The organism is Pseudomonas sp. MONT-RG-20F-20-E-7-02 (genome assembly GCF_022662395.1).
Classification (GTDB): Bacteria; Pseudomonadota; Gammaproteobacteria; order Pseudomonadales; family Pseudomonadaceae; genus Aquipseudomonas.
Map to the genome: position 1 here is coordinate 171,099 of NZ_JAKNQN010000001.1, position 57,671 is coordinate 228,769.

At 61.3% G+C, this 57,671-nt stretch carries 46 protein-coding genes and 1 other RNA gene (2 of these 47 cut by a window edge); 24 read left to right on the top strand and 23 right to left on the bottom strand.

What is annotated here, in order from left to right; translation table 11 throughout:
* The 5 genes from nirB to L8I05_RS00845 form a co-directional block, all read right to left on the bottom strand.
* Positions 1-2,142, bottom strand: partial view of a nitrite reductase large subunit NirB gene (nirB, locus tag L8I05_RS00825; protein ID WP_242166867.1) — the 5' portion only. Its footprint begins 312 nt before the window's first position; 2,142 of the gene's 2,454 nt are visible here — the first part of the coding sequence; its start codon is at positions 2,140-2,142; the stop codon falls past the left edge of the window.
* Between the two features lie 232 nt (positions 2,143-2,374).
* The gene (locus tag L8I05_RS00830; protein WP_242166869.1) at positions 2,375-4,045 is read right to left on the bottom strand and encodes a bifunctional protein-serine/threonine kinase/phosphatase; all 1,671 of its coding nucleotides are present in this window, start codon (positions 4,043-4,045) and stop codon (positions 2,375-2,377) included.
* A complete protein-coding gene (locus tag L8I05_RS00835) occupies positions 4,045-5,256 on the bottom strand; it encodes a nitrate/nitrite transporter (RefSeq protein ID WP_242166871.1) in 1,212 nt (403 codons plus the stop codon). The genes L8I05_RS00830 and L8I05_RS00835 overlap by 1 nt, the downstream gene beginning before the upstream one ends.
* Before the next feature lie 296 nt (positions 5,257-5,552).
* Positions 5,553-6,128, bottom strand: coding sequence for an ANTAR domain-containing protein (locus tag L8I05_RS00840; RefSeq protein ID WP_083357333.1), 576 nt, complete (start codon positions 6,126-6,128; stop codon positions 5,553-5,555).
* 13 nt (positions 6,129-6,141) lie between these two features.
* On the bottom strand, positions 6,142-7,368 hold the full coding sequence (locus L8I05_RS00845) for a CmpA/NrtA family ABC transporter substrate-binding protein (protein ID WP_242166873.1): 1,227 nt from the start codon (positions 7,366-7,368) through the stop codon (positions 6,142-6,144).
* A 274-nt stretch (positions 7,369-7,642) separates the two neighbouring features.
* Here L8I05_RS00845 and sctC point away from each other — a divergent pair, with 274 nt between their 5' ends.
* The 4 genes from sctC to L8I05_RS00865 all read left to right on the top strand — a co-directional run bounded on the left by sctC (position 7,643) and on the right by L8I05_RS00865 (position 11,269).
* Positions 7,643-9,097 (top strand): type III secretion system outer membrane ring subunit SctC, encoded by a 1,455-nt coding sequence (sctC, locus tag L8I05_RS00850; protein ID WP_242167461.1) that lies wholly within the window; start codon positions 7,643-7,645, stop codon positions 9,095-9,097.
* 210 nt (positions 9,098-9,307) lie between these two features.
* Positions 9,308-9,709, top strand: a complete 402-nt coding sequence (locus tag L8I05_RS00855) for a winged helix-turn-helix domain-containing protein (protein WP_242166875.1) — start codon at positions 9,308-9,310, stop codon at positions 9,707-9,709.
* Positions 9,702-10,157 (top strand): transglycosylase SLT domain-containing protein, encoded by a 456-nt coding sequence (locus L8I05_RS00860; protein ID WP_242166877.1) that lies wholly within the window; start codon positions 9,702-9,704, stop codon positions 10,155-10,157. The genes L8I05_RS00855 and L8I05_RS00860 overlap by 8 nt, the downstream gene beginning before the upstream one ends.
* A gap of 86 nt (positions 10,158-10,243) precedes the next feature.
* Positions 10,244-11,269, top strand: a complete 1,026-nt coding sequence (locus tag L8I05_RS00865; protein ID WP_159958920.1) for a quinone-dependent dihydroorotate dehydrogenase — start codon at positions 10,244-10,246, stop codon at positions 11,267-11,269.
* Between the two features lie 119 nt (positions 11,270-11,388).
* Here the strand turns inward: L8I05_RS00865 and L8I05_RS00870 are convergent, their stop codons facing one another.
* Positions 11,389-11,604 (bottom strand): ribosome modulation factor, encoded by a 216-nt coding sequence (locus L8I05_RS00870; RefSeq protein ID WP_002553055.1) that lies wholly within the window; start codon positions 11,602-11,604, stop codon positions 11,389-11,391.
* Positions 11,605-12,136: 532 nt separating this feature from the next.
* On the opposite strand from L8I05_RS00870, the gene rlmKL reads away from it, so the two are divergent.
* A complete protein-coding gene (rlmKL, locus tag L8I05_RS00875; protein WP_017134773.1) occupies positions 12,137-14,401 on the top strand; it encodes a bifunctional 23S rRNA (guanine(2069)-N(7))-methyltransferase RlmK/23S rRNA (guanine(2445)-N(2))-methyltransferase RlmL in 2,265 nt (754 codons plus the stop codon).
* 149 nt (positions 14,402-14,550) lie between these two features.
* Complete coding sequence (locus L8I05_RS00880) at positions 14,551-16,968, top strand: diguanylate cyclase (protein WP_242166879.1); 2,418 nt, start codon at positions 14,551-14,553, stop codon at positions 16,966-16,968.
* 58 nt (positions 16,969-17,026) lie between these two features.
* On the opposite strand, the gene dacB is transcribed toward L8I05_RS00880, so the two are convergent.
* Entirely contained in the window at positions 17,027-18,487 is a 1,461-nt protein-coding gene (gene dacB / locus L8I05_RS00885) for a D-alanyl-D-alanine carboxypeptidase/D-alanyl-D-alanine-endopeptidase (RefSeq protein WP_242166880.1), read from the bottom strand.
* 236 nt (positions 18,488-18,723) lie between these two features.
* On the opposite strand from dacB, the gene L8I05_RS00890 reads away from it, so the two are divergent.
* Entirely contained in the window at positions 18,724-19,068 is a 345-nt protein-coding gene (locus tag L8I05_RS00890; protein WP_010208515.1) for a YggL family protein, read from the top strand.
* Between the two features lie 37 nt (positions 19,069-19,105).
* Here the strand turns inward: L8I05_RS00890 and L8I05_RS00895 are convergent, their stop codons facing one another.
* Positions 19,106-20,296: a benzoate/H(+) symporter BenE family transporter gene (locus tag L8I05_RS00895; RefSeq protein WP_242166882.1), complete on the bottom strand. Its 1,191-nt coding sequence runs from the start codon at positions 20,294-20,296 to the stop codon at positions 19,106-19,108.
* Between the two features lie 225 nt (positions 20,297-20,521).
* Between L8I05_RS00895 and L8I05_RS00900 the strand changes: the two genes are divergently transcribed.
* On the top strand, positions 20,522-21,286 hold the full coding sequence (locus L8I05_RS00900; RefSeq protein ID WP_003175499.1) for a GntR family transcriptional regulator: 765 nt from the start codon (positions 20,522-20,524) through the stop codon (positions 21,284-21,286).
* 156 nt (positions 21,287-21,442) lie between these two features.
* Here the strand turns inward: L8I05_RS00900 and guaD are convergent, their stop codons facing one another.
* From guaD to xdhA, 4 genes are all read right to left on the bottom strand, one after another.
* Positions 21,443-22,747: a guanine deaminase gene (gene guaD / locus L8I05_RS00905; protein ID WP_242166883.1), complete on the bottom strand. Its 1,305-nt coding sequence runs from the start codon at positions 22,745-22,747 to the stop codon at positions 21,443-21,445.
* A gap of 12 nt (positions 22,748-22,759) precedes the next feature.
* Positions 22,760-23,599 (bottom strand): xanthine dehydrogenase accessory protein XdhC, encoded by an 840-nt coding sequence (gene xdhC / locus L8I05_RS00910; RefSeq protein ID WP_159958910.1) that lies wholly within the window; start codon positions 23,597-23,599, stop codon positions 22,760-22,762.
* Between the two features lie 120 nt (positions 23,600-23,719).
* Positions 23,720-26,107: a xanthine dehydrogenase molybdopterin binding subunit gene (gene xdhB / locus L8I05_RS00915; protein ID WP_242166884.1), complete on the bottom strand. Its 2,388-nt coding sequence runs from the start codon at positions 26,105-26,107 to the stop codon at positions 23,720-23,722.
* Positions 26,100-27,548, bottom strand: a complete 1,449-nt coding sequence (xdhA, locus tag L8I05_RS00920) for a xanthine dehydrogenase small subunit (RefSeq protein ID WP_242166885.1) — start codon at positions 27,546-27,548, stop codon at positions 26,100-26,102. The genes xdhB and xdhA overlap by 8 nt, the downstream gene beginning before the upstream one ends.
* 280 nt (positions 27,549-27,828) lie before the next feature.
* Here xdhA and L8I05_RS00925 point away from each other — a divergent pair, with 280 nt between their 5' ends.
* From L8I05_RS00925 to ffs, 6 genes are all read left to right on the top strand, one after another.
* Positions 27,829-28,488 carry a GntR family transcriptional regulator gene (locus tag L8I05_RS00925; protein ID WP_159958904.1) on the top strand — a complete coding sequence of 220 codons (660 nt, stop codon included), beginning with the start codon at positions 27,829-27,831 and terminating at the stop codon, positions 28,486-28,488.
* A gap of 2 nt (positions 28,489-28,490) precedes the next feature.
* A complete protein-coding gene (gene smc, locus L8I05_RS00930; RefSeq protein ID WP_242166886.1) occupies positions 28,491-31,979 on the top strand; it encodes a chromosome segregation protein SMC in 3,489 nt (1,162 codons plus the stop codon).
* 259 nt (positions 31,980-32,238) lie between these two features.
* Positions 32,239-33,102 carry a cell division protein ZipA gene (zipA, locus tag L8I05_RS00935; protein ID WP_034119293.1) on the top strand — a complete coding sequence of 288 codons (864 nt, stop codon included), beginning with the start codon at positions 32,239-32,241 and terminating at the stop codon, positions 33,100-33,102.
* An 87-nt stretch (positions 33,103-33,189) separates the two neighbouring features.
* The gene (ligA, locus tag L8I05_RS00940; protein WP_242166887.1) at positions 33,190-35,547 is read left to right on the top strand and encodes an NAD-dependent DNA ligase LigA; all 2,358 of its coding nucleotides are present in this window, start codon (positions 33,190-33,192) and stop codon (positions 35,545-35,547) included.
* A 162-nt stretch (positions 35,548-35,709) separates the two neighbouring features.
* Positions 35,710-36,876, top strand: a complete 1,167-nt coding sequence (locus L8I05_RS00945) for a putative zinc-binding metallopeptidase (RefSeq protein WP_242166888.1) — start codon at positions 35,710-35,712, stop codon at positions 36,874-36,876.
* 233 nt (positions 36,877-37,109) lie between these two features.
* An RNA gene (ffs, locus tag L8I05_RS00950) (signal recognition particle sRNA small type) lies at positions 37,110-37,206 on the top strand.
* A 106-nt stretch (positions 37,207-37,312) separates the two neighbouring features.
* On the opposite strand, the gene L8I05_RS00955 is transcribed toward ffs, so the two are convergent.
* The gene (locus L8I05_RS00955) at positions 37,313-38,071 is read right to left on the bottom strand and encodes a hypothetical protein (RefSeq protein WP_242166890.1); all 759 of its coding nucleotides are present in this window, start codon (positions 38,069-38,071) and stop codon (positions 37,313-37,315) included.
* A gap of 71 nt (positions 38,072-38,142) precedes the next feature.
* Here L8I05_RS00955 and L8I05_RS00960 point away from each other — a divergent pair, with 71 nt between their 5' ends.
* The 3 genes from L8I05_RS00960 (at position 38,143) to L8I05_RS00970 (ending at position 40,933) form a co-directional block, all read left to right on the top strand.
* Entirely contained in the window at positions 38,143-39,138 is a 996-nt protein-coding gene (locus tag L8I05_RS00960; RefSeq protein ID WP_242166892.1) for an N-acetylmuramidase family protein, read from the top strand.
* Positions 39,139-39,294: 156 nt separating this feature from the next.
* Complete coding sequence (locus L8I05_RS00965) at positions 39,295-40,341, top strand: N-acetylmuramidase family protein (RefSeq protein ID WP_242166893.1); 1,047 nt, start codon at positions 39,295-39,297, stop codon at positions 40,339-40,341.
* A gap of 1 nt (position 40,342) precedes the next feature.
* Positions 40,343-40,933: a hypothetical protein gene (locus L8I05_RS00970; RefSeq protein WP_242166894.1), complete on the top strand. Its 591-nt coding sequence runs from the start codon at positions 40,343-40,345 to the stop codon at positions 40,931-40,933.
* A 101-nt stretch (positions 40,934-41,034) separates the two neighbouring features.
* On the opposite strand, the gene L8I05_RS00975 is transcribed toward L8I05_RS00970, so the two are convergent.
* Both L8I05_RS00975 and L8I05_RS00980 read right to left on the bottom strand, forming a co-directional pair.
* Positions 41,035-41,937 carry a DUF2167 domain-containing protein gene (locus tag L8I05_RS00975; protein WP_242166895.1) on the bottom strand — a complete coding sequence of 301 codons (903 nt, stop codon included), beginning with the start codon at positions 41,935-41,937 and terminating at the stop codon, positions 41,035-41,037.
* 60 nt (positions 41,938-41,997) lie between these two features.
* On the bottom strand, positions 41,998-42,861 hold the full coding sequence (locus tag L8I05_RS00980; RefSeq protein ID WP_159958888.1) for a LysR substrate-binding domain-containing protein: 864 nt from the start codon (positions 42,859-42,861) through the stop codon (positions 41,998-42,000).
* A gap of 100 nt (positions 42,862-42,961) precedes the next feature.
* Between L8I05_RS00980 and L8I05_RS00985 the strand changes: the two genes are divergently transcribed.
* The gene (locus tag L8I05_RS00985) at positions 42,962-43,921 is read left to right on the top strand and encodes a DMT family transporter (protein WP_242166896.1); all 960 of its coding nucleotides are present in this window, start codon (positions 42,962-42,964) and stop codon (positions 43,919-43,921) included.
* On the opposite strand, the gene L8I05_RS00990 is transcribed toward L8I05_RS00985, so the two are convergent.
* Positions 43,835-44,206: a VOC family protein gene (locus L8I05_RS00990; protein ID WP_242166897.1), complete on the bottom strand. Its 372-nt coding sequence runs from the start codon at positions 44,204-44,206 to the stop codon at positions 43,835-43,837. The genes L8I05_RS00985 and L8I05_RS00990 overlap by 87 nt on opposite strands.
* Positions 44,207-44,260: 54 nt before the next feature.
* Complete coding sequence (locus L8I05_RS00995) at positions 44,261-45,028, bottom strand: transporter substrate-binding domain-containing protein (protein ID WP_242166898.1); 768 nt, start codon at positions 45,026-45,028, stop codon at positions 44,261-44,263.
* A 133-nt stretch (positions 45,029-45,161) separates the two neighbouring features.
* On the opposite strand from L8I05_RS00995, the gene dnaX reads away from it, so the two are divergent.
* The 5 genes from dnaX (at position 45,162) to L8I05_RS01020 (ending at position 50,822) form a co-directional block, all read left to right on the top strand.
* Entirely contained in the window at positions 45,162-47,210 is a 2,049-nt protein-coding gene (dnaX, locus tag L8I05_RS01000; protein WP_242166900.1) for a DNA polymerase III subunit gamma/tau, read from the top strand.
* A gap of 42 nt (positions 47,211-47,252) precedes the next feature.
* Positions 47,253-47,591 carry a YbaB/EbfC family nucleoid-associated protein gene (locus L8I05_RS01005; RefSeq protein WP_003175481.1) on the top strand — a complete coding sequence of 113 codons (339 nt, stop codon included), beginning with the start codon at positions 47,253-47,255 and terminating at the stop codon, positions 47,589-47,591.
* A gap of 189 nt (positions 47,592-47,780) precedes the next feature.
* Complete coding sequence (locus L8I05_RS01010) at positions 47,781-48,815, top strand: NADP-dependent oxidoreductase (protein WP_242166901.1); 1,035 nt, start codon at positions 47,781-47,783, stop codon at positions 48,813-48,815.
* A gap of 66 nt (positions 48,816-48,881) precedes the next feature.
* Entirely contained in the window at positions 48,882-49,484 is a 603-nt protein-coding gene (gene recR, locus L8I05_RS01015) for a recombination mediator RecR (RefSeq protein ID WP_083357364.1), read from the top strand.
* Positions 49,485-49,673: 189 nt separating this feature from the next.
* Positions 49,674-50,822 (top strand): acyl-CoA dehydrogenase family protein, encoded by a 1,149-nt coding sequence (locus L8I05_RS01020; RefSeq protein ID WP_242166902.1) that lies wholly within the window; start codon positions 49,674-49,676, stop codon positions 50,820-50,822.
* 97 nt (positions 50,823-50,919) lie between these two features.
* Here the strand turns inward: L8I05_RS01020 and L8I05_RS01025 are convergent, their stop codons facing one another.
* Together L8I05_RS01025 and fnr are read right to left on the bottom strand one after the other, a co-directional pair.
* On the bottom strand, positions 50,920-51,468 hold the full coding sequence (locus L8I05_RS01025; protein WP_124363896.1) for an adenine phosphoribosyltransferase: 549 nt from the start codon (positions 51,466-51,468) through the stop codon (positions 50,920-50,922).
* Positions 51,469-51,548: 80 nt separating this feature from the next.
* Positions 51,549-52,283, bottom strand: a complete 735-nt coding sequence (gene fnr / locus L8I05_RS01030; protein ID WP_106576340.1) for a fumarate/nitrate reduction transcriptional regulator Fnr — start codon at positions 52,281-52,283, stop codon at positions 51,549-51,551.
* A gap of 153 nt (positions 52,284-52,436) precedes the next feature.
* On the opposite strand from fnr, the gene L8I05_RS01035 reads away from it, so the two are divergent.
* Positions 52,437-52,907, top strand: coding sequence for a FlxA-like family protein (locus L8I05_RS01035; RefSeq protein WP_242166903.1), 471 nt, complete (start codon positions 52,437-52,439; stop codon positions 52,905-52,907).
* Positions 52,908-52,914: 7 nt separating this feature from the next.
* On the opposite strand, the gene hemN is transcribed toward L8I05_RS01035, so the two are convergent.
* The 4 genes from hemN to L8I05_RS01055 all read right to left on the bottom strand — a co-directional run.
* Positions 52,915-54,297, bottom strand: coding sequence for an oxygen-independent coproporphyrinogen III oxidase (gene hemN, locus L8I05_RS01040; RefSeq protein ID WP_242166904.1), 1,383 nt, complete (start codon positions 54,295-54,297; stop codon positions 52,915-52,917).
* 103 nt (positions 54,298-54,400) lie between these two features.
* Entirely contained in the window at positions 54,401-55,084 is a 684-nt protein-coding gene (locus L8I05_RS01045) for a sulfite exporter TauE/SafE family protein (protein ID WP_242166905.1), read from the bottom strand.
* Complete coding sequence (gene ccoS / locus L8I05_RS01050; protein ID WP_017735332.1) at positions 55,077-55,289, bottom strand: cbb3-type cytochrome oxidase assembly protein CcoS; 213 nt, start codon at positions 55,287-55,289, stop codon at positions 55,077-55,079. Before ccoS ends, L8I05_RS01045 begins: the two co-directional genes overlap by 8 nt.
* A 22-nt stretch (positions 55,290-55,311) precedes the next feature.
* Positions 55,312-57,671, bottom strand: partial view of a heavy metal translocating P-type ATPase gene (locus L8I05_RS01055; protein ID WP_242166906.1) — the 3' portion only. Its footprint extends 91 nt past the window's final position; 2,360 of the gene's 2,451 nt are visible here — the last part of the coding sequence; the start codon falls outside the window, past its right edge; it ends in the stop codon at positions 55,312-55,314.

Consider the following 57,671-nt stretch of genomic DNA (forward strand, 5'->3'; position numbering starts at 1 on the left):
CTTGATCCCGCCGTTGCCGCCGATGTACATCTCCCAGCCGGAGTCGACGCCGATTATTCCCACGTCCTTGATGCCGGCCTCCGAGCAGTTGCGTGGGCAGCCGGACACCGCCAGCTTGACCTTGTGCGGTGACCACATATTGAACAGGTCATGTTCCAGCTCGATACCCAACTGCGTCGAGTTTTGCGTGCCGAAGCGGCAGAACTCGCTGCCGACACAGGTCTTCACGGTGCGGATGGATTTGCCATAGGCATGACCCGACGGCATGTCGAGGTCTTTCCACACGCCGGGCAAGTCCTGCTTCTTGATGCCCAGCAAGTCAATGCGCTGGCCGCCGGTGACCTTGACCATCGGCACGTTGTACTTGTCAGCCACGTCGGCGATGCGCCGCAACTCTGAGGGATTGGTCACACCGCCCCACATCCGTGGGACGACGGAGTAGGTGCCGTCTTTCTGAATATTGGCGTGGGCGCGTTCGTTGATCAGGCGCGATTGCGGGTCGTCCTTGGCTTCACCCGGCCAGGTGGAGATCAGGTAATAGTTGAGGGCCGGGCGGCAGGTGGCGCAGCCATTGGGCGTGCGCCAGTTCAGGTAGCTCATGGTGCCGGCGATGGTCAGCAGATGCTGGTCGCGGATGGCTTGGCGGATTTGCCCATGGTTGAGGTCGCTGCAACCGCAAATGGCCTTTTCGCTTTTCGGTTTGACGTCGGCGGCACCGCCCACGGTGTTGATCAGGATCTGTTCCACCAGCCCGGCACAGGAACCGCAGGAGCTGGCGGCCTTGGTGTGCTTCTTGACCTCGTCGACGCTGAACAGCCCGTGTTCCTGGATCGCCTTGACGATGGTGCCTTTGCACACGCCGTTACAACCGCAGACTTCGGCGTTGTCGGCCATGCTCATGGCTTTGTCCTGGCCTTGATGGCCTACATCGCCTAAAGCGTTCTCGCCGAACATCAAGTGATCGCGGATCTCACCAATCGCGTGGTTCTCACGGATCTGGCGGAAATACCAACCGCCATCGGCGGTGTCGCCGTACAGGCAGGCGCCGACCAGGATGTCGTCCTTGATCACCAGTTTTTTATACACGCCGCCAATCGGGTCGGAGAGGGTGATGGTCTCGGTGCCTTCGCCGCCCATGAAGTCGCCGGCGGAGAACAGGTCGATACCGGTCACCTTCAATTTGGTCGAAGTCACCGAGCCTTTGTAAGTGGCAAAGCCCAACTGCGCCAAGTGGTTGGCGCAGACCTTGGCCTGTTCGAACAGCGGCGCGACCAAGCCATAAGCGATGCCACGGTGGCTGGCGCACTCGCCAATCGCATAGATGCGCGGGTCGTAGGTTTGCAGGGTGTCGTTGACCAGAATCCCACGGTTGCACGGGATGCCGGATTTTTCCGCGAGCTCGGTGTTAGGGCGGATGCCGGCCGCCATCACCACCAGGTCGGCGGGGATGATGTCGCCGTTCTTGAACTGCACCGAACCGACGCGGCCATTGCCGGCATCATGCAGCGCCTGGGTCTGTTCGCACAGGCGGAACACCAGGCCACGGCTTTCCAGTTCGGTTTGCAGCAACTGGCCGCTGGTCTTGTCCAGTTGCCGCTCCAGCAGCCACTCGCCGATATGCACCACGGTCACGTGCATACCGCGCAGCATCAGGCCGTTGGCGGCTTCCAGGCCGAGCAGGCCGCCGCCAATAACCACGGCGTGCTTGTGGGTCTTGGCGGTGTCGATCATGGCTTGGGTGTCGGCGATGTCGCGGTAGCCGATTACGCCCTGCAAGGTGTTGCCGGGGATCGGCAAGATAAAAGGAGTCGACCCGGTGGCAATCAGCAGGCGGTCGTATTCGGCTTCGGTGCCGTCTTCGGCAATCACCATGCGTTTGACCCGGTCGATCTGCACCACTTTGCGGTTGAGCAACAATTTGATGTGGTTATCCAGGTACCAACTCAGGTCGTTGAGCACGATCTCTTCGAAGGTCTGCTCACCGGCCAGCACCGGCGACAGCAGGATGCGGTTGTAGTTGGTGTGGGGCTCGGCGCCGAACACGGTGATGTCGTACAGGTCGCTGCTCAGCTTGAGCAATTCTTCAAGGGTGCGAACCCCGGCCATGCCGTTGCCGATCATCACCAATTTGAGTTTTTTCATGTCGTTCTCCGCAATGGCTCGACAAATCGCGTGCAAACAAAAAAAGGCGTCCCCGCCAGTTACCTGGCGAGGACACCTTTGTCCGGTCCCGTTCTCTCGGGAAGCTCGACCCTTCGACGTTGAAGGGGCGGCTATGTGTGTGTTGTTGATGAGAGTAATGCAGCCGTTGTGCCAAGTCGCCAGGCGCCCGGTTTAGTGGGATTGCCATCGAAATCGTGTAGGAAATCGCCCTTTAGTGGTGCAGCAGCCAATACACCAGCACCAGATTGATCAGCAGCGAAACCATCGCCAGGGTTTGCCATACCTTGAGTGGCTCGCGCTCCAGCAGTGGCCGTGGTCGCACGCTTAATTCCCGGCGGTCAGCCTGCTCCAGCGCCAGCAGCCACTCTTCGGCGGTTTCATAACGTTGCGCCGGTTGCGCCGCCACGGCGCGCTCCAGACTCAGCGGCACCCCTTCCGGCAAGTCGGGGCGGTAGCGACTGGCGCTGACTGGCTGGGCGAAACGCGGCCGTTGGAAGGCTTCGATTTCACCGTAGGGATAATGCCCGGTCAGCAGGTAATAGAGCGTGACGCCGACACTGTACAAATCCTGTTGCGGCGTAGGCGGCTCACCACTGAAAGCCTCCGGCGCAATAAAACTCGGTGTGCCGGGCAGCAGATGGGCGCGGTCTTCGGAAAGCCCCGGGCAGTAGGCCAAGCCGAAATCCAGCACGCGCAGTTCGCCATCGTCGCCCAGCAGCAGGTTTTCCGGCTTGATGTCACGGTGCAGGATCTGTCGTCGATGCAGCAGGCCCACCGCCCGCAGCAACCGCTCGGCGATGGACTGCCATTGCGCCAGGGGCAATGGCCCTTGCTGTTGAAACAGTTGCGCGAGGGTTTGCCCCGGATATTCACGCATCACGTAGTACAAATGCTGACGCCCACTGGCGGCGTGGACTTCCGGAAACGCGCGCCCGGCCACCCGGCGCAGGAACCACTCTTCAGATAACAAGGCTTGGCCGGCATCGCTGTCATCGTCGCGGCTGAGCGGCAAGGTTTTCAGCAGCCACGGCTGCTGCTGGGCATCGCGTACCCGATACAGCAAGGACTGCCGGCTCTGCGCTACAACGCTTTCAACCTGCCAGCCTTCAAAACGTTGCCCGGGCTTCAGCGGCGGTGGCAGCGGCCATTGCTGCAGCTGCACCAATGCATCGCCGAGGGTGGCGGCGCCCAACTGGTCGATGCGCACCAGCAGCGCGCTGGCATTGTCCTGGCTGGCGGCCAGGTGCGCGGCGTTGACCAGGGTGCTCACCGCCACATCGAGATCGGTTTGCTCGCGCAGGATCGCGCTGATGCTGTGATCACCCAAGGTCGCCCACACGCCATCGCTGAGCATCAGGAAACACTCGCCGGCACGCAGTTCGCCGTCGAGAAAATCCAGCACCAGGTGTTGGTCCAGGCCGAGGGCGCGCTTGAGCACATGCTGCATGCCCGGCTGCTCCCACACGTGGTCTTCAGTGATGCGCTGCAATTCGCCGTCGAGCCAGCGATACACCCGGCAATCACCGACATGTGCGAGGGTGAAACGTTGGCCGCGGAACACCAGGGCGCTGAGGGTGGTCAGCAACGGCTGGCCACCGCCGTTGGCTTGCAACCAGCGGTTCTGCGCCAGCAACAAACGTTCAAGCGCCTGCGCCACGCCCCAGGTTTGCGGCGTGGCGTAGTAGTCCAGCGCCAGCGCCTGCAAGGTCGAGCGCGCGGCCAGGCCGCCATCGGCGCATTGGCTGACGCCATCGGCGATGGCGCACAAGTAACCCTTGCTCGCCGCCAGTTCGGCCACGGGTGTGACCACGCGCAGCGCATCCTGGTTTTCCGCCCGAGGGCCGATGGCGCTGGCGTGGGCGACGCTCAGTTGCAGGCCCATCAGACGCGCGCGGCGGTCACGGCGGCCGAACCCCAGGTGGTTCTCCAGCGACGTTTGACGCCGTGCAGGCCAAACCAGGCCAGTACGCCCAGGCTGGCGAACAACCACAGCGCCATCTGATAACTGCCGGTACTTTGTTTGATCGCGCCCATGCCGGCTGCGAGGGCGAAGCCGCCGATACCGCCGGCCATGCCGATCAGGCCGGTCATCACGCCGATCTCACGGCGAAAACGCTGGGGCACCAGTTGGAACACGGCGCCATTGCCTGCGCCGAGGCCGAGCATGGTGCAGACGAAAAGTGCCAGGGCCGCGTAAGAGCTGGGCAGATTGAAACCCACTGCCGCGATGCAGATCGCCGCCACGCTGTACATGCCGAGCAGGGTGCGAATCCCGCCGAAACGGTCCGCCAGGGCGCCACCCAATGGGCGCATCAAACTGCCGCCAAACACACAGGCGGCGGTGTAGTAGCCGGCCGTCACCGGGCTCAGGCCGTACTGGTCGTTGAAGTAGCCGGGCAGGGCGCTGGCCAGGCCGATAAAGCCGCCGAACGTCACGCTGTAGAAGAACATGAACCACCAGCTGTCGCGGTCGCCCAGCGCCTTGAAGTAGTTGGCCACGGATTTGGCTTTCGGGCGTTCAGGGGCATTGCGCGCCAGCCATGCGAAGACGACCAGGGTGATCACCAAGGGAATCAGCGCGAAGCCGAACACATTGCTCCAGCCAAACGCGGCCGCCAGCACCGGTGCGAGCAAGGCCGCAAACACTGTCCCGGAGTTGCCGGCACCGGCGATGCCCATGGCCTTGCCTTGGTGTTCAGCCGGATACCACTGGGACGCCAGGGGCAGGGCGACCGCAAACGACGCGCCGGCCATGCCCAGGAACATGCCCAGGAGCAAGGCTTGCTCGTAGCTGTGGATGCCAAGTTTCCAAGCGCCGAACAGCGCGGCAATCACAATCACCTGGCCAATCAGCCCGGCGGTCTTGGGCGACAGTTTGTCGGCCAGCATGCCCATCAGAAAGCGCAACACGGCGCCGGCCAGGATCGGCGTGGCCACCACCAGGCCGCGCTGTTGAGTGGTCAGGTGCAGGTCGGCGGCGATCTGCACCGCCAGTGGTCCCAACAAGTACCAGACCATGAAACTCAGGTCGAAATACAGGAACGCGGCAAACAGGGTCGGGGTGTGCCCGGATTTCCAGAAGCTTGATTTCATCACGCACCTCAACGGTTGGGGTCTTGTAAGAAGGCCAAGTGATGGGGCCGCCGGTTGAAGGCCACCCCACCGGCCCCAGGCTCTGGGGCCAAAACGAAAAAACGCCGCCACCGGGTTCGCGAGGGCAAACCGGATGGGCGACGTCTTTGTCGTAGAAGGGGCAACCGCCGTTGGCTACCTGTGATGAATGCTTAGCAAGAGCTGCGCCAAAACGCGTTGATGGTGATCGTTCCCACGCTCCGCGTGGGAATGCACCCTGTGACGCTCCGCGTCGCCTATGCAAAACGTGCGTCGGATCAGCCGAGCAACTCGCTCATGGCGATGATCTGCTCCGCCACCTGGATCAGCTTCTGCTGGCGGCTCATGGCCTGGCGGCGCATCAGGGTGTAGGCCTCTTCTTCATTGCAGTGCTTCATTTTCATCAGCATGCCCTTGGCCAGTTCGATGCGTTTACGCTCGGCCAACTGCTGATCGCGCGCCTGGAGCTGGGCGCGCAGGGCCTGGTCGCTTTCAAAACGGGCCATGGCTACGTCCAGGATCGGCTGCAGGCGCTGGGCCTGGATGCCTTCGACGATGTAGGCGCTGACCCCGGACTTGATCGCCTGACGCATCACATTCGGGTCGTGCTCGTCGGTAAACATCACAATCGGCCGCGGCTGGTCGCGGCTGACCAGCACCACTTGCTCCATCACGTCGCGCCCGGGTGACTCGGTATCGATCAGGATCACGTCCGGGCGCACCGTTTCGACGCGCGCGGGCAAGTCGATGGTCAGGCCGGACTCATCGATGACCTCGAATCCGGCCTCGATCAATGCAGCTTTGAGGCGCCCGACTTTGCGCGGGGTGTCGTTGATCAACAGGATTCGCAACATAGTCGTCGTCCTGTCAGCGCAACGCCTGGCGGCTGGTAGCGTCCGCCATGGCGTGCAAGCGGAAGCTGCGGGCGTAGGCGGCGGGGTCGGAGCCGTCCCAGATTTTGCCGTCGATCAACTGGCTGCTGCGCATGTCCTGCATGGTTGCCGGCACGCCGACGGCAGCGGCGGCCTGGCGATACAGCTCCAGTTGCTGCACCTGGCGCGCGATGCCGAGGTAGTCCGGGTCTTCGCGCAGCAAGCCCCAGCGCCGAAACTGGGTCATGAACCACATGCCGTCGCAGAGATAAGGCAGGTTCACCTCGCCGTCGCCGAAAAACCGCAGGGCATGCGGGTCTTGCCACTGGTTGCCGAGGCCGTCGTCATAGGCGCCGAGCAGGCGTGGCTCGATGCAGTCCAGCGGTGCATCCAGGTAGTCACGGGCGCTGAGCAATTGCGCGGTGGAGCGGCGGTTCTCCTGGCTGGCTTCGATAAAGCGGCTGGCTTCGAGAATCGCCATGACCAGCACGCGGGCGGTGTTCGGGTATTGATCGACGAAGGCCTGGGTACAGCCCAGGACCTTTTCCGGATGGTTTGGCCAGATCGCCTGAGTGGTGGCCAATGTGAACCCCTGGTTCTGCTTGACCGCGCTGGCACACCAGGGCTCGCCGACACAAAACCCATCGATGCGCCCGGCTTGCAGGTGCGCGACCATCTGCGGCGGTGGCACCACCACACTGTCGACATCCTGCAACGGATGAATACCTTGGCTCGCCAGCCAGTAATACAGCCACATGGCGTGGGTGCCGGTGGGAAAGGTCTGGGCGAAGGTCAGTTTTGTTCGGCTTTGGTGCACGTGGCGATCCAATGCCTCAGGACTGGTCACGCCCAGCTGTTGCAGGCCATGGGACAGGTTGATGCTCTGGCCGTTCTGGTTGAGCCCCATCAACACGGCCATGTCGGTAGGTGCGACGCCGCCGATGCCCAGGTGCACGGCGTAGATCAACCCATACAGGCTATGGGCGGCGTCCAGCTCACCGCTGACCAGTTTGTCGCGCAGGCTGGCCCAGGACGTTTGGCGTTTGAGGTTCAGCGTGAGGCCGTAAGGCTGCGCGAAACCCTGGGTGGCGGCGACCACCAGCGAGGCGCAGTCGGTCAGTGCCATGAAACCCAGGTCGAGGCTGCTCTTTTCCGGGGCGTCACTGCCGTTAACCCAGGCCAGCGCCGTATTCACCGGGCTGTTGCCGACCGAATCGTTCATCAACACCTACCTTTTCTTTCAAAAAAAAAGCATCGCGCCCTCTTATGGCAATACAGGCCACTGCAGGGTCACGACGCCTTTGTCCGTAAGCGCGTTCCGACGTTGGCGCGCGCTCTGATGCAATGTCCATAGCAAGGCACATGCCACGGATGGGCATACGCAAGGCCCCGTCAACTTTCCATCAAGATTCAAACGCGCCGGTCTTTCAGTATGGCCACCTCTTTGCGCCAGACTGTCAGGAACACCTACGGTGACTATCGATTCGCCAGCCATGATGAGCCGCTTCGGGTTGCATCGCTGGCTGCTGTGCCTGGCACTGTTGCTGGCCATCGCACCTGTCATGGGCGAAACCTATCAAGCGCGGGATGAAAGCCTGCATACGTTTTTTACCGCCCTGTCGGTGCCTTTGGGCTTGCCGGTGGTGGTCAGCCGCGAGGTGGCGCGCCGAACCCTTTCCGGAGCCTTCGACCTGGAGGCTGCGCAGCACACTTTGGAGGCGGTCGCCGAGCAGCAGGGCCTGATCTGGTACAGCGACGGGCAGGTGATTTACCTCTATGACGCGGGGGAGGCAAAAAGCTCGGCGGTGGCGTTGCGGCATATTTCGGTCGACAGGTTGCGCGGCTTCATGCGCCGTTCTGGCCTTGATGAATCACGTTACCCGCTCAGGCAGAGCGCAGGGCGGACTTTCTATGTGTCCGGGCCGCCGAACTATGTAGACCAGGTGCTGCACCTGGCCCAACTGATGGACAGGCCACGCACCGAGGTGCGTGTGGGCGCCCAGACGTTCGGCGTGGTGCAGGTGTTCAACACCCATGTGGCAGACCGTCAGTACGTCATGGGCGGCGAAAAGGTGAATGTATCGGGCATGGCCTCGATGATCGAAGCCGTGCTGGCCAGCGAGCAAAAAAATGACACGCAGCGCCCCGCGAGTTTGCTGGCCGACAAGGGCCTGGTAGTGATTGCTTACCCCGACTCCAACAGCCTGCTGATCAAGGGTAAGCCTGAGCAAGTGAAGGCGATCGAGGAACTGGTGGTGCAGCTCGACAAACCCAAGCGGCCGATTGAAGTGTCGCTTTGGCAGGTCGATGTGGAACGCAGCGAATTCGAGAAGATGGGCGCGGCCTGGGCCGAGGAAACAGGCACCGGGGCCTCAGTGACACGCGTATTGGAGCCTTTGGAGGATAACCGCTTGATGGCGCAGCTCGGTGTGCTGGAGCGCCGGCGCAAAGCGCGGATGGTTACTTTTCCGGTGATCCTCACCCAAGAGAATGTTCCAGCGGTTTTCCAGGACAACCATACGTTCTACCTGTCCAGTCCCGGCAGCGACAGCCATGAATGGCAGCCCGTGCAGTATGGCACCGAGGCCAGTGTGCTTGCGCGTTTTGCCGAAGCGAACCAGATCGAAATGCAGCTGAACATCAAGGATGACCGTCAACTGGACAGCAAGCTCAAACCTGGCTCGGCGGGGGAGATGGGGCGAGTGGGAATCAGCACCGTGGTGCGTGTACCGCCGGGCAGGCGCCTTTGGCTGGGCGGTTTTCGACGCGACAGTGACATGACCGGCCGTGCTCGACGCACCGAGGTGCGGCTGTTTGTGGTCCAGGCGCGAGCCGTTGGAAGCGAACTCAAGCTGCTCGCCGGTGCCGTCGGACCGCCGCCATTGACGCAGCGCCAATATGAGCAAGTGCAACGTGCGTTTGTACGTGAACACCTTGAAGTGCCGGAATGACATAGCTCTTTAAGCACGCTTCTGAACGATTGCCCGAACGTGCGTTGCGCGCTGGAGAAAAGTCCTACGAGGTGCGTGCCTAAATCCTCGACTACAGGCGCTTTTTCTTAACGTTGTTTGCCGGTCAGGTTTTTATAGTCGTGGGGTTGCCGTGTTGGCCGTTTCTGGAAGCAAGTAATTAAATGTCATTAGTCGGATGCAGAGGTGCGTATGACCATCGCGAATGATGTGACTACCACCTCACGGGTGTTTGCTGGATGGACCTTGTATGGCGATGGCCAGTTGACGGGCGAAGGCGTGGATATCCAGTTGCCACCCAAGGAGTGGCATGTACTGCGGCTGCTGTTGGCCTCCGGTGGCGAGTTGATGACCAAGGACCGGTTGCTGGCGCTGGTCTGGCCCCGTGGCGAGGTGGCCGAGGAGTCACTCACGCGCTGCATCTATGCATTGCGCAAACACCTGAAAAAAGACAAAGACTTTATCAAGACGATCTATGGCAGAGGCTATCGCTTTACCTGTGCCGTGAAAGTTGAGCTGCACGCATCGCGTCAGGCTGGTCGGGGACGTGCGCAGTACATCTGTTCGGCGTGTGGCCAGGTGGCACATGATTAAGCGATTGGGCCAAGGCCTGCTGTTGAGCGTACTGATGAGTAGCCATCACGCCTGGGCCAGTTGCTGGGACGAGGTTGCCCGCCGCTACGATATCGAGCCGGAGCTGTTGCAGGCGATTGCTGCAGTTGAGTCGGGTTACCGGGTGCAGGCGCTGAACACTGACAACAGCGATGGCTCCCGGGATATCGGCCTGATGCAGATCAACAGCATGCACCTGCCTCGCCTGGCCAAGCAGGGGATTACCGAGGAAAGGTTGCTGACTGAGCCGTGTTTGTCGGTGGAAGTGGGCGCTTCGATCCTTGCCGAGTTTATCCAGCGTTTCGGCTATAACTGGACCGCCGTGGGCTCCTACAATGCCGGGGTGGCACCGGAGCGAGAGGCGTTGCGCCTGCGTTATGCCGAAAAAATCTGGGCGCAGTACGAGGCGTTGGTTGCACAACGCCACTGACGATTGAGCGGCGTACCTCGCACCTGGCGCGCCACCCCGGCTATAATCGGCGCCACCTTTCGCCGCCATCCGAGTCTAGCCCGCCCATGTATACCCTGGCCCGCCAGCTGTTGTTCAAACTCTCCCCGGAAACTTCCCACGATCTGTCCCTGGACCTGATCGGCGCCGGTGGCCGCCTGGGGCTCAATGGCCTGGTATGCAAAGCGCCGGCAAAAATGCCGGTATCGGTGATGGGGCTCGATTTCCCTAACCCGGTTGGGCTGGCGGCAGGCCTGGACAAGAACGGCGCGGCCATCGACGGTTTTGCACAACTGGGCTTCGGCTTTGTCGAAATTGGCACCGTGACGCCACGGCCGCAGCCGGGCAACCCCAAACCTCGGATCTTTCGCTTGCCGGAAGCCGAGGCGATCATCAACCGCATGGGCTTCAACAACCAGGGCGTTGATCACTTGTTGGCGCGGGTTCAAGCGGCGAAATACAAGGGCATCCTCGGCATCAATATCGGCAAGAACTTCGATACGCCGGTCGAGAATGCGGTGGATGATTACCTGATCTGCCTGGACAAGGTCTACGCCCACGCCAGCTACGTCACCGTCAACGTCAGTTCGCCCAATACGCCGGGCCTGCGCAGCCTGCAATTTGGCGATTCCCTCAAACAACTGCTCGAAGCCTTGCGCCAGCGCCAGGAAGACCTGGCCGTGCGCCATGGCAAACGCGTGCCGCTGGCCATCAAGATCGCCCCGGACATGAGTGATGAAGAAACCGTGCTGGTCGCCCAGGCCTTGGTGGAATCGGGCATGGACGCGGTGATCGCCACCAACACCACCCTCAGCCGTGTCGGCGTTGAAGGGCTGGCCCATGGTGATGAGGCAGGCGGGCTGTCGGGTGCACCGGTGCGGGACAAGAGCACTCACATCGTCAAGGTACTGGCGGCTGAGTTGGCGGGGCGCTTGCCAATCATCGCCGTGGGCGGCATCACCGAAGGCAGGCATGCGGCCGAGAAAATTGCCGCCGGCGCCAGCCTGGTGCAGTTGTACTCCGGCTTCATCTATAAAGGGCCGGCGTTGATTCGCGAGTCGGTGGATGCGATTGCAGCGTTGCCCAAGGCTTGAGGCAATAAAAAGGGCTCCCTAAAGGAGCCCCTGGGCCGAAGCCCGCCGCCCTGATGGGGCGTGCGTGGTTAAGTCGTTACATAATCTTCAAGGTGGTGTGTCGGATTAAGTGCCCTGTGTTAGCCGACGGCGTGAAGTTCGTTGAGTCTGTGGATTCCCGCAGTGCCAGTCATACCGTCCCAGTTGTCGCCGCGTCCTTCTCGCCAGCCGTTGATCCAGGCTTGGCGTACCGACGGTAGAGTAAATGGGCAAAGCTCACGGGATTTGCCATGAACGCCATATTGATATCCGCGTAAAAATGCTCTTTCCAACGGATCACGCTTAAGTCTTCTCATAGGGTGTTTCCCTCACTTGTTGACTGTCTTGATATCCTTCGGCCTCGTCCGAGGCCGGGCAGAGTTTTTCTGCCGTTGGTGGGCTCGCTGCCGGCGTGGCGAGCCAATGTGTCGACGCCGTTACGGCGTCAACCTGTGTTGAGTTCTAACCAATAGGTCACATGGATTCAATGATCGTTTTGTCATAAGCACGTAACGATAACGATGCTATAGCCATAAGCTGGGCTGGCTTTTCGCCCCATTTGTTGGGCAAACCCAGCTATGATGTGCCCTGCAAAGAGGATGGGTTTAATCCTTTAGTGAGAATGCCCGCCCGTTGCAGTCGGTTATTATTCGACGAAGGGTCGGAATATTTCTTTTTGTTGCGATCATTTATTTATCTGCCCCGGAAATTTTGGCCGAAAGGCCTGGCAGCCGGGGTGGAACGGCACATTCGTGCCACGCGAGCGCTCTTCAAGAAAAGTGCTTGATTGAAAACCGAGCCGGCGATGCGTCGCCCGTTCATTTATTGCTGAAAAGCCTGGAATGCCCCATGTCGGACCGTTTTGAACTCTTCCTCACTTGCCCCAAGGGCCTCGAAGGCCTGCTGATCGAGGAAGCCGTCGGGCTTGGCCTTGAGGAAGCCCGCGAGCACACCTCGGCCGTGCGCGGCATGGCCGACATGGAAACCGCCTACCGCCTGTGCCTCTGGTCGCGCCTGGCCAACCGCGTGTTGCTGGTGCTCAAGCGCTTCCCGATGAAGGACGCCGAAGACCTCTACCACGGCGTGCTGGACATCGAATGGGCTGACCACATGGTCCCGGATGGCACTTTGGCGGTGGAATTCAGCGGCCACGGCTCGGGCATCGATAACACCCACTTCGGCGCGCTGAAGGTCAAGGATGCGATTGTCGACAAGCTGCGCACCCCGACCGGCGAACGCCCGTCCATCGACAAAATCAACCCGGACCTGCGTATCCACCTGCGCCTGGACCGTGGCGAAGCGATTCTGTCCCTCGACCTGTCCGGCCACAGCCTGCACCAGCGCGGTTACCGCTTGCAGCAGGGCGCAGCACCGTTGAAGGAAAACCTGGCGGCGGCGATTTTGATTCGCGCCGGCTGGCCGCGCATTGCTGCCGAAGGCGGCGCGCTGACTGACCCGATGTGCGGTGTCGGCACCTTCCTGGTCGAAGGCGCAATGATTGCCGCCGACATGGCCCCCAACCTCAACCGCGAACTGTGGGGCTTCACCACCTGGCTCGGCCACGTCCCGGCGCTGTGGAAAAAGCTGCACACCGAAGCCACTGAGCGTGCGGCCATTGGCATGAACAAGCCGCCTTTGTGGGTGCGTGGCTACGAAGCCGATCCACGCCTGATTCAGCCCGCGCGCAACAACATCGAACGTGCAGGCCTGAGCCACTGGATCAAGGTGTACCAGGGCGAAGTGGGCACCTTCGAGCCGCGCCCGGACCAGAACCAGAAAGGTCTGGTGATCTGCAACCCACCGTACGGCGAGCGTCTGGGTGACGAAGCCAGCCTGTTGTACCTCTACCAGAACCTTGGCGAGCGCCTGCGTCAGGCGTGCATGGGTTGGGAAGCGGCGGTGTTCACCGGCGCGCCGGACCTGGGCAAGCGCATGGGCATTCGCAGCCACAAACAGTATTCGTTCTGGAACGGCGCGTTGCCGTGCAAACTGCTGCTGATCAAGGTCAACCCGGACCAGTTCGTGACGGGCGAGCGCCGCACCCCGGAACAGCGCCAGGCCGAACGTGAGCAAGCCGCTTACGATCAAGCCCCGACCGAGCCGGTTGAGCGCCAGTACAACAAGAACGGTAACCCGATCAAGCCGGCCCCGGCGCCGGTGGTTGAGCAGGCACGCCTGAGCGAAGGCGGGCAGATGTTCGCCAACCGCTTGCAGAAGAACCTCAAGCAACTGGGCAAGTGGGCCAAGCGCGAAGGCGTGGACTGCTACCGCGTGTACGACGCCGACATGCCGGAATACTCCATGGCCATCGACCTGTACCACGATTGGGTCCATGTGCAGGAATACGCTGCGCCGAAATCCATCGACCCGGAAAAAGCCTCCGCGCGCATGTTCGATGCCTTGGCCGCGATCCCCCAGGCGCTGAACGTCGACAAGAGCCGCGTGGTGGTCAAGCGTCGCGAGCGTCAGAGCGGCACCAAGCAATACGAGCGCCAGAGTGCCCAGGGCAAATTCACTGAGGTCAGCGAAGGCGGCGTGAAGCTGTTGGTCAACCTCACCGATTACCTGGACACCGGCCTGTTCCTCGACCACCGCCCGATGCGCATGCGCATTCAGAAAGAGGCAGCGGGAAAGCGTTTCCTTAACCTGTATTGCTACACCGCCACTGCCAGTGTGCACGCGGCCAAGGGCGGGGCGCGCAGTACCACCAGCGTCGACTTGTCCAAGACTTACCTGGACTGGGCGCGTCGCAACTTCTCGCTTAACGGTTTCTCCGACAAGAACCGCCTGGAGCAGGGTGATGTGATGGCGTGGCTGGAAGCCAGCCGCGATGAATTCGACCTGATCTTCATCGACCCGCCAACCTTCTCCAACTCCAAGCGCATGGAAGGCATCTTCGACGTGCAGCGTGACCACGTGCAATTGCTCGACCTGGCCATGGCGCGCCTGGCACCGGGCGGCGTGCTGTACTTCTCGAACAACTTCCGCAAGTTCGTGCTGGAAGACAACCTCAGCGAACGCTATGCGGTAGAAGAAATCAGCGACAAGACCCTCGACCCGGATTTCGCGCGCAATGCGAAGATTCACCGGGCCTGGAAAATCACCGCGCGCTGATCGCGGCACCGCGTTGCACCAAAAAGCCGCAAGCCCAGCATTTTCTGGGCTTGCGGCTTTTTTGCGCTGGTCAAACAGTGGCCTCATGGCTATAACTTAAGCCCTAGCCAAAGTGACAGCCCTGCACGCTGGCGTTGTGAGTGTTGCCTATGCCGATGCATGCCGTCCGCCCCAAGATCCTAGGCTTTATCAGTGAGCAGGCGTCGGCTTGGCTGGTGGCGTTGGTGGTGTTACTGGCAGGTTGCGCGCTGACGGTGATCGTTGCCTGGGCCGCCGCCGATCTTTATCAGCAACAGGTTCGCCAGCGCTTCCAGTTGCTGGTCAACGAGCGCTACACGCGCCTGCAGGAACGCTTTGAAGACCAGGAGCAACGCCTGGCCAGCCTTCAGCGTTTTTTCGTCAATTCCAGTGACGTGTCCCGTGCCGAGTTTGACGGCTTTGCCCAACCCTTGCTGCTGCGCGCCCGTGCGTATGCGTGGGCGCCGCGCATATTCCGCGATCAACGCAGCGCGTTTGAACACGAGATCTCGCTTCAACTCGGCGCAGCCTTTAGCATCCGCGAACTGAATTCCTCGGGTGAGCTGGCGCCGGCCCCCCAGCGCGATGAATACGTGCCGGTGCTGTACAGCCAGACCCAAAGCCTGCTGGGCTCACCCCTGGGTTTTGATCTGCTGGCCCAGCCGCTGCGGCGCTCGGCTCTTGAGCGTGCGCAACAAAGCGGTAAGCCGGCGGTGTCCCAGCCGATGCAACTGGTGGGTGTGGAGCCGGCCTATGCCGCCGGGGTTTTGTTGGTGGCGCCCGTGAGCAAGCTGCCCAACGCTGAACCCAGCGGTTTTGTGATGGCGGTGATCAGCATGCGTCAGTTAGTGGCCGATGGTCTGCCCAAGCCGAACCGCGACAACCTGGTGATGCAAATCGTCGACACCTCCGATGCCCAGCAGCGCGTGCTGTATGCCTCCAGCAATGCCGTCGGCGTCAGTGACCTAAGCGCCGCGCGGCGTCTGACCCTCGGCGACCATGTGTATGCCCTGACATTGCGCGCGAGCCAGGTCTTCGACCAGGCCAACCATTCCTCGATGAGTACGATTCTGACCATGGGCGGGCTGCTCAGCCTATTGCTCAGCGCTTTGCTGTACGTGCTGGTCAGCCAACGCCAGCGCGCACTCAAACTGGTGGAGCAGCGCACCGTGCAATTGCGCCTGCGTGAGCAGGAGTTGCGCGGGGCGCACGGGCAATTGCGCAGCGTGCTGAACGCGGCGACTCAAGTGGCGATCATCGCCACCGACCTGCGCGGTGTGATCAATACGTTTAATGCCGGTGCCGAGCAGATGCTGGGTTATAAGTCCGAGCACGTGCTGGGGCGCATGACCCTGGAAAGCCTGCACCTGGCCGCCGAACTCGAAGCGCGTTCGGCCGCCTTGAGTGTGGCCATGGGCAAGCGCATCCCGCCGAGCCAGGCGATGCTGGTGGAGAGCCCGGACAACCTGCACGAGGCCCGGGAGTGGACGCTGTTGCGTGAGAATGGCAGCCCGTTGACCGTGAACATGCTCGGTACCGTGCTGCTGGATGACCATGGTTTATGGGTCGGGCACTTGGCGATTTACCTGGATGTCACCGAACAGAAACGCGCCTACGAGGCGCTCGCGGCGCGGGACCGGTTGCTGAAAAAACTCAGTGCCCATGTACCCGGCGGGATCTTCCAATTCGTCCTGGAACACCAGGACAACGGACGTTTCATCTACGCCAGCGATGGCATGCGCGATATCTATGAAATCGAGCCCGGCGTGCTGCAGCAGGACGCGGGCCAGGTCTTCGAGCGTATTCATCCGCAGGATGTCGAGCGGGTACGCCTGTCGATTCGCTTGTCGGCGCTGCAATTGAGCCACTGGCGCGAAGAGTACCGCGTGCTGCTGCCGCAACGCGGCCTGCGCTGGATTCGCGGCGAAGCTACGCCAGAAGAATTACCGGGAGGCGGCACGCTGTGGCACGGTTACGTGTCGGATATCTCCGATCTCAAGCGCGTGGAGGAAGAACTGCGCGCGCTGTCGATTACCGACTCGCTGACGGGTATTCATAACCGCCGCTATTTCCACGATCGCCTCAAGGCCGAGATGCTCAGGCTTAACCGTACCTCGGGGGCGCTGTCGTTGATCATGCTCGACATCGACCACTTCAAGCGCATCAACGACCAGTACGGGCACGCGGTCGGCGATGGCGTGTTGCAGGAGGTGTGCACGCGCATCAGCCAGCGCCTGCGGCGTACCGATGTGTTCTGTCGCCTGGGCGGTGAAGAGTTCGTGGTGTTGTGCCCGCATACCGATCGCGATCAGGCGTACAGCCTGGCGATGGAATTGTGGCAGTCGCTGCGCAGTGCGCCGATGGACGCGGTGGGCATCGTGACCGCCAGTTTTGGTGTGGCGAGCTGGCGCATCGATGAAGGCATCGATGGTTTGCTGCTGCGCGCAGATTCGGCGGTGTATGTGGCCAAGCAGGCGGGCAGGGATCGGGTGGAAGCCGAAAATGTGGGAGCTGGCTTGCCTGCGATCGCATCACCGCAGTGTGACTGATACACCTCGGTGCCTGCATCGCAGGCAAGCCAGCTCCCACCTTGGATCTGTGTGGTTTTTAAAGTACCGGTGCCGCCGCCGTCAGCTTCGGCTGGCGATACAGGTCCAGCAGCACCTGATCCAGCACCGACGACGCGCCCCACGGTTTCGAGTCGTTGAGGATCGCCACCACCACCCAGGTATTGCCGTTGTTGTCGCGGCTGAAGCCGGCGATGGCGCGCACGGTGTTCAGGGTGCCGGTCTTGACGTGGGCTTCGCCGCGCATGGCCGTGGTTTTCAGGCGTTTACGCATGGTGCCGTCGGTGCCGGCAATCGGCAGCGAGCTGATGTATTCAGCTGCGTACGGGCCTTTCCAGGCGGCTTGCAGCATGGCTGCCATCTCGCGAGCGCTGACACGTTCGGCGCGCGACAGGCCGGAGCCGTTTTCCATCACCAGGTGCGGCGCGGTGATGCCTTTCTTTGCCAGCCACTGGCGCACTACGCGTTGTGCCGCCTTGGCATCGTCGCCGTCGGCATCGTTGCGAAACTGTGCGCCCAGGCTCAGGAACAACTGCTGGGCCATGGTGTTGTTACTGTATTTGTTGATGTCGCGGATGATTTCCGCCAGGTCCGGCGAAAAGGCGCGGGCGAGGACTTTGGCGTCCTTGGGCACAGGCGCCTGGATATCGCGGCCCTGGATGGTGCCGCCCAATTCCTGCCAGATCGCGCGCACGGCGCCGGCGGTGTAGGTGGCGTGGTCGAGCAGCGACAGGTAAGTCTGCGAGCTGCAGCCATCGCCCAACTGACCGCTGACGGTTACGGTAACGCTGCCATCGGCGGCTGTGACCGGGCTGTAGCGCACGTCGCCGGTGCACTGCTTGGCGTTGGAGACTTTGACCTGGTTGTCGATGCGAATGCTCGCAATCGGCGGCTCGACCGACACGATCACGCGGCCCGAGTCATTGCGGGTGACGAAGCGCAGCGCCTTGAGGTTGACCAGCAGGGCGTCGGGCTTGACCAGGAACGGCTTGTTCTCGTCGTTGCCGTCGTCATTGAACTCAGGCAATTGCGGCTGGTTGAAGAAGCTGCGGTCAAGCACCAGGTCGCCGGTGACTTGCTGCACGCCATTGGCGCGCAGGTCGCGCATCAGCAGCCAGAGTTTTTCCATGTTCAGCTTGGGGTCGCCGCCGCCCTTGAGGTACAGGTTGCCGTGCAACACGCCACCGCTGAGGGTGCCGTCGGTGTAGAACTCGGTTTTCCACTGGTGGTTGGGGCCGAGCATTTCCAGGGCCGCGTAGGTGGTGACCAGCTTCATGGTCGAGGCCGGGTTCACCGAAACGTCGGCGTTGAACACCGTCGGCGTGCCAAGGCCGGTGAGGGGCAGCATCACCAGAGACAGCGAGGTGTTGGGGATCTTGGCTTTCTGGAGGGCCTGCTGCACGTTAGGCGGCAAGGTGTTGTTGACGGGAGCGGCAGAGACGGAAAAGGCCAGTGGTAGAAAAAAACCGGCAATTAACACTGAACGGAAAGATTTGATCATAAAGAATAAAACCCTACTGCTGAGGAGGGTGAAAAAGGCGAGGGGTATGGAAGAAAATCCCTCATTGGTCACGAAAGTGTCGGCATTATGCCCCAAGGTGGATCCAGTTGTAGCTGAACGATAGCTGGTATTGCGCGTTTTTTTGCAGACAGATAGCCGCTTGTCCCAGAGAGTCGGGCAATTGCCGCCTTAAACTGCTAAAGTGCCGCCCGTTATTACTTATGAGGATTGTTCCAATGGCGACTAACCGTTCCCAGCGTCTGCGCAAAAAACTGTGCGTTGATGAATTTCAAGAGCTGGGTTTCGAACTGAACCTGGACTTCAAAGAAGGCCTGAGTGAAGAAGCTATCGACGCTTTCCTCGAAGCATTCATCAAAGAAGCCATGGAAGCCAACGGCCTGGGCTATGTCGGCGGCGATGACTACGGTCTGGTTTGCCTGCAGAAGCGTGGCTCGGTCTCCGAAGAGCAGCGCGCTGCTGTCGAAGCCTGGCTGAAAACCCGTTCCGAGCTGACCAAGGCTGAAGTCAGCCCGTTGCTGGACGTGTGGTATCCGGAAAAGCCGATCAACGCGGCTAAGTGATACTGAAAAAAACGGCAACCTGAGGGTCGCCGTTTTTTTATGCCTTGCGCCCGTTCAGAATCAGCAGCGTCAACACCCCCGCCACAATCCCCCAGAACGCCGAACCGATGGAAAACAACGTCAAGCCTGACGCGGTGACCATAAAGGTGATCAGCGCCGCTTCCCGTTCCTTCGGCTCATTCATGGCGATGCTCAAGCCATTGATGATCGAGCCAAACAGCGCCAACGCCGCAATCGACAGCACCAGCTCCTTTGGCAGCGCTGCGAACAACGCCGCCAATGTTGCGCCAAACACCCCGGCAATGCCGTAGAACACCCCGCACCACACCGCTGCGGTGTAGCGCTTGTTGCGGTCTTCATGGGCATGCGGCCCGGTGCAGATGGCTGCGCTGATTGCCGCCAGGTTGATGCCGTGGGAGCCGAACGGCGCCAGTACCAATGAAGCCAGGCCGGTGGCGGTGATCAAGGGCGAGGCGGGCACGTTGTAGCCGTCGGCCCGCAGCACGGCGACGCCGGGCATGTTCTGCGAGGTCATCGCCACCACGAACAGCGGGATGCCGATACTGATAGTCGCCGCCAGCGAGAAGTGCGGCGTGGTCCACACCGGTGTCGCCACTTCGAGGTGAAAAGCACTGAAATCCAGCAAGCCCATAAAACCCGACAGCAGTGTGCCGAGCACCAGCGCAGCCAGCACCGCATAGCGTGGCGACAGGCGCTTGATGATCAAGTAGGTGAAAAACATCCCCAGCACGAGGCCGGTGCGATGCTGCGCGGCGACGAAAATCTCGCTGCCGATCTTGAACAGAATCCCCGCCAGCAAGGCCGCCGCCAACGACGACGGGATGCGCTTGACCAGTTTTTCAAAACTGCCGGTCAACCCGCACAGCGTCACCAGCACCGCGCAGGTGATGTAGGCGCCGATGGCCTCGCCGTAACTCACGCCGCCCAGGCTGGTAATCAACAGCGCCGCGCCGGGTGTGGACCAGGCAATGGTGATTGGCGTGCGATAACGCAACGACAGGCCAATGCTGCACACCGCCATGCCGATGGAGATCGCCCAGATCCACGAAGAAATCTGCGCGGTGGTCAAGCCGGCGGCCTGGCCGGCCTGGAACATCAGGACCAGGGAGCTGGTGTAGCCGGTCATCATGGCGATGAAGCCGGCGACGACGGCCGACGCAGAAGTGTCGGCCAACGGGCGCAAAGGCGCTTGGGTGGCGTCGGTCATGGGGAGGTGTTCCTTTTACCTGGGTTTTGCCGGTGAAGGCACGGATTCAAGCCTAAACTCAAACGTAACCACTCATTGCAATACAGCCGCAACCGCAAACAGCCGTACAGTGTGTTGGCGCATTGGGTTGTGTACAATGTGCCGTGTTTTTAGGTGATACTTGCCAGCAACACGCGCTTGCCGTATTACCGTTAATTCGCCGCCGTTCTCCAAACCCGAGTGCCCATGAACGAACAGTTGCAACCTCTCAAGAAACAACCGCGAGCCGGTAAGGCCGGTCGCAGCGGAACCCAGGACGATATCGTCTACGCGCATATCTTCGAGGCGATCCTCGAACAACGCCTGGCACCCGGAACCAAATTGAGTGAAGAGGCACTGGGCGAAATCTTCGGCGTCAGCCGCACCATCATTCGCCGCGCGCTCTCGCGCCTGGCCCATGAAGGCGTGGTACTGCTGCGGCCCAATCGCGGCGCGGTGGTGGCGAGCCCAAGTGTAGAAGAAGCGCGTCAGGTATTCCTGGCCCGGCGTCTGGTCGAGCGGGCGATCACTGAATTGGCCGTGCAGCACGCCACGGCCGAACAGTTGGCCGAGCTGCGCCAGATGGTCAACGACGAGCGCGACAGCTTCTCACGCGGCGATCGCGGTGCCGGTATTCGCCTCTCCGGCGAATTCCACCTCAAGCTGGCCGAGGCGGCGAAGAACGCGCCGCTGATCAGTTTCCAGCGCAGCCTGGTGTCGCAGACCTCGTTGATCATCGCCCAGTACGAAAGCGGCAACCGCTCGCACTGTTCCTACGATGAACACACGCAGCTGATCGACGCGATCGAAGCACGCGACGCGGCGCTGGCGGTGAATTTGATGATGCACCACATGGATCACATCGACAGCAAGCTCAACCTCGATGAGGAAAGCGCGTCGGATGATTTGCATGCGGTGTTTTCGCATTTGTTGCAGACCAAGAAGCCTGGGCGTTCCTCAGTAAAACTGTAACCCCGATCAAAAATGTGGGAGCTGGCTTGTGTGGGAGCTGGCTTGCCTGCGATGGCATCACCGCGGTGTACCTGATACACCGCGGTGCCTGCATCGCGGGCAAGCCCGGCTCCCACACAATCCCGCTCCCACATTTGTTTCTCGGTGTGCTTTAGATCAGCGTTGGTGCACGAGTTGCCCAGCCGCATACGTCTGCAACACCGATCGGTCATCCCCCAGCGTCATCAACACAAACAACGTCTCGGCAATGTTATTCGCCTGCTTCAAGCGATAGCTCAGCAGCGGCGTGGCGTTGTAATCCAGTACCAAAAAGTCCGCGTCAGTACCGGGCTGCAGGGTGCCGATCTTGTCTTCCAGACGCAGCGCCCGCGCACCGCCCAAGGTGGCCAGGTACAGCGACTTGAACGGGCTCAACCGCGCGCCTTGCAACTGCATGACCTTGTAGGCTTCGTTCAGGGTTTGCAGCAGCGAGAAGCTGGTGCCGCCGCCCACGTCTGTGCCCAAACCGACATTCAATTTGTGCTTCTCGGCCATCGGCAAATTGAACAAGCCACTGCCGAGGAAGAAGTTCGAGGTCGGGCAGAACGCCACCGCCGAACCCGTTTCCGCCAGTCGCGCGCACTCGTCATCACACAGGTGTACGCCGTGGGCAAACACCGAGCGCTCACCGAGCAATTTGTAGTGGTCGTACACGTCCAGGTAGCCTTTGCGCTCTGGGAACAGCTCCTTCACCCACTCGACTTCCTGCTTGTTCTCACTGATGTGAGTCTGCATGTACAGGTCCGGGTATTCACCCAGCAGTTGCCCGGCCAAGGCCAATTGTTCCGGTGTGCTGGTCGGCGCAAAACGTGGCGTCACCGCATAGTGCAAACGGCCTTTGCCGTGCCAGCGCTCGATCAACGCCTTGCTTTCCTGGTAGCCGGTTTCGGCGGTGTCGGTCAGGTAGTCCGGCGCGTTGCGGTCCATCATCACCTTGCCGGCGATCATGCGCAGGTCGAGCTTTTCGGCCGCTTCAAAAAACGCATTGACGGACTGCGGGTGCACACTGCCGAACACCAGCGCGGTGGTGGTGCCGTTGCGCAGCAGTTCCTTGATGAAGATGTCCGCGACTTCTTCGGCATGGGCCTTGTCGGCGAACTGGCTTTCACACGGGAAGGTGTAGGTGTTGAGCCAATCCAGCAACTGCTCGCCATAGGCGCCGACCATGCCGGTTTGCGGCAGGTGGATGTGGGTGTCGATCAGGCCCGGTGTGATCAGCGCATCCTGATAATGGGTGACGTCAATATCGGCAGGCAGTGTCGGCAGCAAATCGCTGGCATGGCCCAAGGCGCTGATCTGGCCGTTATCGATCACCAGCAGTCCGTCTTCGAAATACTCATAGGAGGCTTCGATCCCCACTTCAGCAGGGTCGGCGATGCTGTGCAGGATGGCGGCACGGTAGGCTTTGCGAGTCAAAGGCATGATTATCTCAATTTAGAGTGCTTGGCTGCGACGCGAGGCCGGCAGCAGTTTGGCAATGGGTTCGGCGCTGGCGGTGTGCTGGCCGAAATTCGCGTTATAGGTGGCGATGATTTCGCCGGCGATGGAGATGGCGATTTCCACCGGTAGTTTGCCCTTCACCTCGGTGAGGCCCATGGGGCAGCGCATGCGTTGCAATTGCGCGGTGTCGAAGCCGCGATCACGCAGGCGGTGTTCGAACTTGACCCGTTTGGTTTTCGAGCCGATCAGGCCGAAGTAGGCAAAGTCATTGCGCTTGAGCAGCGCGGCGGTGAGTTCCAGGTCGAGTGCATGATTATGGGTCATGACGATGCAGTAACTGCCCACCGGCAGGTCGGCTATTTCGTCGACAGGCTCTTCGCTGACGATTTTACGCACGCCTTGTGGGATCTGTTGCGGAAACTCCTGGTCACGCGAGTCGATCCAGCGCACCCGGCACGGCAGGCTGGCCAGCAACGGCACCAGTGCACGGCCGACGTGGCCGGCGCCGAACACGGCAATCTGCGCCTGCACCTGGCCCATCGGTTCGAACAGCAGCACAGTCACGCCGCCGCAGCATTGGCCCAGGCTGGCGCCGAGGCTGAAGCGTTCCAGATGGGTGTTCTGCTGGCCGCGCACGAGCATGTCGCGGGCGATCTGCATCGCCTTGTATTCCAGGTGCCCGCCACCGATGGTGTCGAAGGTCTGTGCGGCGCTGATGACCATCTTCGAACCGGCATTGCGCGGCGTGGAGCCGAGCTCTTCGATGATGGTCACCAGCACGCAGGGTTCACCCTGATTTTGCAGGTCGGCGAGGGCGCTGATCCAGTTGTTCATAGTCACCTCCAGTCAGATCGTTCCCACGCTCCGCGTGGGAATGCATACCGTGACGCTCTGCGTCACAAGAGCGGACGCAGAGCGTCCATGCCGGCATTCCCACGCAGAGCGTGGGAACGATCAAGCCAACTCAGTTTCGACGGCTTTTGCAGCGGTCAACTGCCGCATCTGCTCGCAGCCCCACAACACCCGCTCCGGCGTCGCCGGCGCATCAATCTTGGGCTGATGGCGATAGTCACCCAAACTCGCCACCGCATCCTTGATCGCGCACCACGAGGCAATCCCGAGCATGAACGGCGGCTCACCCACGGCCTTGGAATGGAACACCGTGTCTTCCGGGTTCTTGCGGTTTTCCACCAGCTTCACGCGCAAATCCAGCGGCATGTCGGCCACGGCCGGGATCTTGTAGCTGGCCGGGCCGTTGGTCATCAGCTTGCCTTTGTTGTTCCACACCAGCTCTTCCATGGTCAGCCAGCCCATGCCCTGGATGAAACCGCCTTCTACCTGGCCAATGTCGATGGCCGGGTTCAGCGAAGCGCCCACATCGTGAAGGATGTCGGTGCGCAGCATCTTGTATTCACCGGTCAAGGTGTCGACGATCACTTCGCAGCAGGCCGCGCCGAACGCGAAGTAATAGAACGGCCGACCGCGTGCCTGGCTGCGGTCGTAAAAGATTTTCGGGGTCTTGTAGAAGCCGGTGCTCGACAGCGAGACCTGGGCGAAATACGCCTGTTGGATCAACGCTTCGAAGGTCAGGATCTGGTCACGCACGCGCACGTGACCGTTGTGGAATTCCACATCCGCTTCGCTCACGTCGTACTTGCGCGCGGCAAATTCCACCAGGCGTTGCTTGATGGTTTCGGCAGCGTTCTGCGCGGCTTTGCCATTCAGGTCGGCACCGCTGGACGCGGCGGTCGGTGAGGTGTTGGGCACCTTGTCGGTGTTGGTGGCGGTGATTTGCACGCGGTCGATTTCGACCTGGAACACTTCAGCCACCACCTGCGCGACCTTGGTGTTCAAGCCTTGGCCCATCTCGGTGCCGCCGTGGTTCAGGTGGATGCTGCCGTCGGTGTAGATGTGGATCAGTGCACCGGCCTGGTTAAGAAAGCTCGCCGTGAACGAGATGCCGAACTTCACCGGTGTCAGCGCCAGGCCTTTTTTCAGGATCGGGCTGTGGGCGTTGTACAGGCGAATCGCTTCGCGGCGCTCGGCGTATTGGCTGCTGGCCTCAAGTTCAGCGGTCATCTCTTCGAGCATGTTGTGCTCGACGGTCTGGTAGTAGTGGGTGACGTTGCGCTCGGTCTTGCCGTAGTAATTGGCCTTGCGCACGGCCAGCGGGTCGAGGGCCAGATGGCGGGCGATGGCGTCCATCACTTCTTCGATGGCGACCATGCCTTGCGGGCCGCCAAAGCCGCGATAGGCGGTGTTGGACGCGGTGTTGGTCTTGCAGCGATAGCCGTTGACCGTGGCGTCGCCGAGGTAATACGAGTTGTCGGCGTGGAACATGGCGCGGTCGACAATCGAATTGGACAGGTCTGGCGAGCAGCCGCAGTTACCCGCCAGCTCCAGGTTGATCCCGTGCAGGCGACCGCTGTCGTCGAAGCCCACGTCGTATTCGATATAGAAGGGGTGGCGCTTGCCGGTCATCAGCATGTCTTCGACGCGCGGCAGGCGCATCTTGGTCGGCTGGCCGGTCAGGCGCGCCACCACCGCACACAGGCACGCCGGGCTGGCGGCTTGGGTTTCCTTGCCGCCAAAACCACCGCCCATGCGGCGCATGTCGACCACGATTTTGTTCATCGACACGTCGAGCACTTCGGCCACCAGCTTCTGCACCTCGGTGGGGTTTTGCGTGGAGCAGTAGACGATCATGCCGCCGTCTTCGGTGGGCATTACCGAGGAAATCTGGGTTTCCAGGTAGAAGTGTTCCTGGCCGCCGATGTGCAGCGTGCCCTGGATACGGTTTTTCGCCGTGGCCAGCGCGCCCGCCGAATCACCGCGTTGGTGGGTGTGGCTGTCGAGCACGAAGTGTTTTTTACGAAACGCCTCGACCACGTCCAGCACCGGTTCGAGGTCTTCGTATTCGATCACCGCCGCCATGGCGGCCTTGCGCGCGGTTTCCAGGTCGCGCGCGGCCACGGCCAGCACCACCTGGCCGACGAACTGCACGGTATCGATGGCCAGCAGCGGGTCGCCCGGCATCAGCGGGCCGATGTCTTTCAGGCCCGGCACATCTTCGTGGGTGATGACAATGCGCACGCCGTCAAAGGCGTAACAGGGCGCGGTGTCAATGCTCAGGATTTTGGCGTGGGCGCGGTCGGACATGCGCGCATACAGGTGCAGCTGGTTGGGGAATTCCAGGCGGTCATCGATGTACTGCGCCTCGCCGCTGACGTGCTTGGCGGCGCTGTCATGCTTGACGCTGCGCCCGACTCCGGAAGTCAGGTCCTGGGCGAACAGCTCGGCGAGCTCAGCCTGGGTTTTAACGACGGCGTGATGGTTAGACATAAGCGGTCACCCGAGTCTCGATGTGCGGCGTTTGCAGTTCGATGAAGTATTTGCGCAGCAGGTTCTGTGCGCTGAGCAGGCGGTATTCCTTGCTGGCGCGGAAGTCCGACAGCGGGGTGAAATCCTCGGCCAGGGCGGCGCAGGCTTTTTCCACGGTGGCGGCATTCCAGGTGGCGCCGACCAGCACGGCTTCGCAGCTTTTTGCGCGTTTGGGCGTGGCGGCCATGCCCCCGAAGGCGACGCGGGCGTCGCTGATGACGCCGTTTTCGATCTTCAGGTTGAAGGCGGCGCACACCGCGGAAATGTCATCGTCCAGGCGCTTGGACACCTTGTAGGCGCGGAACAGCGTGTGGCCCTTGGGCACGATGATTTTCTCGATGAACTCGCTGTCCTGGCGCGCGGTGACGCGGTAGTCGATGAAGTAATCTTCCAGCGCCAGGGTGCGGCGGGTGTTGCCTTTGCACAGCACGATCTGCGCGCCGAGGGCGATCAATAGTGGCGGTGAATCACCAATCGGCGAGGCGTTGCCGATGTTGCCGCCCAAGGTGCCCTGGTTGCGGATTTGCAGCGAGGCGAAGCGGTGCAGCAAATCGCCGAAGTCCGGGTACTCGTGGTGCAGCGCGCCGTAGCAGTCGGACAGGGCAGTGGCGGCGCCGATTTCCAGGCGGTCGTCGAAGTCGTCGATGCGTTTCATTTCTTCAATGTTGCCGACGTAGATCATCACCGGCAGCGTGCGATGGAACTGCGTGACTTCCAGCGCCAGGTCGGTGCCGCCGGCCAGCAGCCGGGCTTGCGGGTAAGCGTCGTAAAGGTCGGCGAGGTCGGCGACGGTCAGCGGCACCAGGCAGCGTTTGTCGCCGCTGTTGAGTTCGCCGGTTTGCGTTGGCGCGATGGCGTTGAGGCGGGCGATGGTCTCGGCCTGGCGGCTGTCGAACTGGTCCACGGGTTTGTTGCAGCAAGCCTGTTCGGCAGCGGCGAGGATCGGGCGGTAGCCGGTGCAACGGCACAGGTTGCCGGCCAGGGCTTCATGGGCCTTTTGGCTGTCGGGGGCGTCGCTGTTCTTTTGCAGGGCGAACAACGACATGACAAAACCCGGTGTGCAAAAGCCGCATTGCGAGCCGTGGCACTCGACCATGGCTTTTTGCACGCTGTGCAGCTGGCCTTGATGCTTGAGGTCTTCGACGCTGATCAGTTGCTTGCCGTGCAGTGACGACACAAAGGTCAGGCACGAGTTGAGGCTGCGATAACGAATCTGCTGCGCGCCTTGATCGTTGGTGTGCAACTCGCCGACGACCACGGTGCACGCACCGCAGTCGCCGCTGGCGCAGCCTTCCTTGGTGCCGGATTTGCCCAGGTGCTCACGCAAATAGTTGAGCACGGTCAGGTTGGGGTCCAGGGCGTGCTCACTACGGAGTTCCTGGTTAAGTAAAAACTGGATCACGGAAGGCCTCGCAGACTCATTATTGTTGTTAACCGCTTTGCGCCGAATCTAGTCATGTCTGACTTTTCGGTCAACGATTTTCTGACCAGAAGGTCAAGAAATTGCGATTACAACACTTTCAATTATGGTCCAGTCTTCTGAGACCGGTGTTTTTCGGGGCTTCTGGCTTTTCATCGCTGCTTATTTCATGCCAAATTCGCGCTTGTGGGCGTAGCGCCATCAGCCAGCCAATGCGCTACACTGCCGCGCTTGTACCGATAGAAGATTTTGAAGGGAAAACATGACGTTCAAGGCGCCGGACAGTCTCGCCGAGCAAATCGCTCACCACCTCGCCGAACGTATCATTCGCGGCGATCTCAAGCCTGGGGAGCGGATCCAGGAACAGAAGGTCACGCTGGCGCTCAATGTCAGCCGTGGTTCCGTGCGTGAAGCCTTATTGATCCTCGAACGCCGCCACCTGATCGCGATCCTGCCGCGCCGTGGCGCCCACGTGACCGAACTCACCGCGCACAAGGTGCAGAGCCTGTGCACGCTGATGGGCGAGTTGTACATCCTGCTCGGTAATGCCGTGGCGGAAGGCTGGCAGGTGCAGGCTGATATGGCGCCGTTCCTGCAGATCCAGCAGCGTTTGGTCAACAGTTTCGAGCGCCAGGACATCCGCGCCTTCGTCGAAGAAAGCTTCAACGTGATGCGCGCCGCGTACCCGTTCGCCAACAACCCGTATTTGCAGGAAACCGTCGAGAACCTGCAACCGGCGATGAACCGCGCCTATTACCTGGCGCTGGATCAACGCAAGGCGTCCATGAGCGAGTACCTGGCGCTGTTCGAGCAACTGCTCGCCGCCGTGCTGGCGCGTGACCTGGCGCAGATTCGCCAGGTGCTCTCGGCTTACGGCCAGCGCAGTTGCTCGCTGGTCATCGCTGCGTTGGCGGACGCCTAAGCGTGCGGCTCAAGTGCATCAAACTGGCGGGGTTCAAATCCTTCGTCGACCCAACCACGGTGAACTTCCCCAGTAACATGGCGGCAGTGGTGGGGCCCAATGGCTGCGGCAAGTCGAACATCATCGACGCCGTACGCTGGGTGATGGGCGAGAGCTCGGCAAAAAACCTGCGCGGCGAGTCGATGACCGACGTCATCTTCAACGGCTCCACCAGCCGTAAGCCCGTGAGCCAGGCCAGCATCGAACTGGTGTTCGACAACTCCGACGGCACCCTGGTCGGCGAATACGCGGCCTATGCGGAAATTTCCATTCGCCGCAAGGTGACCCGCGACAGCCAGAACAGTTACTTCCTCAACGGCACCAAGTGCCGGCGTCGGGACATTACCGATATCTTCCTCGGCACCGGCCTGGGCCCGCGCAGCTATTCGATCATTGAACAGGGCATGATCTCCAAGCTGATCGAAGCCAAGCCCGAAGACCTGCGTAACTTTATCGAAGAAGCGGCCGGCATCTCCAAATACAAGGAGCGCCGCCGCGAGACCGAAAACCGTATCCGCCGCACCCACGAAAACCTCGCCCGCCTCACCGATCTGCGCGAAGAGCTGGAGCGCCAGTTGGAGCGCCTGCACCGCCAGGCCCAGGCGGCCGAGAAGTATCAGGAGTACAAGGGCGAAGAGCGCCAGCTCAAGGCGCAACTCTCGGCCTTGCGCTGGCAGGCGCTGAATGATCAGGTCGGCCAGCGCGAAGCGATCATCGGCACCCAGGAAATCAGTTTTGAAGCGCTGGTGGCCGAGCAGCGTAATGCCGATGCCAGCATCGAGCGCCTGCGTGACGGCCACCATGACCTGTCCGAACGCTTCAACTTGGTGCAGGGGCGCTTCTATTCGGTGGGCGGCGACATCGCCCGCGTCGAGCAGAGCATCCAGCACGGCCAGCAGCGCCTGCGCCAGTTGCAGGACGATTTGAAGGAAGCCGAACGCGCGCGCCTGGAAACCGAATCGCACCTGGGCCATGACCGCACCTTGCTGCTGACGTTGGGCGAAGAGCTGGACATGCTCACCCCCGAGCAGGAAATCACCAGTGCTGCCGCCGAAGAAGCCGCCGCCGCCCTGGAAGAAGCCGAAACCACCATGCACGGCTGGCAGGAGCAGTGGGACGCCTTCAACCTGCAATCTGCCGAGCCGCGCCGCCAGGCTGAGGTGCAGCAGTCGCGCATCCAGCAGCTGGAAACCAGCATGGAACGTCTGGCCGAGCGCCAGCGCCGCATGCAGGAGGAGCGGGCGTTGCTCGCCGCCGACCCGGAAGACGCGGCGATCATGGAGCTGAGCGAGCAACTGGCCGAAAGCGAGATGACGCTGGAAGAGCTGGAAGCCAGCGAAGAACAACAAGTGGAGCGCCTGGAGCAATTGCGTCAGCAACTGCAACAGGCGACCCAGGCGCAGCAGCAGGCCCAGGGTGATTTGCAGCGGCTGAACGGCCGATTGGCGTCCCTGGAAGCCTTGCAGCAAGCCGCGCTCGACCCGGGCACCGGCACCGCCGAGTGGCTGCGCGACCAGCATTTGGCCGAGCGCCCGCGCCTGGCGGAAGGGTTAAAAGTTGAAGCGGGTTGGGAGCTGGCGGTCGAGACTGTTTTAGGCGCCGACCTGCAGGCCGTGCTGGTGGATGATTTTGGCGGTTTCGACCTGGCCGGTTTCACCCAGGGCGATCTGCGTTTGCTCAGCCCTGCGGCTGACGGCACGCGAGTGCCGGGTAGTTTGCTGGATAAAGTTGAAGCGGCAATTGATCTTTCGCCATGGCTGGGCCAAGTCAAACCGGTGGAGTCGCTGGAGCAAGCCCTGGCCCAACGCGGTCAGCTGGCGGCCGGCGAAAGCCTGATCAGCCGTGATGGCTATTGGGTGGGTCGGCACTTCCTGCGCGTACGCCGTGCCAGCGAAGCGGAAAGCGGCGTATTGGCCCGTGGCCAGGAAATCGTCAACCTGACTGCCGAACGCGAAGAGCGCGAAGCCACCCTGGAAAGCCTGGAAACCGAACTGCAAACCCTGCGCGCCACCCAGCGCCAGCAAGAGACCGGCCGCGAACACCTGCGCCGTCTATTGCAGGACGAAGCGCGCCAGCAAGGCGAACTCAAGGCCCAGCTGTCGGCGAGCAAGGCCAAGGTCGAGCAACTGACCTTGCGCCGTACTCGTCTCGACGAGGAAGTGGCCGAGATGGGCGAACAACGCGCCCTCGAACACGAACAGATCGGCGAAGCGCGCCTGCAGTTGCAGGAAGCCCTCGACAGCATGGCGCTCGACACCGAGCAGCGCGAGCTGCTGCTGGCCCAGCGTGACAGCCTGCGCGAACGCCTCGACCGTGTGCGCCAGGAAGCCCGCCAGCACAAGGACCACGCCCACCAATTGGCGGTGCGCCTCGGTTCGCTGCAGGCTCAGCACACGTCCACGCGCCAGGCGCTTGAGCGCCTGGAAATGCAGTCCGAACGCCTGACCGAAAAACGCGAGCAATTGAGCCTCAATCTGGAGGAGGGCGAAGCGCCGCTGGAAGAGCTGCGCCTCAAGCTCGAAGAGTTGCTCGACAAGCGCATGACCGTCGATGAAGAACTCAAGACCGCGCAGATCGCCCTGGAAGACGCCGACCGCGAACTGCGTGATGCGGAAAAACGCCGCACCCAGGCCGAGCAGCAATCCCAGCTGATTCGCGGCCAGCTCGAACAACAACGCATGGAATGGCAGGCCCTGACCGTGCGCCGCAAGACCCTGCAAGACCAGTTGCTGGAAGACGGCTACGACCTGCACGGCGTGCTTAATACGCTGACCGCCCAGGCCAACGAGAAAGAAGCCGAAGAAGAACTTGAGCGCATTGCTGCCCGCATTCAACGACTCGGCGCGATCAACCTCGCGGCCATCGACGAGTACCAGCAGCAGTCCGAGCGCAAACGTTACCTGGACGCTCAGGACGCCGACCTGGTGGAAGCCCTGGACACGCTGGAAAACGTGATCCGCAAGATCGACAAGGAAACCCGTAATCGCTTCAAAGATACCTTTGATCAGATTAATGGCGGTTTACAGGCGTTATTCCCGAAAGTTTTCGGTGGAGGCAGCGCCTACTTGGAACTGACGGGCGAAGATCTACTCGATACAGGGGTGACGATCATGGCGCGGCCTCCGGGCAAGAAGAACAGCACCATCCATTTGTTGTCAGGTGGCGAGAAGGCACTGACGGCATTGGCCCTGGTATTTGCGATCTTCAAGTTGAACCCGGCGCCGTTTTGCATGCTCGACGAAGTTGACGCCCCGCTGGATGACGCTAACGTTGGACGCTACGCTCGGTTGGTTAAAGAGATGTCCCAGACCGTGCAGTTCATCTATATCACCCACAACAAGATCGCCATGGAAATGGCCGATCAACTGATGGGGGTGACGATGCACGAACCGGGCTGTTCGCGATTGGTGGCGGTGGATGTCGAAGAAGCGATGGCGATGGTGGAATCTTGAGTCGCGCCATTAGAGAAATTTTTTAGCACGCTGTAGGCGGGTTTACCGGTCTGGCGAAAGTGGCAAATGGACATATTTGTTCAAGCCATTTTGACAGACGGTGTAAAGTTATCTTTGGTCGTGCTAGTTTAATGTCAATTTTTCGTATGCGTGGGCAAAACGTCAGTCAGAACATAGAGTTGGCGCCACGTTTTAAAGCGGTTTGCACGGTGCTAAACCCCTTATTTTTCAGCATTTTTTATTAGAGGCACGGGATTACATGGAAATCGGTCTGCGCGAGTGGCTGATCGTCATCGGCATTATTGTCATTGCCGGTATTCTTTTTGATGGCTGGCGCCGCATGCGCGGTGGCAAGGGCAAGCTTAAATTCCGTCTGGACCGCAACCTGTCCAACTTGCCCGACGACGACGGCAGCGCCGAGCTGCTGGGGCCGCCTCGTGTGCTGGACACCCATAAAGAGCCGCAACTGGACGAACACGACTTGCCGTCGATGAGCGCGCCGGTGCGTGAAGCCCGTGAACCCTCTTCCAAACGCGGCAAACGCGGCAGCGCTGCCGTGGCCGAGCCGCACCAGGGCGACCTGAACCTCGACGTCGATGATGGCCCGAGCTTCAGCAGCCGTGATGATGACTTCCCTGACGAAACCCCGACCAAAAGCGCGCCACGCCAATCGGTCAACGATCAGCCGGCCGCCGAAGAAGTCCTGGTGATCAGCGTGATCTGCCGTGACGCTGCCGGCTTCAAAGGCCCGGCGCTGCTGCAGAACATCCTCGAAAGCGGCCTGCGCTTTGGCGAGATGGATATTTTCCACCGTCACGAAAGCATGGCGGGTAACGGCGAAGTGCTGTTCTCCATGGCCAACGCGGTCAAGCCGGGCACCTTTGATCTGGACGATATCGACCTGTTCAGCACCCCGGCGGTGAGCTTCTTCCTCGGCCTGCCAGGCCCGCGTCACCCGAAACAAGCGTTCGACGTGATGGTGGCCGCAGCCCGCAAGCTGTCGCAGGAACTCAACGGCGAGCTCAAGGACGACCAACGCAGCGTCCTGACTGCCCAGACCATCGAACACTACCGTCAGCGCATCGTCGAGTTCGAGCGTCGCGCCCTGACACAGAAACGCTGAGGATTGGTCTTCAGCGTTGTCAGTAGAATAAGCGCACTAACATATTGAGCAGCTTCGGCTGCTCTTTTGCTTTCTGAGAGAACACCCATGACCGCCGCCCACACCCGCATCCTCGAATTGCGCGCTGAACTGGATCAGCACAATTACCGTTACCACGTCCTCGACGAGCCGAGCATTCCGGACGCCGAGTACGACCGGTTGTTCCACGAGCTCAAGGCCCTGGAAGCCGAGCACCCGGAGCTGGTGACGCGTGATTCACCGACGCAGCGGGTCGGCAGTGCGGCGTTGTCGGCGTTCACTCAGGTGAAGCACGACATTCCGATGCTCAGCCTCGGCAACGCCTTTGATGAAACCACCATGCTCGAGTTTGATCGCCGGGTTACCGAAGGCCTCGACCTGCCGGTGGGCGATCTGTTTGGCGGTGGCGCGGCGGTGGAATACAGCTGCGAGCCCAAGCTCGATGGCCTGGCGGTCAGCCTGCTGTATCAGGACGGCGAGCTGGTGCGCGGCGCGACTCGTGGCGACGGCACCACCGGCGAAGACATCAGCGTCAATGTGCGCACCGTGCGCAATATTCCGCTGAAACTGCAGGGCAGCGGCTGGCCGGCGAGCCTGGAAGTACGCGGCGAAGTGTTTATGTCCAAGGCCGGTTTCGAGCGTTTAAATGCCTCGCAACTGGAAGTCGGCGGCAAGACCTTCGCCAACCCGCGCAACGCCGCGGCCGGCAGCTTGCGTCAGTTGGACTCGAAGATTACCGCCAGCCGCCCGCTGGAGTTCTGCTGCTACGGCGTGACCACCGACATCAGTGATACTCATATCGGCAACCTGCAACAACTGAAGAAATGGGGCATGCCCATTAGCCATGAGCTGAAACTGGCCAAGGGTATTCAGGATTGCCTGGATTACTACCGCGATATCGGCGAGCGGCGTAACAGCCTGCCGTATGAAATCGACGGCGTGGTGTTCAAGGTCAACAGCATTGCCTCGCAGCGTGAACTGGGCTTCCGCGCCCGTGAGCCGCGCTGGGCCATTGCGCATAAATTCCCGGCCATGGAAGAGCTGACCGAACTGCTCGACGTGGAATTCCAGGTCGGCCGCACCGGCGCCGTCACGCCAGTGGCGCGTTTGAAACCGGTCAAGGTGGCGGGCGTTACCGTGTCCAATGCCACGCTGCATAACATGGACGAAGTCGCGCGCCTGGGCCTGATGATCGGCGACACCGTGACCATCCGCCGCGCCGGTGATGTGATCCCGCAAGTCGTGTCGGTGGTCACCGAGCGGCGCCCGGAACATGCCCGCGCTGTGCAAATCCCTGAAAGCTGCCCGGTGTGCGGCTCGCATGTCGAGCGCACGCAACTGGTCAAGCGCAGCAAGGGCAAGGAAACCGTCAGCGAAGGCGCGGTGTACCGCTGCGTCGGGCGCCTGGCGTGCGGCGCGCAGCTCAAGCAGGCGATTATTCACTTCGTCTCGCGCCGCGCCATGGACATCGACGGCCTGGGCGACAAGACCATCGAGCAACTGGTGGATGAAAAACTCATCGGTTCGCCGGCCGACCTCTACAAGCTCAAGTACGAGCAGGTTATCGACCTGGAAGGCTTTGCCGATATTTCCAGCAAGAAGCTGATCACCGCCATCGAAAACAGCAAGACGCCGACCCTGGCGCGCTTCATCTATGCGCTGGGTATTCCTGACGTGGGCGAGGAGACCGCCAAGGTACTGGCGCGCTCGCTGGCGTCCCTGGAGCGCGTGCAGAAGGCCTTGCCGGAAGTGCTGACGTACTTGCCGGATGTCGGCCTGGAAGTGGCGCACGAGATTCACAGCTTCTTTGAGGACAGCCATAACAAGGACGTGATTGATGATCTTCTGTCCAAGAACAAATGTGGCCTCGAAATACAAGAACAAGGTGATTTGAGTGCCGAGTTTGCTGCCAGCACTACCTTAGGTGGCTTTTTGGACAAACTACACATTCCTTCGGTTGGGCCAGGCGCTGCGCAAAAGCTTGCCGATAAATTCAAGTCTCTTGATCTGTTGATAGAAGCTCAATGGTTTGATATCCGCCAAGTACTGCCTGAGAAGCAAACCAAGACAGTTATAGAATTTTTTAATAACAGAGAAAATGCTACCCGTGCCCTCGACATTGAGCAGCAGCTCAAGGACTTCGGCATGCACTGGCAGAGCGAGAAGAAGGTGGTCGAAGGCTTGCCGGAGGCCGGGCACACCTGGGTGCTGACGGGCTCCCTGGAGCTGATGAGCCGCGATGTGGCCAAGGAGAAGCTCGAAAGCCTGGGCGCCAAGGTGGCGGGTTCGGTGTCGGCAAAAACCCATTGCGTGGTGGCGGGGCCGGGCGCCGGTTCGAAATTGGCCAAGGCGACCGAGCTCGGCTTAGAGGTGCTGGACGAAGAAGCCTTCGTCGCCTTCCTCGCCAAGCACAACATCACCGTCTAACTGATCGTTCCCACGCTCAGCGTGGGAATGCCGCACTGGACGCTCTGCGTCCGCTCTTGAACGTCGTGACGCGGAGCGTCACAGGGTGCATTCCTTTGCTGCGCGTGGGAACGATCTTTAGCGGGAGATGATCTAGTCTTGGTCATCCAGGGAGAGATCGCCATGTTTCGCTACTTCGAGCAACTGAGTTCGCGCATCGCCGCACCGTTCATGGCCGAAACCTCGCGTAACAGCAAGGTGTGGCAATGCCGTTGCGGCCAATCGCTGTTCTTTCGCAACAGCCAGTGCCTGGCGTGCCAGGCGCTGCTGGGCTATCAGCCGCAGCAAAGCCGCCTGTCCTCCCTTCAGCCTGGGCCTGTCGCCGATACCTGGCTGGCAGACGACAACCTCGCCGCCGGCGCCTTCCGTCGCTGTGCCAACCTCGACACCCCGGCAGCCTGCAACTGGCTGATTCCTGCCCATAGCACCGCACCGTTGTGCGTGGCCTGCAGCCTCAATCGCACCATTCCCGACCTGTCCGTGCCGGAAAACCCCGAGCGCTGGCGCAAAGTGGAAACCGCCAAGCGTCGCCTGGTGGCGCAACTGATCAGCCTGGGCTTGCAAGTGGTGCCCAAAAGCGTCGATGAAGACACCGGCCTGGCCTTTGATTTCGTCGGCATCGACCTGGAGGGCAACGCGCCCACCACCGGCCACGCCAATGGCCTGATCACCCTGGACATCAAGGAAGCCGACGACGCCCATCGCGAAAAGATCCGCGTACAGATGCGCGAGCCTTATCGCACCTTGCTCGGCCACTTTCGCCATGAAGTCGGTCATTACTATTGGGACCGGTTGATCGCCAACAGCCATTGGCTCGAACCCTTTCGCACCCTGTTCGGCGACGAACGCGCCAGCTATGCCGATGCGCTTGAGCAGCACTACCAGAACGGCCCGCGACCCGACTGGCAGCAAACCTGCGTCAGTGCCTACGCGACCATGCACCCTTGGGAAGACTGGGCCGAAACCTGGGCTCACTACCTGCACATGATGGACGCCGTCGACACCGCCCTGGGTTTTGGCATGAGCGCCCGCGAGATGGACCTGGATTATCAGCCGTTTCCGCTCACCACGCTCTACGACCCCGAACACCCTGGCGGTGCGGCGTTCCTGTCATTCGTCAACGCCTGGATCGAGCTGGCCGGCATGCTCAACGAGCTGTCGCGCAGCATGGGCCAGCCGGATTTCTATCCCTTCGTGTTGCCGCCGGCGGTGATTGCCAAGCTGCACTTCATCCACCTGGTGATTCAGGAAGAGGGCGGCAGGGCCGATGAGGTATTACAGGCCCAGTGATCAAAATGTGGGAGCCGGGCTTGCCCGCGATGCAAGCGCTTCGGTGTGACAGGTACACCTCGGTGACGCAATCGCAGGCAAGCCAGCTCCCACATTTGAAAGAGGGTGAATCCGACACTATGGCAAGTACTTGAACCCCTTGGCTTTTTAATCCGGCACCAACGGTTGTAACTTCCGATGAGATCGGTACAATGGCCCCGCTTGCCGAGAGGCCAGCGTCGTTATGGTGACCCCATCGGTCCCCCCGCAACGATTACCCGTGAACCTGGTCAGAGCCGGAAGGCAGCAGCCACAGCGGGAACATTGTGTGCCGGGGTGTGGCTGGTGGGGTTGCCTCCATAACGCTCTTCCGAAGTAACCCTCAAATCCCAAATTTTTTACGTTTTTGCCGACAATCAATGTCTGCGAAGCGATTTCTGCTGCGCGCTCAACCGCATTACGGGCGGTACTTGGGAAATGCCTTTATCACCGGCACGATTTCATGGCCTATTTCCGTGGTGCTTTCCCAGCGCTCCTCCGGTGTCTGTGACTTGGCCGCTACGTTTCTGGCGAAGTGAAAAATGATGATCTGGCCCGTGCCGCTGTCGCGGTAATACTTGAAGAAGCTGTACTCGGAGAAATGCCCGTCTTTGCGCAGCGACGAGGGGAAGAACAGCATCAGATACAGGATCCCGGTCTTGTTGTCCGTCGTCAGGACCGCCGGCATGTCCGGGTTTTCCTGCTGGTGCAACTGGACAGTGCGTTGACCCAGGTCCAGCGGTTCGATGCGTTTATCGCCCAAAGGGACGACAGTGAAGTCCAGCATTTCAGTCCATGCATCGACGCTTTCGTGTTCCGGGAAATATTCCCACAAGCCATTTTTCTGGTATTTCAGGACAAATGTCTTGCCGTTAAACACCACCGACTTGGTTTCGGCGATGGAGGCGCGTGAAAGGTCTGGGGCGACAGCAGTCGAAGACGAGGCGCAGCCGGACAACAGGGCCACGACCGACAAAATAAGTAGAGAGGCTTTCATTTCAATCCTTGAGGGTTTTAGAGGCTCCTTGCGCAGCAACAATAGAGCAATTGGCGGCTGAATACTCGCAAAGTGTTGGCAGCACGCGTCCTGCAACGCTACCGGGTCGTGAGCGCCCTTGAGCGTTTCACAACGCCCCGTCTCGTGGCTGGACAAAACCGGGCAGGCTGCTAGCTTCATTGGTACGTGTGAACCGGTGCTGGAGTAGTGAAGAAGTGATGGCACTCCTTTGATCAACAAGGATGATTGCCATGACCAGCCATCAAGCGATACCCAGTGTTATCAGTGCCTCTGTCGGCACCGCAGACAAGGCCCGCAATGTGCCTGCCGATGTTCAACACATTCAACGCCTGTTTAATCTGATTGCGCCCAAATCTGTTTCACCCTTGGTGGTGGACGGCAAGTGCGGCCCGTTGTTGGTCCAGCGCATCCTCGACTATCAGTTGAACCGTCTGAAGGTGGTCAAGCCGGACGGGGTAATTGACCCGGCAGGGCGGACGTTCAACAGCTTGGTTGAGGAAGCGCGCAAGGCCGTTGCTCAAGTCAATAACGCGACCGGTGTAAAAGTCGAGCAGACCCCAGAGCGCGCTCCGGCACCGATCCAGGCAGCAGTGGACAAACAGAAGTTGGTCACCCAGGCCACTTGCGACGGTAACGTCACGTTGACCGAAGCGGACTTTCAGAATGCCGCCACCCAATTGGGCGGTGCTGTTGCGATGAATATCATCAAGGCTTTCGCCATCGTCGAGTCCGGTGGGCGTTCCGGGTTCGGGCCGGCAAAAATGCCGGTGATTGCTTACGAAGGGCACATTTTCCGCAAGCACACTCAACGAAAGTACGACGCGGCCTATCCCTTATTGTCTTACCCCTACAAAGAAAAGGCCGGCCCGCAGTGGCGGGCCAATAACAAGGACCAGGCGAAGGCGTGGCAGACGCTGGTCGCCGCGTTTAACCTCAACCCGGAGGCGGCGTTGCTGTCGGCGTCCTACGGCATGTTTCAAATCATGGGCTTCAATTTCGCCAACTGCGGCTACAAGACCGTGTACGAGTTCGTCGCCGCGATGAAGCTCAATGCCGGCCAGCAATTGATGGCGTTCGTCGGTTTTTGCCGCAAGAACCCGACCCTGCTCAATGCCATGAAGAAAAAGGATTATGTGGGCATGGCCAGCATCTATAACGGCAGCGACTATGGTGATTACGACAAGCGCATCCAGAAAGCCTTCGAGGCGCTGGAAAAGAAAAAATAGCCGCGCATGACGGCTATTTCACAACATTCCAAACGCCCTCTGGACAACCCAAAACCATATTGTTAGTTTCCGCCGGCCACTTGTTTCAATTTGTGACAAGTGTGCCGGCTTGATACTGAAGTGCTATCACTTCTTTAACTAACAAGGATGTCTGTGATGAAAAGCCTGCCAGGGTTGCCCCGTCTTATCAGTGCTTCGGTCGGCGCGCCAGGTAAAGCGCGCAACTTGCCTGCCGATGTTCAGTGCATCCAGTATCTTTTCAATTTGATCATTCCCAAGATGGGGTTTGCGCTGGCCGAAAACGGCAAGTGTGACGGACAGTTGGTGCAGTGCATCAGCCAGTATCAGTTTCGCCATCTCAAGTATGCGCACCCCGATGGCGTGATCGACCCAACTGGTCGGACCTTCAATAGCCTGATCGAAGAAGCGCTGAAGGTGCCCGTAAAGGCCTTCCCGACCATGCGCATTCCCAGTTTTCTGAATGTCTTTGGCAATAACAACGGCGACGCGGTGCAGGCCACGGTCAATGTGTACCTGGACCGCATGCGTGCGATGGTCGAGGCCGAGCGGCGTAACCGGCAATTAATGCTCCAGGCCACGTGTGACGGTGGCATGACGCTCACCGACAGCGACTTCCAGAACGCCGCTACCCAGCTGGGCAGCGGTATCTCAGTGAATATCATCAAGGCCTTCGCCACTGTCGAGTCCGGCGGGCGTTCCGGGTTCGGGCCGGCCAAGTTGCCAGTGATCGCCTTTGAAGGGCACTTGTTTCGCAAATACACCAAGCACATTTATGACCAGGCGCATCCACTGCTGTCGTATGTCTATGTGCGAAAAGCCGGGCCGCAGTGGCAGGTCAACAACAAGGACCAGGCCAAGGCCTGGGAAACCATGGCCACCGCGTTTGCGCTGGACCAGGAAGCGGCGTTGAAGTCGGCGTCCTGGGGTATGTTTCAGATCATGGGGTTCAACTTCACCTCCTGTGGTTACAAGACCGTGTTTGAATTCGCGGCGGCATTAAAGATTAATACCGGCAACCAACTAAAGGCCTTTATCGGCTTCTGCAGCCAGAGCCCGGCGTTGATCAAAGCCATGAAAAATAAAGATTATGTCGCCATGGCGCGCAACTATAACGGCGAGGATTACGGCGACTATGACCGCCGTATCAAGAAGGCCTACGAAGCATTGGAAGGGAAAAAATAAGATGACGCGTTTTCTAGCAGCAGGTGTCTTGTCGTTGTGCGCTATCGCGCCTGCATTTGCGGGCGAAACAGCCTTGCATTCAGGCCAATACGAAGGGCTGATGCTGGCGGTCACGCCTGAGCATCAGGTCGAAGGTTATTACGCGGAAGAATTGGGCGAGGGCGTGACGCGCAGCTGTGCGTTCTACCTGCAAGGCAAGCCCGAAGCCCTTGTCACCTGGCTTGACGAGGCCTACCCCGGCAGCGTGGCGGCTGCGTCCGATGGCGTGACGCTGACCGTAGAAAAGGGCCGCCAGCATCCTGGCTGCCTGAGCGTGCTGATGCCGGAAATCGCCACGGGCCTGGAGCTGACCCAGACTGCCAACACGCAGTGGATCGGCCTGGTGACGGTGTCGGCCGACAAGGCTTACTTGCTTGAAGAGCCCGGCGCCGATGCAGCCAAGCGCCCGTATATCGTCAAGGATGATGTGGTGGGCGTACTGGCATTCAAGGAGGGTTGGGCCCACGTTGAGTTCACCAACGCCAAGGACCATACGTACACCGGCTGGATCAGCCAGGACGAATACAGCCGGCTGTCTGCGCCGAAAAACTGAGCCGCGACAGCTGCCCGTCGGCCCTGATCACTGCGCAGATCCGAACCCATTCGCTACGCCGCAACGTGTCATGCACGCTGCGGCGTTTTTTATGCCTGGGTTCAGGCTTTATCGCGATTGAACAACTTACGGATCAGGGCGAGCAGCCCCACCACACCGACCACCAGAAACTTTTTCGCTGCCAGCAGGAATATGCCGATCTTGGCAAACAACCCGGCCTTGGCGGCTATCCCGCCGGCAACCAGGGCTGCCAGGCCGTAAGTGGCCAGTTTGTCGGTCTTTGGGTTGAAGTCCGTGTACAGGTTGCCGTCGGTAAAGTTGGTAAAGGCCAGGACCTTGGGCATTTCCTGCTTGATGGTGGCGAGGTCGGCCATCGCGGCGACGGCGTTGAGTTCCAGCACGCCTTCGCGGCCCAGCACGCGGATGCTGTAGTTGAGGGTGGTCTGCTGGGCGTCGTCGGCTTTGAGTTCGCGTGCCCAATACATCTTGTGCGTGGTGTCGTCGTAGTGCGGCGGCTCGGCCCAGCCCAGCAGGTGCAGGCCGGCGTAGCCTTGTTTCTGGCGCTGTTTGTTGTCTTCTTCGTCTTCTTCCTGCATCTGCTTGAGCAGTTCGGCGTAGTCGATTTTCGCCGCATCCTCGTCGGAAACATGCCCGTCAGCCTTGTAGCTGACAATCACACCCCAGCCGCTTTGCGACAACGGGCTCACCGCTTTCGGCACGATCATGCCCAAGGTCTTGAAGCCGGGAGGGTTGCCCCAGCCATCGGTCAGCAAGCGCTCGGTGTCCGACGGGTCGAGGTAGTAGAACTCATCGTTGAGCTTGAGCGTGGCGATGCCGCTCGGCAGGGTGACCGTGCCGGTCTTCTGCTTGAGTGAGGCGAGGAAGTGTTCAGCCGTTTCGGCGGGGGCGCTGGCTTCAGCAGGAGCCGGTGCGGGTGCAGCAAAAGCGGGTGCAGCAGACAGGCTCAGGGCGGCCGCCGCCATCAACGCGCGGATGTAATTCATGGTAGTCCCTTACATTTTGAATTAATTTCGCGGGAGAATATCTGAAATTTGCCCAACGAGTTAGCCAAAAGTCTCCCGCAGCAGCCCGGCAAACGCATCCCGCGCCAGGTGCCGTTGGGTGTCCTTGTGCCAGAACAGCAGGTTGTCCACCGCCTGCAGTTCCTCAAACCGGTAAGACGCCAGCTGATTGGCCTGCTCATAGCGGGCCAGAATGCCTTCCGGCGCCAACGCCACGCCAATGCCCGCGCTGACACAGCCGATGATCGTGCCCCAGCTGGCATAGCTGGCGATGCTTGGCTTGAAGTCGTGGGGCTTGACCCAGTTTTCCAGCGCGGCGCGATACGGGCAGCCGGGTGGCCACACCAGCAAGGTGCGCCCGGCCAGGTCTTCGGCGCTGTTGATTGGGGCGCTGGAGGCGCTGGCGATCAGCACCAGGCGTTCGCTGTAGACCACGCTGTGTTCGAGCTTGGCGCGTTTGCCTCCGGCCGCCACCAGTGCCACGTCGAGACGATGGTGTTGCAAGTCATCGAGCAGCTCGGCCCAGGCGCCGGTGACCAGTTCCAGGCTGACATCGGGGTAGCGCCGGTGATATTCCGCCAGCAGCGGCGGCAGACGGCCGCTGGCGCTGGATTCCACGGCGCCGATGCGCAAGGTGCCGCGGGGAATCGCATTGGCATCCACTGCGCGTTTGGATTCGTCGACCAGCGCCAGGATGCGCTCGCAGTAATCCAGGAAAATCTCACCGGCGGCGCTGATCGCCAGCCCGCGCCCGGCACGAATAAACAGCGGCGTGCCCAACTCGCTTTCCAACTGCTTGATACGCGTGGTGATGTTGGACGGCACGCAGTGCAATTGCAGGGCGGCCTGGGCCACGCTGCCGGTTTGCGCCACGGCTCGCACCATTTTCAGTTGGGCCAGTTCCATTGCTCAGTTCCAGTGATTTCAGAAGTCAGAAACGCTTAATTGTCCTGCGCCTTGCCTGGGCCAAGACTGACGGTATTCCTTCAATTGCCGGACGCCGTCGATGAATACCCCGTCACCCGTAAAGATTACGCTAGTCATCGCCGGCGTCATCCTCTGTTGGGCCTATTCGCCGATTGGCGTGCACATCGGGCTGCACAGCTACAGCCCCGGCCAGTTGGCGCTGCTGCGGTTTCTGATTGCGTCGGTATTCATGGGCGGCGTGGCGCTGATGGTGGGCATTGCTCGGCCGCGTTGGCGCGATCTGCCGTGGCTGCTGGTGCTGGGTTTTTTCGGCGTGTTCCTGCACCACACCAGCCTCAATTACGGGCAGCAATGGGTGACGGCGGCGGCGTCGAGTGTGCTGGCGCAGTCGGCGCCGCTGTTCAGTGTGTTGATCGCGTTTTTCTGCTTGAAGGAGCGCGTCAGTGCCTGGCGCTGGAGTTGCGTGTTACTGGGGTTGCTCGGCGTGCTGGTGGTGATCTGGGGCGATCATGGCGTGGGCGACATCGACCCGCGCGGTTTGCTGATCCTGGTGGCGGCGGTGTCGTGGAGCATTTATTTCGCGATCCAGAAACACTACGCCCATCGTTACAGCCCGCTGACCATGGCGTGCTACATGGTGTGGGCGGGCACTTTGATGCTGTGCGTGAACTTGCCAGGCCTGGCCGATGCCGTCGGGCAGGCGCCGCTGGCGGAAAACCTGGCGGTGCTGATCCTCGGCATTTTCCCCAGCGCCTTGGCGTACCTCGCCTGGGCCTATGTGTTGAAACATGTCGAGGTCAGCCGCGCGTCGGTGGCGATGTACCTGATTCCGCCGGTCGCCATGTTGCTGGCGGCGACGCTGCTGGGCGAGCACATTGCCGTGCAGGTGATGCTGGGCGGTGTGATCGTGCTGGCCAGCGTGGCGGCGATCAGCCTGGAGGGGCGCTGGCGGTCAGTCGCTCAGGCTGAAGGCGCGCAGCCGGTGGCCATCGAGGTCCTCGGCGACAAAGGTGTAGCCGAAGTCCAGGGTGGTCGGTGACTGGATGATGGTGGCGCCGCGCGCGACCCACTGATCATGCAGGGCATCGACCGCAGCCTGGTCGGGCAACGAAAACCCGACCTCGCCACCGCCGCCGGTGAGGCGCGCCGCCGGTTCCACGGTGTGCCGCGACCACAAGCCCAGCTTCACGCCGTTGTCGAGGATGAACAGCGCAAAGGTCGGGTTCAGCTCCACCGGGGGCGCGTCCAGCAGGCGGCTATAGAAGTTGGCGCTGGTGGCCGGGCTGTCGACGTAGAGCAGGAAATAATGGGCAACGGTGTGCATGGTGGCTCCTTGAGAGCGGGCGGTTAAGTGGGCCCAGTCTATAAGGCAGTCCTGTCAGTTCTTGTCAGGAGTGTGCAGGGTTTGCGCCTCCTCACCGGTGTACAGCTTGATGATGTCGTTGATCTCCCCCGACATCTTCATCCGCAGCAGCGTGCGCAAGATCTGCTGCACCGGCACGTTCGGGTCGTTGCGCACGATGCAGCCCAGGCTTTGCTCGTCGATGACAGCAACCTTCTGCAAGCGCTGGTTGGGTGGCAGGTTCAGGTTGAAGCGGTCCAGTATCCATTCGTTGATGACCGCATATTTAAAGCGCCCGGCCACCAGCTTGAGCAGCACCAACTCTTCGCTGCGTGAGTCGTCGCGGGTCAGTTGGCCATTGGCGAACAGTGGATCGAGGGCCGCATAGCGGTAATTGAGTACGGTGCCGATCGACTGGGCCGGCAGGGTGCCCACTTGCACGGTGTACGGCGCGGTGTGGGTGCTGGCCAGCACGTTACGCTGCACCATCAGCGGCACGCTCCAGCTGTAGTCGCCGGACAGGTTGTCGACCCAGGCCTGGGCCACATAGCAACGCACATCAATGTCGCCGTGCTCCATGGCATGTGCGATGCGCGCCCGTGCCAGCACGTGGAACTCGGCGGGGCGCCCGACCTGGGTGGCCAGGCTCAGCATCAAGTCATACAGAATGCCCTGGGTGGGTCGGTTGCCCTCGAGCTGGGCCATGGGCATGCCCCAGCTGTCGGAAACCGAGAAGCGCAACGGCGCGGGTGCCGCGAGGCTGGCAAGCGAAATCATCCACAAGGCGCCCAAGACTACGCGCATACATTCTCCGGATTCAGGCCTTTGCGGGGCCATTGCGCAGAGCTTAGTCAGATTAGACGAGCGTGCCGGATGCAATTTCCCCCTTGCTCCGCTAGCATTACCGGCTTCCGCTTCCCAGTTGCGACGGTTTTCGATGAGTTATCAGGTTCTTGCACGTAAATGGCGTCCGCGCTCGTTCCGCGAAATGGTCGGCCAGACCCATGTGCTCAAGGCTCTGATCAATGCCTTGGACAGCCAACGGCTGCACCACGCCTACCTGTTCACCGGTACACGCGGGGTGGGCAAGACCACCATTGCGCGCATCATCGCCAAATGCCTGAACTGTGAAACAGGTATCACCTCGACGCCTTGCGGCACCTGCTCGGTGTGCAAGGAAATCGACGAAGGGCGTTTCGTCGACCTGATCGAGATTGACGCCGCGAGCCGCACCAAGGTCGAAGACACCCGCGAACTGCTCGATAACGTGCAGTACGCGCCGAGCCGTGGGCGCTTCAAGGTCTACCTGATCGACGAAGTGCACATGCTGTCCAGCCATTCCTTCAACGCCTTGTTGAAAACCCTGGAAGAGCCGCCGCCCTACGTCAAATTCATCCTGGCCACCACCGATCCGCAGAAACTTCCTGCAACGATTTTGTCGCGGTGCCTGCAGTTTTCCCTGAAGAACATGACCCCTGAGCGCGTGGTCGAGCATTTGACCCATGTGCTGGGTGTCGAGAACGTGCCGTTCGAAGACGACGCCCTGTGGCTGCTTGGCCGCGCTGCCGATGGTTCGATGCGCGATGCCATGAGCCTCACCGACCAGGCCATCGCCTTTGGTGAAGGCAAGGTCATGGCCGCCGACGTGCGCGCCATGCTCGGCACCCTCGACCACGGCCAGGTATTTGATGTGCTGCACGCGCTGATCGAAGGCGACGCCAAGGCGTTGCTCGAAGCCGTGCGCCACTTGTCGGAGCAAGGCCCGGACTGGAACGGCGTGCTCTCGGAAATCCTTAACGTATTGCACCGCGTTGCCATCGCCCAGGCCTTGCCTGAAGGCGTCGACAACGGCCATGGCGACCGCGACCGCGTGTTGGCGCTGGCCCAGGCATTGCCGGCCGAAGATGTGCAGTTCTACTACCAGATGGGCCTGATCGGGCGCCGGGACCTGCCCCTCGCACCGGACCCGCGCGGCGGCTTTGAAATGGTCCTGCTGCGGATGCTGGCCTTCCGGCCCGCCGACTCGGCAGACGCGCCGAGACAGCCGCTAAAGCCAGTGGGGATCAGCCAGGCCACAGTTGATTCCGCCAAACCAGTGGCTGGCGCGGCCGTCGTCGCGCCAGTGGTGGCTGCGCCTGCGCCGGTTGCCCCGGCGCCCGCGCCTGTGGTCGCCGCGCCGGTGGTTGAACCTGAGCCTGCGCCTGCGCCTGCGCCGGTGGTCGACCTGCCCTGGAACGACCCGGTGGACGCCGAGCCTGAAGTCGAACTGCAGCCTGCCGTAGAGCCCGTCCTGGAAACCAGTGGCGAGCAGCCTGAACTGACGCCGATGCCTACGCCGACGCCCGACAGCGCGGTGCCGGACGCGCCCGAGTGGGTCTCAGCACCGGTGCCGGAACCGACCGTTGCCCAGGTCGAAGCCGCCACGCCGGGCATCGACCTCGACGACGAACCGCCGTTGGACGAAGACTATATCGAGCCGGACATGGATTCGGCCTACAGCTACCTGGACGAGCTGGCCAGCGAACACACCGCCGAGCCGGCACCCGAGCCTGAAGCGGAACCCGCCGCGGCCCCGGCCACCGGATTGGCATTGCAATGGCTGGAATTGTTTCCGAAGTTGCCGATCTCCGGCATGACCGGCAGCATCGCCGCCAACTGCACGCTGATTTCTATCGAGGGCGACCACTGGCTGTTGCACCTGGACCCGGCCCACAGCGCCTTGTTCAACGCGACCCAGCAACGCCGGCTCAACGATGCGCTGAACCAGTACCATGAGCGCACGCTGACCATCGCCATCGAGTTGATCAAGCCCGAGCAGGAAACCCCGGCCCAGGCCGCCACCCGTCGGCGCCTGAACCGCCAGCGTGACGCAGAAAGCTCGATTCACGCAGATCCGCTCATCCAGCAAATGATGCAACAGTTCGGCGCCGTCGTGCGCCACGATACTATTGAACCTGTCGACGCCCCGGTGCCCCAAGCGTCATAACACCGGGCTACTAATTGATCCACGTACTTTGAGGTGATTCCCATGATGAAAGGTGGCATGGCCGGCCTGATGAAGCAGGCGCAGCAGATGCAGGAAAAAATGGCCAAGATGCAGGAAGAACTGGCCAACGCCGAAGTCACCGGTAAAGCCGGTGGCGATATGGTCAGCGTGGTGATGACCGGTCGTCACGACATCAAGCGCGTGAGCATCGACCCAAGCGTCTTGCCAGGTGTTGGCGAAGATGACCTGGAAATGCTCGAAGCCTTGTTCGCCGCGGCCGTCAACGACGCCGTGCGCAAGATCGAAGCCAACAGCCAGGAAAAGATGGGCGGTGTAACCGCCGGCATGCAACTGCCACCGGGCATGAAGCTGCCGTTCTGATCCGCTAGCCTTGGCTAGACTCAAATGCCAGGCCTTGTGCCTGGCATTTTTTTTGCCGTGATGGAGCCAATGTGGGCGCTGGCTTGCCTGCGATGCAGACGAATCGGTGCCACAGACGAAACATCGAACCCCAAGCGCTTTGTCATGGTCTGCACCCTATACCGATGAATTCGATAAAGGAGCCTCCTGATGCCTCAAGAACCTATTCTGAACCAGCGCATTGTCCTGGTTTCACGCCCACAGGGCGCGCCGACCCCGGAAAACTTCCGCCTGGAACGTGTGAACTTGCCGGAGCTGGCAGACGGCCAAGTGCTGCTGAAAACGCTGTATCTGTCCCTCGACCCCTACATGCGTGGCCGTATGAGCGACGCGCCGTCCTACGCAGCACCGGTTGAAATCGATGAGGTGATGACCGGTGGCGCTGTCAGCCGTGTCGAGCAGTCGCGTAATCCGAAATTCGAAGTGGGCGATTTGGTCGTCGGTTCCACCGGCTGGCAGAGCCACAGCATTTCCGATGGTCGCAACCTGATCCCGGTGCCAAAAGGGCTGGCCAGCCCGTCGATGGCCCTGGGTGTGCTGGGCATGCCGGGCATGACCGCCTACATGGGGCTGATGGACATCGGCCAGCCGAAGGAGGGGGAAACCCTGGTCGTGGCAGCGGCGTCCGGCGCGGTCGGGTCGGTGGTGGGGCAGGTGGCCAAGCTCAAGGGCTTGCGCGTTATCGGGATCGCAGGAGGGGCGGACAAGTGCCGCTACGTGGTGGACGAATTGGGCTTTGATGCCTGCATCGACCATAAGGGCGCGGACTTTGCCAACGAATTGGCGCAGGCGTGCGACAAGGGCGTGGACATCTATTTCGAGAACGTCGGCGGCAAGGTCTTCGACGCCGTGGTGCCCTTGCTCAACCCCAAGGCCCGCATTCCGCTGTGCGGCCTGATCGCCGGCTACAACGCCCATGAAGCCCCCAGCGGGCCTGACCGCCTGCCGGCGTTGCAACGCACCTTGCTGACCAAGCGCGTGCGCATTCAGGGCTTTATCGTGTTCGACGACTATGGCGATCGCCAGCCCGAATTCCTCAGCGCCATGGCGCCCTGGGTGCGTGACGGCAAGATCAAGTTCCGCGAAGACGTGGTCGAGGGCCTGGAACAGGCGCCCGAAGCCTTTATCGGTTTGCTCGAGGGGCGCAACTTCGGCAAGTTGGTGGTGCGGGTCGCGCAGGATTGACCATTTGACGCTAATCCGAGGCGCGGGTATAAACCGCGTCTCGTTGTTTTGTCGGACCATTCGCTCATGAGCTTCAGCCCCCTGATTCGCCAACTGATCGACGCGCTGCGCACCTTGCCGGGCGTGGGTCAGAAAACCGCCCAGCGTATGGCGCTGCAACTGCTGGAGCGTGATCGCAGCGGCGGCACCCGGTTGGCCCAGGCCTTGAGCCAGGCCATGACCGGCGTGGGCCATTGCCGACAGTGCCGCACCCTCACCGAAGAAGACCTGTGCCCGCAATGCGCCGACCCGCGTCGCGATGACACGCTGCTGTGCGTGGTGGAAGGGCCGATGGACGTGTACGCGGTGGAGCAAACCGGCTATCGCGGGCGCTACTTTGTGCTCAAGGGGCACCTGTCGCCGCTCGATGGCCTGGGGCCGGAAGCCATCGGCATTCCGCAGCTGGTGGCGCGCATTGAAGAGCAGGGCACTTTCACCGAAGTGATTCTGGCGACCAACCCGACCGTGGAAGGTGAAGCAACCGCGCATTACATCGCCCAGTTGCTGACCAACAAAGGCTTGATCACCTCGCGCATCGCCCATGGCGTGCCGCTGGGTGGCGAGCTGGAGCTGGTGGACGGTGGGACATTGGCGCATTCGTTTGCGGGTCGTAAGCCGATCGCGCTCTAAGCCACACCGCTATCTAAAAAATGTGGGAGCTGGCTTGCCTGCGATGGCGGCGTTTCAGTCGACATCACTGTCACTGATCCACCGCTATCGCAGGCAAGCCAGCTCCCACAGAGTTTTGTGTGACCCCCGCGTCTTGAAAACCAAGCAAGCGCTTGGTAAGTTCGCTCCACCTCACCGTGGAGCTTGCCGATGTCTGCCTACCAGGACTACTTCGACCCCAGCCACCAATTGGTCCGCGACAGCGTGCGCCGTTTTGTCGAGCGCGAGATGTTGCCGGGCATCGAGCAATGGGAGGAAGCGCAGAGCTTTCCCCGCGAGCTGTACCTCAAGGCCGGCGCGGCGGGGATCCTCGGCATCGGTTATCCCGAAGCCTTGGGCGGCAGCCATGAAGGCGATCTGTTTGCCAAGGTTGCTGCCAGCGAAGAGTTGATGCGCTGCGGTTCCGGTGGGGTGGTGGCGGGCTTGGGTTCGCTGGATATCGGCTTGCCGCCGGTCGTTAAATGGGCGCGGCCCGAGGTGCGTGAGCGCGTCGCGCCTCAGGTATTGGCCGGCGAGAAGATCATCGCGCTGGCTGTCACCGAACCCGGTGGTGGCTCCGATGTGGCCAACCTGCAAACCCGCGCGATTCGTGACGGCGACCATTACCGCGTGAGCGGCAGCAAAACCTTTATCACCAGTGGCATCCGTGCCGACTTCTATACCGTCGCCGTGCGCACGGGCGGGCCGGGCTTTGGCGGCATCAGTTTATTGCTTATCGAAAAACACACGCCCGGTTTCACCGTCGGTCAGCCGCTGAAGAAAATGGGCTGGTGGGCGTCGGACACGGCTGAGTTGTTCTTCGACGATTGCCGCGTGCCGGTGGGCAACCTGATCGGCGTCGAGAACATGGGCTTTGCCTGCATCATGGGCAACTTCCAGAGCGAGCGCCTGGCCTTGGCATTGATGGCCAATATGACCGCGCAGTTGGCACTCGAGGAAAGCCTGAAATGGGCCGGCCAGCGCGAGGCTTTCGGCAAACCCATCGGCAAATTCCAGGTACTCAAGCATCGGCTGGCGGAAATGGCCACGGCGGTGGAAGTCTCGCGCGAATTCACCTATCGCCAGGCGGCGAAGATGGCGGCCGGCAAGAGTGTGATCAAGGAGATTTCCATGGCCAAGAACATCGCCACCGACACGGCAGACCGTGTGACTTATGACGCGGTGCAGATCCTTGGCGGCCAAGGTTACATGCGTGGCAATCTGGTGGAGCGGCTGTATCGCGATAACCGCATCCTGTCGATTGGCGGCGGCACGCGCGAAGTGATGAATGAAATCATCAGTAAGCAGATGGGGCTTTGATGGGGGGTGTTCTTTCGGGCGCTATCGCAGGCAAGCCAGCTCCCACATCACCTGTGGGAGCCGGGCTTGCCCGCGATGAGGCCCTGACAGGCGCCTCTTAACGCTCAGTCAACGCAAACTGCGTCAGGCAAAACGTCGGAATGCCCATGTCTTCCAGGCGCTGCGAACCCCCCAGCTCCGGCAGGTCGATAATCGCCGCCGCTTCGAAAATCTTCGCGCCCATGCGTCGCACCAAATTCGCCGCTGCGATCAAGGTGCCGCCCGTGGCGATCAGGTCATCGAACATCAATACCGAGTCGCCTTCACACAGGCTGTCGGCGTGCACTTCGAGGAAGGCTTCGCCGTATTCAGTCTGGTAACCCTCGGCCAGCACGTCAGCCGGCAGCTTGCCCTGCTTGCGGAACAGGATCAGCGGTTTGTTCAGTTGGTAGGCGATGATCGAGCCGATCAAAAAGCCCCGCGCATCCATCGCGCCGATGTGGCTGAAGTCGGCTTCGACATAGCGCTGGGCAAAGCTGTCGGCAACCAGGCGAAGGGCGCGGGGCGATTGGAACAGCGGCGTGATGTCACGAAAGATCACCCCAGGCTTGGGGAAGTCGATGACGGGGCGGATCAGGGATTTGATGTCGAACGAATCGAAGGTCATCGTCGAAGAGTCCTGAGGGTTGAAAACGGACTCGAAGTATACCTGCGGCCTCACCGATTGGCGCGGCCGCAGCGGCTGAATCAGCCTTCCAGCGAACCCCCGGCCAGTGCGCACAGCTGGATCGGGTCGAGGATATGCACTTCCTTGCCTTCGGCGGCAATCAACTCGTTCTGCTGGAAACGCGTGAACACGCGGGACACGGTTTCCACTGCCAGGCCCAGGTAGTTGCCGATTTCATTGCGCGACATGCTCAGGCGGAACTGGTTGGCCGAGAACCCACGGGCACGGAAGCGCGCCGACAGGTTGACCAGGAACGTGGCGATGCGCTCGTCGGCGGTTTTCTTCGACAGCAGCAGCATCATCTGTTGGTCGTCACGAATTTCGCGACTCATGACCCGCATCAATTGGCGACGCAGTTGCGGCAGTTGCAGGGCCAGTTCATCCAGGCGTTCGAAGGGGATTTCGCACACCGACGTCGTTTCCAGGGCCTGGGCCGACACCGGGTGAATCTCGGTGTCCATGCCGGACAACCCGACCAGCTCGCTGGGCAGGTGGAAACCGGTGATCTGCTCTTCGCCGCTGTCGCTCAGGCTGAACGTCTTCAACGCGCCTGAACGTACTGCATAAACGGAATCGAATTTGTCGCCCTGGCGAAACAGAAACTCGCCTTTTTTCAGCGGGCGACCGCGTTTAACGATTTCGTCCAGCGCTTCCATGTCTTCCAAATTCAACGAAAGTGGCAGGCAGAGGGGGGCCAGGCTGCAATCCTTGCAGTGAGCCTGGCTGTGAGCGCGCAGTTTAACTGGCTCGGACATTTCTTAAATCCTTGTGGGAAAACACACATAAGACGTAAGGGTAACGCACCGAGGGTGGATGAGGCCAGCGTGTACAAAAAAGCCGCACATGGATAAAGGTTTATGTATCGATGCCGATACAAAGGTGAATCCCTATGAGCTGGAGCTCAGGTCATGTCGGTAATCCCAGTCAATAACCCAGTCATTACTACCAAGGCACCTCAGGTACTGACGGCCGCAGAGGCGCTCGCGGGCAAAAAAGTCGATGACAAACCCGCCCCGCCACCCACCCCCGGTGAAGGCGTGGTGGTGACGATATCCGGTGCCGGGCTCAAAGCCTCCCAGGCCGGTAGCAACCCCAACAAAGACATCGACGACAGCAATCTGAAAGACAACATCAAGCAGTTGCTGAAAATGATCCGCGAACTGAGAAAACAGCTTGCCGAGAAAATGGCGCAGCTGTCGGCGGCCATGAATGACACCACCATGAGCCCCGAAGCACGCCAAGCCAAGGTCGCTGGATTGCAGGGCGATATCGCTAACATTCAGGCCGGTTTGATGACGGCCCAGGCACAACTGGCCAAATCGCTCAAAGACGAGCCGCCTGAGGCTCAAATGGAAGCAATGAAGCTGCTGTCGAAATAATTCAGGCTTAGATCACCCGCGAGAATCGTTGCCTGTTCTGGTGCTCCAGGTAGGCATCGAACACCATGCACACCGAGCGCACCAGCAGGCGCCCGGCGGGCAGCACGTGGATGCCCTGCGCATTCAGCTCGATCAAACCGTCTGCGGCCATTGTCTCCAGCTGTGGCCATAGCTCGTCGAAATACCCGCGAAAATCGATATTGAAGGCCTGTTCGATCTGCTCGAAGCCCAGGCTGAAGGTGCAGATCAACTGCTGAATCACTTCGCGCCGTAACCGATCATCCGTGGTGCACACCAGGCCACGGCTGGTGGCCAGTTGCGCGCCGGCCAGGGCGTTCTGGTAGTGATTGAGGTCACTGCTGTTCTGGCAATACAGGTCGCCGATCTGGCTGATCGCCGATACCCCCAACCCAATCAAATCGCAATGCCCATGGGTGGTGTAGCCCTGGAAATTGCGTTGCAACGTGCCTTCTTCCTGGGCGATGGCCAGTTCATCATCCGGCAGGGCAAAGTGGTCCATGCCGATGTAGCAATAGCCCGCGCGGGTCAATTGCTCGATGGTGGTTTGCAGCATCAGCAGTTTTTCCGCCGGCGAGGGCAGCTCGTCGGTGTTGATCCGCCGCTGCGGCATGAAGCGTTCCGGCAGGTGCGCGTAATTGAACACCGACAGGCGATCCGGTTGCAGGCTGATCACTTCCTCCACGGTGCGCGCGAAGTTGATCGTTGTCTGCTTGGGCAGGCCGTAGATCAGGTCGATATTGATCGAGCGAAATTGCAGGGTGCGCGCCGCGTCGATCACCGCGCGGGTTTCTTCCAGGCTCTGCAGGCGGTTGACCGCGCGTTGCACCTCGGGGTCGAGGTCTTGCACGCCGATGCTCACACGGTTGAAGCCCAGTTCACGCAGCAGGCCCATGGTCGCCCAGTCGGCTTCGCGCGGGTCGATCTCGATGCCGTAGTCGCCGGAATCATCATCCAGCAAATTGAAGTGCTGGCGCAGGCGCGTCATCACTTGGCGCAGTTCGTCGTGGCTGAGAAAGGTCGGCGTGCCGCCGCCGAAGTGCAACTGCTCCACCGGCTGTTTCGGGTCGAGGTGGCAGGCCACCAGTTGGATTTCCTGTTCCAGGCGTTGCAAATAAGCCTGGGCGCGGCCACGGTCTTTGGTGATGACTTTGTTGCAGGCGCAGTAGTAGCAAATGTTCGCGCAGAACGGCACGTGCACATACAGCGACAGTGGCCGTGCGGCCTTGCGGCTCTCGCGCAGGGCGTGGAGCAGGTCGAAGGTGCCGACCTGGCTGTCGAATTGTACGGCGGTGGGGTAGGACGTGTAGCGCGGCCCCGCCAAGTCGTAGCGGTGAATCAGATCTGTGTCCCAACGAATGGCGTCGAGCATGCGGGCGGTCCCCCGGATTGGCTAGTGGGCCGAGTCTAGGGGCAGGGCTGCGATGGCATCTTGATTTGCATCAACGGGGAGCGGCGCTATGCCACATGGCCTTTTAATGGCCCATCAACCAGTGCTGGTGCGGGCCTGGCAACGTCCACATGCCGAACAGAATCACCAGCAGCCCGCCGGCCATGCGCACGCTGCGTTTGCGCAATATCGCCGTCACCCGTTCAGCCGCCAGGCCCGTCGCCAGCAACACCGGCCAGGTTCCGAGCCCAAACGCCAGCATCAGCAATGCGCTGTCTGCCGCATTGCCCTGGCTCGCCGCCCACAACAACGTGCTGTAGACCAATCCGCACGGCAGCCAGCCCCACAGCGCACCCAGCAGCAACGCGCGCGGCAGGCTGGACACCGGCAGCAAACGGTTGGCGACCGGCTGTATATAGCGCCACAGGCCGCGCCCGAGGCTTTCGATACGGGTGAGGCCGCTCCACCAACCGGCCAGGTACAGGCCCATGCTGATCAGCAGCAAACCGGCGAGCACGCGCATGAACATCGCCGCCGGGCTGTTGGCCACGGCCCAGCCGGCCAGGCCGATCAGTAAGCCGGCGGTGGCATAGCTGAGAATGCGCCCCAGGTTGTACGCCAGCAGCAGGCGAAAGCGGCGGCTGCGTTGCTCTTTGGGGATCGCCAGGGTCAGTGCGCCCATCAGCCCGCCGCACATGCCCAGGCAATGGCCGCCGCCCAGCAGGCCGAGGATCAGCGCCGAGACCAGCAGGGGCGCCAGTTCAAGCATGGGGCGGGTCTTTGGGCGGTTGCTCGGGGCCGTTGGCTTCGTCGACGGCGGCCAGGTGGTTCGGGTCCTGATCGTCGAACAGCACGCTGTGGGCCGGGCCGTCGAGGTCGTCGTACTGGCCGCTGTCCACCGCCCAGAAGAAGATGTAAATGGCCACGCCGACTAACAGCAGCGCCGCCGGAATCATCACGTAGAGAGCTGGCATCTGTACTCCATGCCCGCGCGGCTCAAGCCGGCAACGGGCGGGTTACTAAAGTGGCGCTGTCAGCCGGCGCGCTCGGTTGGCGAGTCAGGCGCAAGGCGTTGAGCACCACGGTCAACGAACTGAGGGACATGCCGATCGCCGCCCAGATGGGCGTGATCCAACCGAGGGCGGCAAACGGCAGCATAAGGCCATTGTACAGCCCGGCCCATAGCAGGTTTTCGATGATCACCCGCCGCGTGCGCCGCGCCAGCGTAAACGCCTGCACCAGCGCGTCGAGGCGGTTGGACAGCAGCACGGCGTCGGCACTGGTTTTTGCCAGGTCCGTGGCCGAGCCCATCGCCACGCTGATATCGGCAGCGGCGAGCACCGGCACATCGTTGACGCCGTCGCCGAGCATCAGCACCTTGCGGCCTTCCTTGTGCAATTGTTGCAGCACTTGCAGTTTGTCGTCGGGGCGCAGGCCGCCGTGGGCTTCGTCGATGCCCAGCTCGACAGCGACACTGGCCACCATCGGCGAGCTGTCGCCGGACAGCAGCAATGTGCGCCAGCCCCGCGCCTTGCACGCCGCCAGCAAGGCGGGTGCGTCGCTGCGCAGGCGGTCATCCAGCACGAACCAGGCGAGTGCGCCGTCGCGGTCGCCGAGCAGCAGCCATTGCCCGGCTTCGTCCGGCGAAGCGGGGATCGGGCAGCCACTCAGCTCACAGGCAAACCTCGGCTGGCCGATGCGCAATTGATGCTTGCCCACACGGCCTTCCAGGCCCAGGCCAGGGAAGCTCAAGACTTCATCGGCGGCCAGCGGTGCACGCCCAAAGGCCCGCGCAATGGGGTGTTCGGAACGGTTTTCCAGGGCGGCGGCAAGGCTCAGGCATTCATCGCTGTTCAGCGTGCTCAGTGGGCGGATCGCACGCAGTGCCAGGCGGCCTTCGGTCAGGGTGCCGGTCTTGTCGAAAATCACCGTGTCGATCTGGTTCAAGCCTTCCAGCACATGGCCACGGGTCAGCAGCAAGCCGAGTGTGTGCAGTGTGCCGGTGGCGGCGGTGAGGGCGGTGGGTGTGGCCAGGGACAACGCGCACGGGCAGGTTGCGACCAGCATGGCCAGCACAATCCAGAACGCCCGCGATGGGTCCAGCTCCCACCACAGCAAGCCGATCAAGGCCGCCGCGATCAGCGAACACAGCAGGAACCATTGCGCCGCGCGGTCGGCGATTTGCGCCAGGCGCGGTTTTTCCGCCTGGGCGCGTTCCAGCAGGCGCACGATGGCCGACAAGCGCGTGTCATGGCCCAGCGCGCGGACCTCGACGGTCAGCGCGCCTTCGACATTGAGCGTGCCGGCGGTGACCGCGTCGCCCACGTGGCGAGGCTGCGGCAGGTATTCGCCGGTGAGCAGGGATTCATCGATGCTCGACTGGCCGTCGAGAATCACCCCGTCGGCCGGCAGCACCGCGCCGGGATGCACGGATACGCGGTCACCCACGGCCAGTTCACTGAGCAGGATGCGTTCGCTCTGGCCATCGTCTTTGAGGCGCAGGCACGAGGCGGGTAGCAGGTTGACCAACTGCGCGGTGGCGGCGGCTGTGCGTTCCCGCGCACGTCGCTCCAGATAGCGCCCGGCCAGCAGGAACAGCGCGAACATGCCCACCGCATCGAAATACAACTCGCCGACGCCGGTGATGGCCGTCCAGATGCCGGCCAAATATGCACCGCCAATCGCCAGGGACACCGACACGTCCATGGTCAGGTGGCGCGTGCGCAAATCGCGCAAGGCCCCTTTCAAGAAGGGCGCGCAGCTGTAGAACACAATCGGTGTAGTCAGAAACATCGCCACCCAGCGCAGGATCACGTGCAGCTCCGGGCTCAGGTCGATATTGAATTCCGGCCAGGTGGCCATCGTTGCCATCATCGCCTGGAACCACAGCAACCCCGCCACACCGAGTTGGCGCAGGGCCAGGCGATTTTCGCCGGCCAGTTGCTCGGCGGCGCGATCCGCCTGGTACGGATGGGCGGCGTAGCCGATGTGGCGCAGCTCGCTGAGCAGTTGGCTCAACGGCAATTGCCCGTCGGCCCAGCGCACCTGCAGGCGGTGGTTGGAGAGGTTCAGCCGCGCCTCGGCCACGGCGGGCAGGCTGTGCAGGTGTTTTTCGATCAGCCAGCCACAGGCGGCGCAGCTGATGCCTTCCATCAATAGGGTGGTTTCGGCGAGTTCGCCGTCATGGCGCACAAAGGGTTTTTGCACGTCGGCGCGGTCGTACAGCGCCAGTTCGTCGACCAGTTGCACCGGCAGCGCCTCGGGGTTGGCCGAGGCTTCGCTGCGGTGCTGGTAATAGCTTTCCAGCCCGCCGGCCACGATGGCTTCGGCCACCGCCTGGCAGCCCGGGCAGCACA

Bases quoted from the DNA above. Each gene is read 5' to 3' on its own strand.
- L8I05_RS00830 (WP_242166869.1), bottom strand. From the start codon at position 4,045: ATGGGCCTGCAACTGAGCGTCGCCCACGCCAGCGCCATCGGCCCTCGG.
- L8I05_RS00835 (WP_242166871.1), bottom strand. From the start codon at position 5,256: ATGAAATCAAGCTTCTGGAAATCCGGGCACACCCCGACCCTGTTTGCC.
- L8I05_RS00840 (WP_083357333.1), bottom strand. From the start codon at position 6,128: ATGTTGCGAATCCTGTTGATCAACGACACCCCGCGCAAAGTCGGGCGC.
- L8I05_RS00845 (WP_242166873.1), bottom strand. From the start codon at position 7,368: ATGAACGATTCGGTCGGCAACAGCCCGGTGAATACGGCGCTGGCCTGG.
- sctC (WP_242167461.1), top strand. From the start codon at position 7,643: ATGAGCCGCTTCGGGTTGCATCGCTGGCTGCTGTGCCTGGCACTGTTG.
- L8I05_RS00855 (WP_242166875.1), top strand. From the start codon at position 9,308: ATGACCATCGCGAATGATGTGACTACCACCTCACGGGTGTTTGCTGGA.
- L8I05_RS00860 (WP_242166877.1), top strand. From the start codon at position 9,702: ATGATTAAGCGATTGGGCCAAGGCCTGCTGTTGAGCGTACTGATGAGT.
- L8I05_RS00865 (WP_159958920.1), top strand. From the start codon at position 10,244: ATGTATACCCTGGCCCGCCAGCTGTTGTTCAAACTCTCCCCGGAAACT.
- L8I05_RS00870 (WP_002553055.1), bottom strand. From the start codon at position 11,604: ATGAGAAGACTTAAGCGTGATCCGTTGGAAAGAGCATTTTTACGCGGA.
- rlmKL (WP_017134773.1), top strand. From the start codon at position 12,137: ATGTCGGACCGTTTTGAACTCTTCCTCACTTGCCCCAAGGGCCTCGAA.
- L8I05_RS00880 (WP_242166879.1), top strand. From the start codon at position 14,551: ATGCCGATGCATGCCGTCCGCCCCAAGATCCTAGGCTTTATCAGTGAG.
- dacB (WP_242166880.1), bottom strand. From the start codon at position 18,487: ATGATCAAATCTTTCCGTTCAGTGTTAATTGCCGGTTTTTTTCTACCA.
- L8I05_RS00890 (WP_010208515.1), top strand. From the start codon at position 18,724: ATGGCGACTAACCGTTCCCAGCGTCTGCGCAAAAAACTGTGCGTTGAT.
- L8I05_RS00895 (WP_242166882.1), bottom strand. From the start codon at position 20,296: ATGACCGACGCCACCCAAGCGCCTTTGCGCCCGTTGGCCGACACTTCT.
- L8I05_RS00900 (WP_003175499.1), top strand. From the start codon at position 20,522: ATGAACGAACAGTTGCAACCTCTCAAGAAACAACCGCGAGCCGGTAAG.
- guaD (WP_242166883.1), bottom strand. From the start codon at position 22,747: ATGCCTTTGACTCGCAAAGCCTACCGTGCCGCCATCCTGCACAGCATC.
- xdhC (WP_159958910.1), bottom strand. From the start codon at position 23,599: ATGAACAACTGGATCAGCGCCCTCGCCGACCTGCAAAATCAGGGTGAA.
- xdhB (WP_242166884.1), bottom strand. From the start codon at position 26,107: ATGTCTAACCATCACGCCGTCGTTAAAACCCAGGCTGAGCTCGCCGAG.
- L8I05_RS00925 (WP_159958904.1), top strand. From the start codon at position 27,829: ATGACGTTCAAGGCGCCGGACAGTCTCGCCGAGCAAATCGCTCACCAC.
- zipA (WP_034119293.1), top strand. From the start codon at position 32,239: ATGGAAATCGGTCTGCGCGAGTGGCTGATCGTCATCGGCATTATTGTC.
- ligA (WP_242166887.1), top strand. From the start codon at position 33,190: ATGACCGCCGCCCACACCCGCATCCTCGAATTGCGCGCTGAACTGGAT.
- L8I05_RS00945 (WP_242166888.1), top strand. From the start codon at position 35,710: ATGTTTCGCTACTTCGAGCAACTGAGTTCGCGCATCGCCGCACCGTTC.
- L8I05_RS00955 (WP_242166890.1), bottom strand. From the start codon at position 38,071: ATGAAGCTAGCAGCCTGCCCGGTTTTGTCCAGCCACGAGACGGGGCGT.
- L8I05_RS00960 (WP_242166892.1), top strand. From the start codon at position 38,143: ATGACCAGCCATCAAGCGATACCCAGTGTTATCAGTGCCTCTGTCGGC.
- L8I05_RS00965 (WP_242166893.1), top strand. From the start codon at position 39,295: ATGAAAAGCCTGCCAGGGTTGCCCCGTCTTATCAGTGCTTCGGTCGGC.
- L8I05_RS00970 (WP_242166894.1), top strand. From the start codon at position 40,343: ATGACGCGTTTTCTAGCAGCAGGTGTCTTGTCGTTGTGCGCTATCGCG.
- L8I05_RS00975 (WP_242166895.1), bottom strand. From the start codon at position 41,937: ATGAATTACATCCGCGCGTTGATGGCGGCGGCCGCCCTGAGCCTGTCT.
- L8I05_RS00980 (WP_159958888.1), bottom strand. From the start codon at position 42,861: ATGGAACTGGCCCAACTGAAAATGGTGCGAGCCGTGGCGCAAACCGGC.
- L8I05_RS00985 (WP_242166896.1), top strand. From the start codon at position 42,962: ATGAATACCCCGTCACCCGTAAAGATTACGCTAGTCATCGCCGGCGTC.
- L8I05_RS00990 (WP_242166897.1), bottom strand. From the start codon at position 44,206: ATGCACACCGTTGCCCATTATTTCCTGCTCTACGTCGACAGCCCGGCC.
- L8I05_RS00995 (WP_242166898.1), bottom strand. From the start codon at position 45,028: ATGCGCGTAGTCTTGGGCGCCTTGTGGATGATTTCGCTTGCCAGCCTC.
- dnaX (WP_242166900.1), top strand. From the start codon at position 45,162: ATGAGTTATCAGGTTCTTGCACGTAAATGGCGTCCGCGCTCGTTCCGC.
- L8I05_RS01005 (WP_003175481.1), top strand. From the start codon at position 47,253: ATGATGAAAGGTGGCATGGCCGGCCTGATGAAGCAGGCGCAGCAGATG.
- L8I05_RS01010 (WP_242166901.1), top strand. From the start codon at position 47,781: ATGCCTCAAGAACCTATTCTGAACCAGCGCATTGTCCTGGTTTCACGC.
- recR (WP_083357364.1), top strand. From the start codon at position 48,882: ATGAGCTTCAGCCCCCTGATTCGCCAACTGATCGACGCGCTGCGCACC.
- L8I05_RS01020 (WP_242166902.1), top strand. From the start codon at position 49,674: ATGTCTGCCTACCAGGACTACTTCGACCCCAGCCACCAATTGGTCCGC.
- L8I05_RS01025 (WP_124363896.1), bottom strand. From the start codon at position 51,468: ATGACCTTCGATTCGTTCGACATCAAATCCCTGATCCGCCCCGTCATC.
- fnr (WP_106576340.1), bottom strand. From the start codon at position 52,283: ATGTCCGAGCCAGTTAAACTGCGCGCTCACAGCCAGGCTCACTGCAAG.
- L8I05_RS01035 (WP_242166903.1), top strand. From the start codon at position 52,437: ATGTCGGTAATCCCAGTCAATAACCCAGTCATTACTACCAAGGCACCT.
- hemN (WP_242166904.1), bottom strand. From the start codon at position 54,297: ATGCTCGACGCCATTCGTTGGGACACAGATCTGATTCACCGCTACGAC.
- L8I05_RS01045 (WP_242166905.1), bottom strand. From the start codon at position 55,084: ATGCTTGAACTGGCGCCCCTGCTGGTCTCGGCGCTGATCCTCGGCCTG.
- ccoS (WP_017735332.1), bottom strand. From the start codon at position 55,289: ATGCCAGCTCTCTACGTGATGATTCCGGCGGCGCTGCTGTTAGTCGGC.